The 57,671-nt window shown below is 42.8% G+C and carries 57 protein-coding genes (1 of these 57 running past the window's edge); 2 read left to right on the forward strand and 55 right to left on the reverse strand.

Annotated features, from left to right (window positions below; translation table 11 throughout):
• Positions 1-294: 294 nt before the first annotated feature.
• Both AC1DIV_RS15705 and AC1DIV_RS15710 read right to left on the reverse strand, forming a co-directional pair.
• A complete protein-coding gene (locus AC1DIV_RS15705; protein WP_048684654.1) occupies positions 295-1,965 on the reverse strand; it encodes a DAK2 domain-containing protein in 1,671 nt (556 codons plus the stop codon).
• A gap of 18 nt (positions 1,966-1,983) precedes the next feature.
• Positions 1,984-2,346 carry an Asp23/Gls24 family envelope stress response protein gene (locus tag AC1DIV_RS15710; RefSeq protein ID WP_048684651.1) on the reverse strand — a complete coding sequence of 121 codons (363 nt, stop codon included), beginning with the start codon at positions 2,344-2,346 and terminating at the stop codon, positions 1,984-1,986.
• A gap of 253 nt (positions 2,347-2,599) precedes the next feature.
• Here AC1DIV_RS15710 and rpmB point away from each other — a divergent pair, with 253 nt between their 5' ends.
• Complete coding sequence (gene rpmB, locus AC1DIV_RS15715) at positions 2,600-2,788, forward strand: 50S ribosomal protein L28 (RefSeq protein ID WP_034313767.1); 189 nt, start codon at positions 2,600-2,602, stop codon at positions 2,786-2,788.
• A gap of 2 nt (positions 2,789-2,790) precedes the next feature.
• Here the strand turns inward: rpmB and AC1DIV_RS15720 are convergent, their stop codons facing one another.
• The 19 genes from AC1DIV_RS15720 to AC1DIV_RS15810 form a co-directional block, all read right to left on the reverse strand.
• A complete protein-coding gene (locus AC1DIV_RS15720) occupies positions 2,791-2,928 on the reverse strand; it encodes a hypothetical protein (protein ID WP_477576847.1) in 138 nt (45 codons plus the stop codon).
• A gap of 45 nt (positions 2,929-2,973) precedes the next feature.
• On the reverse strand, positions 2,974-3,054 hold the full coding sequence (gene spoVM / locus AC1DIV_RS15725) for a stage V sporulation protein SpoVM (RefSeq protein ID WP_034313769.1): 81 nt from the start codon (positions 3,052-3,054) through the stop codon (positions 2,974-2,976).
• A 122-nt stretch (positions 3,055-3,176) separates the two neighbouring features.
• A complete protein-coding gene (locus AC1DIV_RS15730; RefSeq protein WP_048684650.1) occupies positions 3,177-3,830 on the reverse strand; it encodes a thiamine diphosphokinase in 654 nt (217 codons plus the stop codon).
• A gap of 102 nt (positions 3,831-3,932) precedes the next feature.
• Positions 3,933-4,580 carry a ribulose-phosphate 3-epimerase gene (rpe, locus tag AC1DIV_RS15735; protein ID WP_340875699.1) on the reverse strand — a complete coding sequence of 216 codons (648 nt, stop codon included), beginning with the start codon at positions 4,578-4,580 and terminating at the stop codon, positions 3,933-3,935.
• 1 nt (position 4,581) lies between these two features.
• Positions 4,582-5,463, reverse strand: a complete 882-nt coding sequence (gene rsgA, locus AC1DIV_RS15740) for a ribosome small subunit-dependent GTPase A (protein WP_340875697.1) — start codon at positions 5,461-5,463, stop codon at positions 4,582-4,584.
• A gap of 23 nt (positions 5,464-5,486) precedes the next feature.
• Positions 5,487-7,520 carry a Stk1 family PASTA domain-containing Ser/Thr kinase gene (pknB, locus tag AC1DIV_RS15745; RefSeq protein WP_340875694.1) on the reverse strand — a complete coding sequence of 678 codons (2,034 nt, stop codon included), beginning with the start codon at positions 7,518-7,520 and terminating at the stop codon, positions 5,487-5,489.
• A 5-nt stretch (positions 7,521-7,525) separates the two neighbouring features.
• A complete protein-coding gene (locus AC1DIV_RS15750) occupies positions 7,526-8,275 on the reverse strand; it encodes a Stp1/IreP family PP2C-type Ser/Thr phosphatase (RefSeq protein ID WP_034313784.1) in 750 nt (249 codons plus the stop codon).
• Between the two features lie 4 nt (positions 8,276-8,279).
• Positions 8,280-9,374 (reverse strand): dual-specificity RNA methyltransferase RlmN, encoded by a 1,095-nt coding sequence (gene rlmN, locus AC1DIV_RS15755; RefSeq protein WP_340875691.1) that lies wholly within the window; start codon positions 9,372-9,374, stop codon positions 8,280-8,282.
• Positions 9,374-10,726 (reverse strand): 16S rRNA (cytosine(967)-C(5))-methyltransferase RsmB, encoded by a 1,353-nt coding sequence (rsmB, locus tag AC1DIV_RS15760; RefSeq protein WP_289349434.1) that lies wholly within the window; start codon positions 10,724-10,726, stop codon positions 9,374-9,376. The genes rlmN and rsmB overlap by 1 nt, the downstream gene beginning before the upstream one ends.
• Positions 10,713-11,672 (reverse strand): methionyl-tRNA formyltransferase, encoded by a 960-nt coding sequence (gene fmt / locus AC1DIV_RS15765; protein WP_340875689.1) that lies wholly within the window; start codon positions 11,670-11,672, stop codon positions 10,713-10,715. The genes rsmB and fmt overlap by 14 nt, the downstream gene beginning before the upstream one ends.
• On the reverse strand, positions 11,669-12,154 hold the full coding sequence (gene def, locus AC1DIV_RS15770) for a peptide deformylase (protein WP_034313798.1): 486 nt from the start codon (positions 12,152-12,154) through the stop codon (positions 11,669-11,671). The genes fmt and def overlap by 4 nt, the downstream gene beginning before the upstream one ends.
• A gap of 95 nt (positions 12,155-12,249) precedes the next feature.
• Positions 12,250-14,661, reverse strand: coding sequence for a primosomal protein N' (priA, locus tag AC1DIV_RS15775; protein ID WP_340875687.1), 2,412 nt, complete (start codon positions 14,659-14,661; stop codon positions 12,250-12,252).
• A gap of 6 nt (positions 14,662-14,667) precedes the next feature.
• Positions 14,668-15,876 carry a bifunctional phosphopantothenoylcysteine decarboxylase/phosphopantothenate--cysteine ligase CoaBC gene (coaBC, locus tag AC1DIV_RS15780; protein WP_249594990.1) on the reverse strand — a complete coding sequence of 403 codons (1,209 nt, stop codon included), beginning with the start codon at positions 15,874-15,876 and terminating at the stop codon, positions 14,668-14,670.
• A gap of 225 nt (positions 15,877-16,101) precedes the next feature.
• Positions 16,102-16,305, reverse strand: a complete 204-nt coding sequence (gene rpoZ, locus AC1DIV_RS15785; RefSeq protein ID WP_034313807.1) for a DNA-directed RNA polymerase subunit omega — start codon at positions 16,303-16,305, stop codon at positions 16,102-16,104.
• A gap of 3 nt (positions 16,306-16,308) precedes the next feature.
• Positions 16,309-16,923, reverse strand: a complete 615-nt coding sequence (gmk, locus tag AC1DIV_RS15790) for a guanylate kinase (protein ID WP_076366617.1) — start codon at positions 16,921-16,923, stop codon at positions 16,309-16,311.
• Between the two features lie 10 nt (positions 16,924-16,933).
• Positions 16,934-17,197, reverse strand: a complete 264-nt coding sequence (gene remA / locus AC1DIV_RS15795) for an extracellular matrix/biofilm regulator RemA (protein WP_034313813.1) — start codon at positions 17,195-17,197, stop codon at positions 16,934-16,936.
• A 53-nt stretch (positions 17,198-17,250) separates the two neighbouring features.
• Positions 17,251-18,126 carry a YicC/YloC family endoribonuclease gene (locus tag AC1DIV_RS15800; protein ID WP_323599233.1) on the reverse strand — a complete coding sequence of 292 codons (876 nt, stop codon included), beginning with the start codon at positions 18,124-18,126 and terminating at the stop codon, positions 17,251-17,253.
• Between the two features lie 157 nt (positions 18,127-18,283).
• Positions 18,284-20,962, reverse strand: a complete 2,679-nt coding sequence (locus AC1DIV_RS15805; protein ID WP_063596539.1) for a calcium-translocating P-type ATPase, SERCA-type — start codon at positions 20,960-20,962, stop codon at positions 18,284-18,286.
• On the reverse strand, positions 20,962-21,090 hold the full coding sequence (locus tag AC1DIV_RS15810; protein WP_340875683.1) for a hypothetical protein: 129 nt from the start codon (positions 21,088-21,090) through the stop codon (positions 20,962-20,964). Before AC1DIV_RS15810 ends, AC1DIV_RS15805 begins: the two co-directional genes overlap by 1 nt.
• Before the next feature lie 284 nt (positions 21,091-21,374).
• Here AC1DIV_RS15810 and AC1DIV_RS15815 point away from each other — a divergent pair, with 284 nt between their 5' ends.
• Positions 21,375-23,096, forward strand: coding sequence for an Rqc2 family fibronectin-binding protein (locus AC1DIV_RS15815; protein ID WP_340875680.1), 1,722 nt, complete (start codon positions 21,375-21,377; stop codon positions 23,094-23,096).
• 46 nt (positions 23,097-23,142) lie between these two features.
• Here the strand turns inward: AC1DIV_RS15815 and pyrE are convergent, their stop codons facing one another.
• From pyrE to AC1DIV_RS15985, 34 genes are all read right to left on the reverse strand, one after another.
• Entirely contained in the window at positions 23,143-23,778 is a 636-nt protein-coding gene (gene pyrE / locus AC1DIV_RS15820) for an orotate phosphoribosyltransferase (protein WP_034313822.1), read from the reverse strand.
• Positions 23,772-24,488 (reverse strand): orotidine-5'-phosphate decarboxylase, encoded by a 717-nt coding sequence (pyrF, locus tag AC1DIV_RS15825; protein ID WP_048684626.1) that lies wholly within the window; start codon positions 24,486-24,488, stop codon positions 23,772-23,774. The genes pyrE and pyrF overlap by 7 nt, the downstream gene beginning before the upstream one ends.
• On the reverse strand, positions 24,460-25,401 hold the full coding sequence (locus AC1DIV_RS15830; RefSeq protein WP_063591681.1) for a dihydroorotate dehydrogenase: 942 nt from the start codon (positions 25,399-25,401) through the stop codon (positions 24,460-24,462). The genes pyrF and AC1DIV_RS15830 overlap by 29 nt, the downstream gene beginning before the upstream one ends.
• Positions 25,398-26,177 (reverse strand): dihydroorotate dehydrogenase electron transfer subunit, encoded by a 780-nt coding sequence (locus AC1DIV_RS15835; protein WP_054396938.1) that lies wholly within the window; start codon positions 26,175-26,177, stop codon positions 25,398-25,400. Before AC1DIV_RS15835 ends, AC1DIV_RS15830 begins: the two co-directional genes overlap by 4 nt.
• Positions 26,174-29,380, reverse strand: a complete 3,207-nt coding sequence (gene carB / locus AC1DIV_RS15840; RefSeq protein WP_053534349.1) for a carbamoyl-phosphate synthase large subunit — start codon at positions 29,378-29,380, stop codon at positions 26,174-26,176. Before carB ends, AC1DIV_RS15835 begins: the two co-directional genes overlap by 4 nt.
• Entirely contained in the window at positions 29,359-30,465 is a 1,107-nt protein-coding gene (locus AC1DIV_RS15845) for a carbamoyl phosphate synthase small subunit (RefSeq protein ID WP_048684617.1), read from the reverse strand. Before AC1DIV_RS15845 ends, carB begins: the two co-directional genes overlap by 22 nt.
• A complete protein-coding gene (locus tag AC1DIV_RS15850; protein WP_340875675.1) occupies positions 30,462-31,748 on the reverse strand; it encodes a dihydroorotase in 1,287 nt (428 codons plus the stop codon). The genes AC1DIV_RS15845 and AC1DIV_RS15850 overlap by 4 nt, the downstream gene beginning before the upstream one ends.
• A complete protein-coding gene (locus AC1DIV_RS15855; protein ID WP_323599229.1) occupies positions 31,711-32,646 on the reverse strand; it encodes an aspartate carbamoyltransferase catalytic subunit in 936 nt (311 codons plus the stop codon). The genes AC1DIV_RS15850 and AC1DIV_RS15855 overlap by 38 nt, the downstream gene beginning before the upstream one ends.
• A 197-nt stretch (positions 32,647-32,843) precedes the next feature.
• Positions 32,844-34,133, reverse strand: a complete 1,290-nt coding sequence (locus tag AC1DIV_RS15860) for a solute carrier family 23 protein (protein ID WP_081088559.1) — start codon at positions 34,131-34,133, stop codon at positions 32,844-32,846.
• Positions 34,134-34,309: 176 nt separating this feature from the next.
• Positions 34,310-34,852, reverse strand: coding sequence for a bifunctional pyr operon transcriptional regulator/uracil phosphoribosyltransferase PyrR (gene pyrR / locus AC1DIV_RS15865; protein ID WP_048684666.1), 543 nt, complete (start codon positions 34,850-34,852; stop codon positions 34,310-34,312).
• Between the two features lie 196 nt (positions 34,853-35,048).
• Positions 35,049-35,966 (reverse strand): RluA family pseudouridine synthase, encoded by a 918-nt coding sequence (locus AC1DIV_RS15870; RefSeq protein WP_034313849.1) that lies wholly within the window; start codon positions 35,964-35,966, stop codon positions 35,049-35,051.
• Positions 35,959-36,429, reverse strand: coding sequence for a signal peptidase II (lspA, locus tag AC1DIV_RS15875; protein WP_034313851.1), 471 nt, complete (start codon positions 36,427-36,429; stop codon positions 35,959-35,961). The genes AC1DIV_RS15870 and lspA overlap by 8 nt, the downstream gene beginning before the upstream one ends.
• Before the next feature lie 206 nt (positions 36,430-36,635).
• Complete coding sequence (gene ileS / locus AC1DIV_RS15880; protein ID WP_340878484.1) at positions 36,636-39,404, reverse strand: isoleucine--tRNA ligase; 2,769 nt, start codon at positions 39,402-39,404, stop codon at positions 36,636-36,638.
• 394 nt (positions 39,405-39,798) lie between these two features.
• Positions 39,799-40,314 carry a DivIVA domain-containing protein gene (locus AC1DIV_RS15885; protein WP_034313857.1) on the reverse strand — a complete coding sequence of 172 codons (516 nt, stop codon included), beginning with the start codon at positions 40,312-40,314 and terminating at the stop codon, positions 39,799-39,801.
• A gap of 85 nt (positions 40,315-40,399) precedes the next feature.
• Positions 40,400-41,173 (reverse strand): YlmH family RNA-binding protein, encoded by a 774-nt coding sequence (locus tag AC1DIV_RS15890; protein ID WP_048684605.1) that lies wholly within the window; start codon positions 41,171-41,173, stop codon positions 40,400-40,402.
• Between the two features lie 134 nt (positions 41,174-41,307).
• Positions 41,308-41,574: a YggT family protein gene (locus tag AC1DIV_RS15895; protein ID WP_034313862.1), complete on the reverse strand. Its 267-nt coding sequence runs from the start codon at positions 41,572-41,574 to the stop codon at positions 41,308-41,310.
• A gap of 6 nt (positions 41,575-41,580) precedes the next feature.
• Positions 41,581-42,045, reverse strand: a complete 465-nt coding sequence (locus AC1DIV_RS15900; RefSeq protein WP_034313864.1) for a cell division protein SepF — start codon at positions 42,043-42,045, stop codon at positions 41,581-41,583.
• 21 nt (positions 42,046-42,066) lie between these two features.
• Positions 42,067-42,738: a YggS family pyridoxal phosphate-dependent enzyme gene (locus AC1DIV_RS15905; protein WP_340875668.1), complete on the reverse strand. Its 672-nt coding sequence runs from the start codon at positions 42,736-42,738 to the stop codon at positions 42,067-42,069.
• Between the two features lie 2 nt (positions 42,739-42,740).
• Positions 42,741-43,568: a peptidoglycan editing factor PgeF gene (pgeF, locus tag AC1DIV_RS15910; RefSeq protein WP_477576849.1), complete on the reverse strand. Its 828-nt coding sequence runs from the start codon at positions 43,566-43,568 to the stop codon at positions 42,741-42,743.
• Positions 43,569-43,623: 55 nt separating this feature from the next.
• Positions 43,624-43,893, reverse strand: a complete 270-nt coding sequence (locus AC1DIV_RS15915; protein WP_034313870.1) for a YlmC/YmxH family sporulation protein — start codon at positions 43,891-43,893, stop codon at positions 43,624-43,626.
• A 228-nt stretch (positions 43,894-44,121) separates the two neighbouring features.
• Entirely contained in the window at positions 44,122-44,901 is a 780-nt protein-coding gene (sigG, locus tag AC1DIV_RS15920; protein WP_034313871.1) for an RNA polymerase sporulation sigma factor SigG, read from the reverse strand.
• Positions 44,902-45,051: 150 nt separating this feature from the next.
• Positions 45,052-45,771 (reverse strand): RNA polymerase sporulation sigma factor SigE, encoded by a 720-nt coding sequence (sigE, locus tag AC1DIV_RS15925; protein ID WP_034313874.1) that lies wholly within the window; start codon positions 45,769-45,771, stop codon positions 45,052-45,054.
• 58 nt (positions 45,772-45,829) lie between these two features.
• On the reverse strand, positions 45,830-46,756 hold the full coding sequence (gene spoIIGA / locus AC1DIV_RS15930; RefSeq protein WP_034313877.1) for a sigma-E processing peptidase SpoIIGA: 927 nt from the start codon (positions 46,754-46,756) through the stop codon (positions 45,830-45,832).
• A gap of 370 nt (positions 46,757-47,126) precedes the next feature.
• Entirely contained in the window at positions 47,127-48,284 is a 1,158-nt protein-coding gene (gene ftsZ, locus AC1DIV_RS15935) for a cell division protein FtsZ (RefSeq protein ID WP_034313879.1), read from the reverse strand.
• A 44-nt stretch (positions 48,285-48,328) separates the two neighbouring features.
• A complete protein-coding gene (ftsA, locus tag AC1DIV_RS15940) occupies positions 48,329-49,627 on the reverse strand; it encodes a cell division protein FtsA (RefSeq protein ID WP_034313882.1) in 1,299 nt (432 codons plus the stop codon).
• Between the two features lie 255 nt (positions 49,628-49,882).
• Positions 49,883-50,248 carry a small basic family protein gene (locus tag AC1DIV_RS15945; protein WP_034313884.1) on the reverse strand — a complete coding sequence of 122 codons (366 nt, stop codon included), beginning with the start codon at positions 50,246-50,248 and terminating at the stop codon, positions 49,883-49,885.
• A complete protein-coding gene (locus AC1DIV_RS15950; protein WP_251538907.1) occupies positions 50,248-50,958 on the reverse strand; it encodes a DUF881 domain-containing protein in 711 nt (236 codons plus the stop codon). Before AC1DIV_RS15950 ends, AC1DIV_RS15945 begins: the two co-directional genes overlap by 1 nt.
• A gap of 43 nt (positions 50,959-51,001) precedes the next feature.
• Positions 51,002-51,694 carry a DUF881 domain-containing protein gene (locus AC1DIV_RS15955; protein WP_323599225.1) on the reverse strand — a complete coding sequence of 231 codons (693 nt, stop codon included), beginning with the start codon at positions 51,692-51,694 and terminating at the stop codon, positions 51,002-51,004.
• Positions 51,681-52,463 carry a cell division protein FtsQ/DivIB gene (locus AC1DIV_RS15960; RefSeq protein ID WP_063596313.1) on the reverse strand — a complete coding sequence of 261 codons (783 nt, stop codon included), beginning with the start codon at positions 52,461-52,463 and terminating at the stop codon, positions 51,681-51,683. Before AC1DIV_RS15960 ends, AC1DIV_RS15955 begins: the two co-directional genes overlap by 14 nt.
• Positions 52,464-52,592: 129 nt before the next feature.
• Positions 52,593-53,501, reverse strand: coding sequence for a UDP-N-acetylmuramate dehydrogenase (gene murB / locus AC1DIV_RS15965; RefSeq protein ID WP_340875661.1), 909 nt, complete (start codon positions 53,499-53,501; stop codon positions 52,593-52,595).
• Between the two features lie 354 nt (positions 53,502-53,855).
• Complete coding sequence (gene spoVE, locus AC1DIV_RS15970; RefSeq protein WP_095389937.1) at positions 53,856-54,956, reverse strand: stage V sporulation protein E; 1,101 nt, start codon at positions 54,954-54,956, stop codon at positions 53,856-53,858.
• Positions 54,957-55,113: 157 nt separating this feature from the next.
• Positions 55,114-56,466 (reverse strand): UDP-N-acetylmuramoyl-L-alanine--D-glutamate ligase, encoded by a 1,353-nt coding sequence (gene murD, locus AC1DIV_RS15975; RefSeq protein ID WP_048684588.1) that lies wholly within the window; start codon positions 56,464-56,466, stop codon positions 55,114-55,116.
• Positions 56,467-57,444, reverse strand: a complete 978-nt coding sequence (gene mraY / locus AC1DIV_RS15980) for a phospho-N-acetylmuramoyl-pentapeptide-transferase (RefSeq protein ID WP_034313901.1) — start codon at positions 57,442-57,444, stop codon at positions 56,467-56,469.
• 89 nt (positions 57,445-57,533) lie between these two features.
• A protein-coding gene (locus AC1DIV_RS15985) for a UDP-N-acetylmuramoyl-L-alanyl-D-glutamate--2,6-diaminopimelate ligase (protein ID WP_340875658.1) crosses the window boundary here: on the reverse strand, positions 57,534-57,671 show its end. It continues 1,335 nt past the right edge of the window; only the last 138 of its 1,473 coding nucleotides appear in the window; the start codon falls outside the window, past its right edge; it ends in the stop codon at positions 57,534-57,536.

Consider the following 57,671-nt stretch of genomic DNA (forward strand, 5'->3'; position numbering starts at 1 on the left):
AACTATTTAAGGTTGATTGGAGCGGAAGTGCGAGACTCCTGCGGGAGCAGCGGGACAGGTGAGACCCCACAGGCGTTTACGCCGAGGAGGCTCACCGCCCGCCCCGCGGAAAGCGAGCATCTGGAGGGGAAATCAACCACAACTCACTAYCTGGTAAATAGCAACAAAGTATGTGAAAACAGCCAAAATAAAACTGCATAGCCTAATGACATATGCAGTTTATTGCCTTTTATTTTTTTCGGGATCCTCCAAACATTATGACGGATAGGTTTCCCTTATTTTCATGTTCTCTACTTATTCAATTGAAAAAATGAAAGAATATAAAGGTTGTTTCCCATTATGGACTTCAACTTCAACGTCTTCGAAATTCTCATTACAAAACGCAACAAGACTTTCGACATCTTCAGCAGTGGCATCTTCACCATATAAAATGGTAAGGATTTCTGAATCTTCGTCTATCATATCGGAGAGAAGATCTTTTGCCGCTTTAGTCATGTCTTTATCCTTAACCTTGATGGTGCCTTCAGCAATTCCCATGAAGTCCCCGGTCTCGATTGCAAGACCGTCAATGTTGGTATCCCGGACAGCATAAGTAATCTGGCCCGTTTTCACATGCGAAAGGGCTTCGATCATCGCTTTTTTATTCTCTTCGGCATCAAGTGAAGGGTTGAAAGCCAACAATGCAGCCATTCCCTGTGGTACTGTTTTCGTTGGAATGACAGTCACATGATCCCCAAGTACATCAGCAGCCTGATTGGCGGCCATGATGATATTTTTATTATTAGGCAAGATGATCACATGATCTGCATATGCCCCTTCGACAGCTTTAACGATATCTTCCGTGCTAGGATTCATCGTTTGCCCGCCTTCGATGACGGACTTAGCGCCGATGCTTTTGAATAATTCGCTGATGCCAGCGCCCATCGCCACTGACACTACAGCGTATTTCTCTTTGGTGGGCGGTTTAGTTTGAAGCGGTGTATTCGTCTCACCTACAATCGCAGTATGCTGTTCACGCATATTATCGATTTTCATTTTTATTAAACTACCATATTGCTGCCCATAATTCAGGCACGTGCCAGGCTGTTCAGAGTGAATATGTACTTTGACGACTTCATCATCTGAGATGACTAGTAAAGAATCTCCGTATTCACTTAAATCATTTCTGAATTTTTCTTCATCAAATGATTGATTGGCAAGTTTTTCACTTTCCAATCGGACCATGAATTCCGTACAGTAGCCAAACACGATATCTTCCGTGTTCATATGTCCTTGTACATTCATGTGATGTTCGGCACTGATCATGTCATCCATGCTTGGACCATTAGCGGATCGGACTGGAAGGGCTTCACCTTTCAGCTCAGCAAGGAAACCTTCATATACGAATACCAACCCTTGCCCGCCGCTATCAACGACACCCACTTCTTTTAAGACTGGAAGAAGATCAGGTGTACGTTTTAATGAAGCATTTGCCTCCGTAACGATTTCTTCCATTACCTGAATAAGGTCTATATGCTTTGCTGCTGATGAAACCGCTTGCTTGGCTGCATCTTTTGCAACCGTTAAAATGGTTCCTTCAACAGGTTTCATAACGGCTTTATAAGCTGTTTGAACCCCTGCTTCAAAAGCTTGGGCAAATTCTTCACTATTGATTTCCGATTTATGTTCAATCGCTTTAGCAAAACCGCGGAACAGTTGCGAAAGGATAACTCCCGAATTGCCGCGTGCGCCCATAAGCAATCCTCTTGAAAGGGACGCACCCACTTTTCCGATGTGTTCCTGGACGTTATTTTGCACTTCCTTCGCTCCCGAAGTCATCGATAAATTCATATTCGTTCCTGTATCTCCATCCGGAACAGGGAAAACATTCAATGCATCAACCATTTGGGCATTAGCCGCTAAATGGTTGGCACCTTGAATGATCATTTCTGCAAAGCGCTTTCCGTTCAAACTTGTAATTGACACAAAACTTTCCTCCTATACTTAAGGGTTCGTCACACGAACTCCCTGTACAAAAATGTTAACGGAATCAACAGCTAATCCTACAGTTTTGTCCAGAGTGTACTTTACCTTTGATTGCACATTATGTGCAACTTCCGAGATTTTCGTTCCATAACTTACGATAATATACATATCGATATGAACTTCTTCCTCTTCTTGACGGACAATTACACCCTTAGTAAAGTTTTCTTTTCTTAGAATTTCGGCAATGCCGTCTTTAAATTGTTTTTTGGAAGCCATTCCTATAATTCCATAGCAATCCACGGCTGCGCCGCCTGCTACAGTTGCGATAACATCATTAGAGATATCAATTTGTCCATACTTCGTTTGTAATTCGATAGACATTTTCTTTTCCCTCCCAAAAAATCAAATCAACTAAAGACATTTTACTATAATGTCTCTGGTTTTAAAAGTAAATGTCTTACGGCACTCTATATAATTCAATTTCGAAGTATGTATGTCAAGGTTTTTTTCTTGAAAGTAATTAACTGAAGTATTGCATTCTAGCGGTAGGTATGATAAATTATTAAAGTATTTTACAAAGACTTAAGACGACTGCGAAAAACTTAAGCTTGTTGTAGTTAGGAGGGAATTTGACATGGCACGTAAATGTGTAATCACTGGAAGAAGAACTCGTTCTGGTAACAGCCGCTCTCACGCAATGAACGCTAGCAAGCGTACATGGGGCGCTAACCTTCAAAAAGTACGTATTTTAGTTGACGGTAAACCTAAACGTGTATACGTTTCTGCAAGAGCTCTTAAATCGGGCAAAGTAGAACGCGTATAATGTTACGGCATCCTCTTAGGATGCCTTTTTACTTGTAATGGCCGGTATTTAATGGGGATGGTTTCAAATCTTTGACCAGGTCCAGTCTGCATCAAGAGGATGCCTTCACCCATTAATGGATGGCCGCTCTTTTTTACCAAAAAATAACACCTCCCTTATTTTGAGAGGTGTCATGGAGATAAGTATCAGCCTTTTTTAAACGCTCCGAGCATAGCCCTTACCAAACTGCCCAGAACTTTTGGCAATTTAATCGTATAAAATTTCATCATGCCCCTCCTCTTTGCATCCCACAATTAAAGATGAAGTGGAATTTTTCTATTACAACATAAGCTTTTAAGCGGATATAGGATGATCGTAATTATATCCGAATCTGCTCTAAGCATGAATTTTAATCACTGCTTCTTATCACCATTAATATGCCTTTCTCAAATGAAACATTCCCAGATTCGGAAATTAGTTCATTGCTGATGCAAAGTGTCGAACCCATTTCCAAGCTTGCATCGTCCAGCGGATATTTGAAACCCGAAAGAGTAATGCCGGTGACTTCAGCGTTTACTGGGAGCAAGGACAAGTATTTCTTATCTTTCAAAGCAGTGACCTCATAAGAACCTGCTGTCTTTACTGTGATTATATTTTGCCGATCGACTATGTATATATCCATATCGCCATGATGAGGGAGGACACTTTCTTTTTGGAGCAGCTGGATATTCCCGAGAAAATGGTCCATTCTTCCCCCTGTTGCGCCCAGAATGTGAATTTCTCTTGGCTTTTGCCCCATTGCCCATTTAAATGCGATTTCTAAATCCGTTTCATCCTTTTCCGAGGAATATAGATTGATTTCTTGCAGCATTTGCTCAATCTTTTCGTATTCACCTTCCGAAACCGAATCAAAATCCCCAAAACCGTACTTAGGTTCGATACCTTTTTCAAGCAGAGACCATACTCCCCTGTCAACCCCGACCCAAAGATCTGTCTTCTCCTTATACCATGTCAAATCCGGCCAAAAACATTCCGGACCTCCAGCCATTATACTGATAATCATCGAAATCATCCTTTTCCATATATAATCATATCCAAGGTGCCTTAGTTTATTTGATAAAAAAAGCCGATCACCATCATATGAATATGATAGTGTCGGCTTATATCACTTTCCCCGAATCTTTTGAATCGCTGCGTGTCGATCTTCCTGATCATATATTGCCGAACCGGCCACCAGGATTGTCGCCCCTTGTTCAATACATTGTTTAGCCGTTTCTTCATTTACTCCACCATCAATCTCTATCTCGAGATTTTGATTATACTTTCCTGCCATCGCCTTCACTTCGGCAATTTTCGGAAGAACGGATTTAATGAACTTTTGCCCGCCAAAACCCGGATTAACCGTCATCAACAATACCATGTCAATATCTTCGATTATAGGTTGTATCAAGGAAGCCGGAGTGGCTGGATTAAGCACCACGCCTGCCTTTACACCAAAAGATTTAATCAATTGAACCGTTCGATGCAAATGTGTGCAGGCCTCTACATGTACAGTTATATAATCGGCTCCCGCTTTCGCAAAGGACTCGATATAACGATCAGGTTGTTCAATCATTAAATGAACATCAAGCGGAAGCTTCGTTACTGGGCGGATAGCATCAACAATTAGTGAGCCTATCGTTATATTCGGCACGAAATGCCCATCCATGACATCCACATGGATCAAATCCGCTCCGCCCCTTTCCACATCAAGAATTTCTTCTCCCAATTTTGCAAAGTCAGCTGATAAAATGGATGGTGCGATTTTAACCATTTTAATACCTCGGCTTTCTATCTCTTATTTCTTCTAAGAATTGCATATAATGCTCGTATCGATAACGGGGAATTTCCCCGGAATCCACCGATTCCTTCACTGCACATTTCGGTTCTTTATCGTGCAGACAGGCCCTGAATTTACAGTCTTCCCCATGCTTATGCATTTCCGGGAAGCAATAGGAAAGCCGTTCAGCTTCCATTTCCATGAATTCAAGTGAACTGAACCCTGGAGTATCCGCGACAAGTCCAGAGCCAATATGGATCAATTCAACGTGCCGGGTCGTATGCTTCCCGCGTCCCAGATGTGAAGAAATATCATCCGTCTTTAAAGCCAATTCCGGATTGATCGCATTCAGCAAAGACGATTTCCCAACACCGGACTGCCCCGCAAATACACTGGTCTTTCCTTCTAAATACGGCACTAGTTCTTCAATCCCTCCAGCGGTGACGGAAGATGTCTCCAGTACAGTATAGCCAAGTTTCTGATAGTCCTTGATATACTGAGACAATTTCTTTTGGTTTTCAGCTGTAACCAAGTCCAGTTTCGTCACGACGATAATCGGTTCGATTTCGTTATCTTCGATCAATACGAGAAATCGATCAAGCAAGGGTGGACTGAAATCAGGTTCCACTGCCGAAAAGACAAGGATTGCCTGGTCTACATTCGAGATTTGCGGACGTATCAATTCATTCTTTCGCGGTTTTATTTCGGTCACGGTCCCGTCCGTTTTATTTTCCGCTTCAAAAACAACATAATCACCAACGAGCGGGGTTACCTTATTCTTCCTGAACAGGCCCCTTCCACGGCATTGATAGACCTCTTCACCATCAAGGACATAATAAAATCCACTTAATGCTTTGATTATTTTTCCTTCTGGCATAACCACACTCCTAATTCTTAAATTTATTCTGGATATGAGACGGATTCGTCAATGATGACCTGATTGTCCCGCATGACTTTATATCCTGCTTTCTTATCCGGGGATACCATTAATTCGATCGTTCTCTTCGCATCTTCCAATATATAGAATGTTTCTTGAGGCTCCGTCATGCTATTGTCGATATCCTCGATGAAGATTTGTATTTTTTGTGTTTTGCCTGGCTCAACCGGATCATACTCGATGTTGACTTCTTCCGTTACACTCTTGGGCGGAATCTCTTCTTTCCCTTTTGAAATGACCACTTTCACAGTACTGCCCTTTTCCACCTTCGTAGCAGGTTCCGGTGACTGGGAAATGACAAGCCCTTCCGCAACGGAATCATCATAGATTTCTTCTTCGATCTCTACCTTTATTCCACTCTCGCTTGAATAATCATTAAGGCCAGCCTCATTGAACCCCGTTAAGTTCTTCAAGCTCAGGAGATCTGCCCCTTTACTGACCGTCAGCTCAAGCTCCGTTTCGGATGGTACGACCTCAGTCGCACCAGAAGGCGATTGTTCTATGATCGTGCCGGGAGCACTGTCATCATACTTTTCAGTAACGCTGATGTTTTTGAATCCCATTTTTTCAAGCAGGGATTTAACATCAGAGTAATCTCGACCTTCATAGCTGGACAATGAAATCGTCTCTTTACCAACGCTTTGGTAAATATCGATCACTGCACCTTCCTTGACCGTCTTACCTTCCTTAGGGTTGGTTTTGATCACAAGACCAGCTTCAACCTCTTCATCTTCAATCTCGATCGTATCTCCAATTTCCAAATCCATTTCAAGCAATTCAGTAATGGCGTCATCCAATTCTTCCCCTTTAAGGTCAGGGATCGTCACTTCCTTCGAGACAAGGAGGGGAGGTAAAACTGTGACAGATAAAACAGCAAGCAGTGCGAGAACTAAAAAGGTGGTCACCAAGATCGCAGGCATGTTCTTTCGTTTTTTACCTTTGTGTTCCGACTTGTTTTTTTGTTTTTTCTGTTTCTTTTGTTTCTTCTGTTTCTTTTTTGAATTACTCTCTGCTTCTGATTCACTTTCCTCATCGTCCGCATAAACTAACGTATTTTTTTCAGGACCCCTTATGATTGTCTCATCGATGCTTGAAAGCTGATCATCCGTTATGACGGGGATGGCTTTTGTTGCATCATGATCTTCGGGAATCGCAAAAGGAAGCTCATTTGAACGCTCCGGATTAAGCGACGTCCGTATATCATCTTCCATCGAGTCCACGCTCTCATAGCGGTAATATGAATCTTTGGCTGTCGCTTTCAAGATAATATTTTCCACACTCTGGGGTATTTCAGAGTTCCAGCGTTTTGGTGAAGGAGTTTCCGATTGTAAATGTTTAAGAGCTATCGACACGGCTGATTCACCCGAAAAAGGCAATCTCCCCGTCAACAATTCAAACATGACGATGCCAAGTGAATAAATGTCCGATTTCTTATTGGCCATACCGCCTCTGGCCTGTTCCGGAGATAAATAATGAACCGAACCCAAGACTGCGTTGGTCTGCGTTATGTTTGTTGCACTTAGGGCCAATGCAATGCCAAAGTCCGTAATCTTGACGGTTCCTTCCTTATCAATCAAAATGTTCTGTGGCTTGATGTCACGATGGATGATCCCATTATGATGGGCATGGGAAATCGCTGCCGTGATTTGCCTCATGATATCCAAGGCTTCATCAACTGGAATTGGATAATATTTTTGTATGTATTGCTTAAGTGTAAAACCGTCAACGTATTCCATTACAATATAATAGATGGAATCTTCTTCACCAACATCATAAATACTTACGATATTGGGATGGGCCAAACTGGTTGCCGATTGGGCTTCCCGATTGAAGCGCTTGATGAACTCTTCGTCATTATTAAAATCCATGCGAAGGATTTTCAAAGCAACATCCCTATCTAAGATCATATCCCTTGCAAGGTAAACATTAGCCATACCTCCGCCGCCGACCATCTGGATCAGTTTATAACGGCCGTTGATCCTTCTGCCAATCAACATTCAATTCACCTGCTTTCACTTTCTTCAGTAAATTGAACAAGCACAAGGGTGATATTATCTTCCCCACCGTAGTGATTGGCCTTATCTATTAATGAATTCGCCTTTTCTTCAAGTGACTGTGCATTGGTTACCGTTTCTTCCAGTTCCAGTTCACTCACTTTATTCGTCAATCCGTCCGAACAAAGCAATAGTAAATCATTTTCTTCGAAGATGACCGTCATAATGTCCATTTCCACTTGCATTTCTGTCCCCAAGGCTCGTAATAAAACATTTTTCCGTGGATGGTTTTCGGCATCTTCTTTCGAAATCTGACCGGAACGGACCAATTCGTTAACGAGTGAATGATCTTCCGTGACCTGCTTAAAACCACTCTCATTATACAAATAACACCGGCTGTCCCCGATGTTGGCAATGGTAGCAAACTTGTCGGTGCAAATGGCTGCAACAATGGTGGTACCCATGCCCTTACATTCCGTATTCGCTTCTGCATGTTCAAAAAGCAACTGATTGACCGTGAAGATTTGCTGCTTAAGCCAATCTTCGGCATCATTTGCCGTTTCGATTCCGGTGGATACTTCCCAGCCCTTTTTCAGAAGGTCTATCGTCATTGCACTGGCTACATCCCCGGCACGGTGGCCGCCCATGCCATCTGCAACGATGGCAAGGCGAACGCCTTCCGAGTTCTTAAAGATTCCGCCATTATCTTCATTATGCTGGCGGACTTTTCCACGGTCTGTCTTAAATATTGCCCTCATAGGGTCACCTCGTCTCTTCTTTGCGCTCCTTGGCCCGAAGCTGGCCGCAGGCTGCGTCAATATCACTGCCTTGTTCCCTTCGGATCGTTACATTAATGCCGCGCTTCTTTAATGTTTTTTCAAACTCAAAAATCTGGTCCCGAGGTGTTCGTACATAGTTGCGTTCCGGTACATAGTTAACCGGTATTAAGTTCACATGGCATTTTATCCCTTTTATTAAAGCTGCTAATTCTTCAGCGTGCTCCACTGAATCATTTTCGCCACCGAATAGACCATATTCAAAACTTACACGGCGGCCTGTTTTTTCTGTATAGTATTTGATGGCCTCAATCAGGTCTGGAAGTTTGTAGGCCTTATTGATCGGCATCAATTTACTTCTCAATTCCGTATTCGGTGCATGAAGGGAAACAGCAAAGTTTATTTGCATGCTTTCTTCGGCAAACTTATAGATTTTAGGAATGATTCCACTTGTAGAAACGGTAATATGACGCGCCCCGATGTTCAAGCCCTTTTCATGGTTTATATTCTTCAAGAATGACATCATATTATCGTAGTTATCAAACGGTTCACCGATTCCCATGATAACGACGGAACTAACACGCTCTTCCGACTCGTCAAGTGCTTGCTGAACTTTAACGACCTGGGCAACAATTTCCCCTGATTCAAGATTCCGCTTTAAACCGCCTAGTGTCGAAGCACAGAATGTACAGCCAATTCTGCATCCTACCTGCGTTGTCACACAAATGGAGTTTCCGTATTCATGACGCATCAGCACCGTTTCAATCGAATATCCATCTTGGAGTTCAAATAAAAACTTCATCGTTCCGTCATTGGACGTTTGCTGAATCAAAGTCTTCAATGTTGTGAAGGTGAATTGCGACTCCAACTTATCCCGTAATGATTTCGAAAGGTTGGACATATCTTCAAAACTGGAGACACGCTTTTTATAAAGCCAGTCATATACTTGCTCGGCCCGGAATGGCTTCTCACCATTTTGTAGAAGCCATTCTTTAATTTGGTGAAGCTCCAATGAGTAGATCGATGGTTTTTCTGGTGTCGTGTCTTTTCTTACTCTAGATGATTTAGTGATTTCTGCCATTACAGCACCTTCTTTCTAAAACTCGCAATAAAGAATCCGTCACTGCTAAAATATTGCGGAAAAACTTGCAGCGTATGACCCTCGATATATGGCTGAACGCTTTCAGGCATTCTTGTGGACAAGGTTGCATCGCTTTCAAAATCCGGATGGCTTTCCAAAAATGCTGCAGCGACTTTGTCATTTTCTTCTTTATCCACCGTACAGGTACTATATACTAACCGTCCGCCTTGCTTAACAAGCGGGGCAGCCGATTCCAATAATTGTTGTTGTATACTTGAGAGTTTCATTATATCATCTTTTGTTTTAGTATACTTTACATCAGGCTTCCGGCGCATGACTCCCAACCCGGAACATGGTGCATCGATCAGGACCCTGTCAAACCCTTCCTTATTAAAGTGCTCTTGCACTTTTCTGCTATCAAGGGCCATTGTCTTAATATTGTTTCTGAGTTTTAGGCGCTCCGCCTGCTCTTTAATGAGCTTGACCTTATGCTCATGAAGGTCTAGCGCATATACTTGTCCTGTGGTCAAGCCTTCTGCGATATGGGTCGTTTTCCCTCCAGGTGCAGCACAGCAATCGAGCACAGCATCATTTTCATTCGCACCCAATGCATGGGCAACTAGCATTGAACTCTCGTCCTGAATCGATAAATACCCCATTTTATAGCTTTCTGAATGAGCAAGATTCCCTTTATAGCTGACGATTGCTTCGGGAACGACTTCACTCGCTTCAACATCATATCCTTCTTCCGTTAATATGCTGATCAGTTCACGGCGTGAAATCTTCTTTAAATTAACACGTCCTGTCTGTAATGGCGCAGTTAAGTTGATTTCACACATTTCCTTGGTTTTTTCATAACCAAATTGCTCTACCCAACGCTGGACCAGCCAAATAGGATGACTCACCTCTATGGAAAGCCGTTCCAGATCATCTTTTATTTCCTCTAAAGAAGGAACACCATTTCTTTGAATATTACGAAGCACACCATTGACCATCGAAGAGGTGCCCTTGTGTCCGCGCTTTTTGGAAATTTCTACAGCCTCGAAAATGATTGCATGATCAGGCACTTTATCTAAATAGACCATTTGGTAAACGGAAAGTCTAAGTAAATTGATGACCCAGCTTTGCGTTTTTTTAGGTTGTTTAATAAACGGGTTCAAAAAATAATCCAAAGTCATTTTCCGCTGGATGGTACCGTAGCTTATCTCTGTAAGCAAACCGCTATCCACGACGGATAACTGGTGCTTTTTAATCAAGTTGTTCAATAATAGGTTACTGTAGGATTGGTTTTTCTCTACAGATTCCAAAATATCGAGAGCGATTTCACGTACTCCCTTTTTAGTTTGCTTCATTCTGTTCTCCTAACTTCATGCCTGCTTTAATGAACGATCCGGCTCCGCGCAAGTAATCTTTCGCCGGCATTTTTTTCTTTCCTGAAGGCTGCAGTTCAGTTACTAGTATTGCCGTCTCATTGCCTGTCGAAACGATGAAACCATCATTTTGTACATCAATGACCGTGCCCGGCAAGGCCTGCTTGCCAGCTTCAAGTTTCTTTACTTGCCATATTTTCATAATGGAACCGTCTAAGGTTGTATAAGCAACAGGCCAAGGATTCAGGCCGCGTACATGGTTATAGATGTCTTCCCCTGATTTCGACCAGTCGATTTTTTCCTCCGACCGTTTGATGTTGGGCGCAAAAGATGCTTTAGCATCATCTTGCTTGATTGCCTGTAACTCTTCATTTATAAGTTTTGGAAGTGTCTCCGCAAGTAAATCCGACCCTATCTTGCTTAATTTATCATGCAGTGTACCAACATTGTCTTCTTCCTCTATAGTAACTTCCGCCTGAGTCAATATATCACCGGCATCCAATTTTTCTGCCATATACATGATGGTTATCCCAGTCTTTTCTTTCCCCTGTAAAATGGAATAATGAATTGGCGCCCCTCCACGCAGTTCGGGAAGCAGGGAGGCATGTACATTAATACAACCGTACTTAGGGGCATCCAACAATTCATTCGGAAGAATTTGTCCGAATGCCGCCGTCACCACTAAATCAGCATTCAATGCAATGATTTTTTCAAGTTCTTCTTTTTCCCGGATTTTTTCAGGCTGATAAACGGGTATCCCATGCTTTTCGGCTTCAACTTTAACTGGCGGCGGCGTTAGCACCTTTTTGCGGCCCACTGGACGATCGGGCTGTGTGACAACAGCGATCACATCATACCCTTCATCAATGATTCTTTTCAATACCGGCACCGAAAAGTCCGGTGTACCCATAAAAATTATTTTTGTCATTCTTCTCCATACCTTTCTAACTCTTCTTCCGAAATATACCGGGAAACCTTACTTGTAAATAAGACTCCTTGCAGATGATCGATTTCGTGTAGAAGGGCCCTTGCAAGGAAATCCTCCGCTTCTATCTCGAAATAAGATCCTTTTCGGTCTTGTGCCCGGACTTTGACACGGTAAGGACGCACTACTTCACCATATAAACTCGGGAAGCTCAAGCATCCTTCAACACCTGTCTGTTCTCCTTCCAATTCCAGCACTTCCGGATTAATCAGTTCGATTGCACCTGATCCTTCCTCTATTTCAACGACGGCCACTTGCTTTTTCACGCCAACTTGAGGTGCTGCAAGTCCAACGCCATCCGCCTCCACCATCGTTTCATACATGTTATTTAACAGCTTTGCCAACTTTTTATCAAAACTTGTTACTTTATCGCATTTTTGTTGTAAAATTTTTTCAGGAAACAAAACAATCGGTAAAATAGCCAAAATTAAAGGTACCCTCCTAGATATGAAAAACAACACTTCATTATATAAAAACGCAAGCTGTAACAGCTCGCGGTAATCATCCATCTCTTAAATAATTACATCATGATTTGTGGATTTAAATCTATTGAAATCTGCAAATGATTCTGAGCGGTTTCTTTTTGGTAATGCTCTAAAAGTGTGCGTAAATGCTGATTCAGGTCAGGCTCTCGTTTGTATTTTATCAGACATTGATAGCGATATCTATTGTTGATTCGACTAATGGGCGAAGCAACCGGACCTAGTACGACAGAATCCCGATTCAATCGCGAGCCTAAATAATTGGTGATTTTCTCAGTAACACTCACCGTCTTCATTAAATCTTCATGTGAAACGGTTATCAGGACAACATAATAATATGGAGGGTAATGACTTTGCCTCCTTAGATACATCTCCCGTTCATAAAAAGCATCATAATCCTGCAGGGCAGAAAGCTCGATGCTGTAATGCTCAGGCGTATAGGTTTGGATGACCACTTCTCCCGGAAGCTGATGACGTCCCGCCCTTCCACTGACCTGCGTCAGCAGCTGAAATGTCTTTTCCGAAGAACGGAAATCAGGTAGATGCAGCATCGTATCAGCTGAAAGGACTCCAACAAGAGTGATATTAGGAAAATCAAGGCCCTTGGCTATCATTTGGGTGCCTAGCAATATATCCGCCTTTCCTTCACCAAAGGCATTCAGCAATCGCTCATGTGAACCCTTCTTACTCGTCGTGTCAACATCCATTCGTATGACCCTTGCTTCAGGGAGGATTTTTGCAAGCTCTTCTTCAACCTTTTGAGTGCCTGTTCCAAAGAACCTTATATGATCACTTTCACATTCAGGGCAAACGGAAGGCATTCCCTCTTCAAACCCACAATAATGGCATTTCATTATATCATTAAAGCGATGATATGTAAGTGAAATGTCACAATTAGGGCAGTTGATGACCAATCCGCAGCTTCGACACATCACAAAGGAAGAATGTCCCCTTTTATTTAGCATCAGGACAGTTTGCTCCCCCTTATCAAGCCGGTCTTTCAGCTTGGTAAAGAGCAGCTCCGAAAACATGGAACGATTTCCCGTTCTTAGTTCTTCCCTCATATCTACAATATCAACTGCTGGCAAAGCATTTTTATTCATCCTCTGGCTAAGGGTCAATAATTTATAGACATTTTTCTTGGCTCGCGCAAAAGATTCAAGTGTAGGTGTGGCACTGCCAAGAATAACCGGACAACCATATGATTTTGCTCTTTCAATGGCAACATCCCTAGCATGGTACCTTGGCGTTTCTTCTTGCTTATAACTGGATTCATGCTCTTCGTCAATGATGACCAGCCCCAGGTTTTCAAAAGGAGCAAACACGGCAGAACGAGCCCCGACCACCACTTTTACTTCTTTGCGGTGAATTTTCCGCCATTCATCATATTTTTCACCTACGGATAAACCGCTATGCATGACAGCTACCTGCTCCCCAAATCGTTCCTTAAACCTCTTCACCGTCTGTGGCGTCAAGGAGATTTCAGGTACAAGCATGATGGCTTCCTTCCCTTTTTCAATGACAGAGGCAATTGCCTGCAGGTACACTTCCGTCTTCCCGCTGCCGGTTACACCATATAAAAGGAAGACATCATGTTCATCATGATGTATTTTCTCTTGAATAGGCTTCAATGCAGCGGTTTGTTCAGCTGTCAGTGTAAAGGGAATGGATTTTTCGAACACACGGTTTTCATAAGGATCACGGTATATTTCTTGATCCATTTCAGCCAAGGCCCCTTTTGACACTAGGGATTTGACGGTACCGCTTGATGTGTTCATCAATTCAAGCAAATCCTTTAACGGGATGGGTTCTTGATGTTCAATAAAGTATTGAAGGAGTTCCTGTTGTTTTTTTGCATGGCTGGATATGGTTGATGCCATTTCTTTCAATTCCATAGGGGAAAGCAAAGATTTAATGACTCGGACCGTCTTCTTGTTAAGTCGGTTTTTCACATTATATTCGAGCTCAAGATTGCCATTTTGCATTTCCTTTTGGACCAGGGAGGCATTCTCCCCTTCAATCACATCTTTCCAAGATAGTGAATCATTTTTTCCGAAAAGGTTTTGAATGGAGGGAGGGAGCTGATCCTTTTTATCTTCAACGACTTTAATAACTTTTTCATACTTTGCTTTCATTGCTGCCGGAAGCATGGCCTGTAGCGCTGAAATTTTAAAACACATCGCCTCCTTCGTCAACCAGTCACCGAGCTGAAGCAATTCCTCATTAAGGATGGGCTCCAAATCCATTGGTTCCTTTATAAAGCGTAATTTCGCAAAGTCGCTTTTAGCTTTTAAGCCTGTGACGAACCCCTGCACCATTCTTGGACCGAATGGGACGATAACTCTCATTCCGGGCTTGATGACTTGGTTCCACTTTTCAGGGATGCGATAGTCGAATTCTCGATCCGTTTGTTTAGCAGGTACATCCACGATGACGGATGCTATATCCATAAGACATCATTCCTTTTGCTTGCGAGATACTTCTGCCAGGATGCTTTTAGCTATATCCGCTTTACTCATTTTTGGAAGTTCGGTAGCACTTCCATCTTTATCGTAAATGGTCACGATGTTCGTATCCGTTCCAAATCCTGCCCCTGCGACGGTAACATTATTGGCAACGATCATATCTGCATTCTTTTTGACTAATTTTCCTCTTGCGTATTCTTCAACATTGTTCGTTTCAGCTGCAAAGCCCACCAAAATCTGATGAGTTTTATTTTCACCGAGTTCCTTTAGGATATCCTTTGTCCGTTCAAATTCAATCACATTTTCCCCTGGCTGCTTTTTCATCTTTCGAGTATGATAGACCTTCGGTTTATAATCCGCCACTGCAGCCGTCATGATTACGACATCACTGGTAGCGAACTGATCGAATACCGCATCATACATATCTGCAGCTGATTCCACTGGTATTACACTAGCCTTGGGAGGTGGCGTCAAGTTCACTGGGCCGGTAATCAATGTCACCTCAGCGCCCATTTCAATTGCCGCTTCGGCTAGGGCATAGCCCATTTTGCCGCTGGAATGATTCGTCACAAAACGCACCGGATCAATCGCTTCACGTGTCGGTCCTGCCGTTATTAAATATTTCTTTCCTTTAAGAGGCTGTTGCTGTAATTTGCGTTCATTGAAATATCGATTAAGATGTTCTACGATTGTTTCAGGTTCCTCCAATCGTCCTTTCCCTACATATCCGCAGGCCAAATACCCTTCGCCCGGTTCAATGAATTGATATCCAAACGACCGAAGTGTCTCCATATTTTTCTGAACCGCTGGATGTGCGTACATGTGCACGTTCATTGCAGGCGCAACCCAAACAGGTGCTTCCGTTGCCAATAGGGTGGTCGTGATCATATCATCCGCGATTCCATTGGCTACTTTGCCAATGACATTGGCTGTAGCTGGAGCCAACAGGATGATATCAGCCCAATCAGCCAAGTCGATGTGGGCAATGACTGAAGAATCCTTCTCATCAAAAGTATCTGTGTACACATCATTTCTCGAAAGTGCTTGAAAGGTGAGCGGCGTCACGAACTTACGTGCCGATTCACTCATGATCACTTTAACATGCGCACCTTCCTGAGTTAATTTACTTGTCAGGGCAGCAGCCTTATATACAGCAATCCCGCCGGTGACACAAAGAAGTACTTTTTTATCGATAAGCATGCAAATTTCCCCTAACTATACATTCTATTCTTTCTAATTATGACGGAAAACCGAAGAAATTTCATTTGAAATGCGCAATAACCTATGGATTCCCCCAAACATTACTTTAAAAAAATCAATACAAACAGGCCTGACACCTTGGCCGCAGGAAGGAAGCACTTTCCAAATGTAACGCTCCTGTTTGCTTTAGGGTGTCAGGCCCGATAGGTCAAGCTCTGTGTTCTCTTAGTTTTCCTCGTAAGAATTATCGTAAGTCAATTTACCGGAATGAATTTCTTCAAGGGCACGACCTACCGATTTATGGGAAACCGGTTTTATAAGGCAATTATCTTTAATTTGCATTTCCCTGGCGCGTTTAGCTGCCACCGATACAAGTGAGTATTTAGAATCGATTTTAAGTAATAGAGAATCAATTGATGGATATAACATGATTTATTCCGCCTCCAACATTTTTTTATATAAAACTGCAACTCTTTCCCGACGGCAATGCTCGGCAATTACAATTGCATTAATTCTAGCACATGCTGCATCCACATGATCATTTTCAACAACATAATCGTACAGATCCATAAGTTCTATTTCTTCCTTGGCCACTTTCATCCGGCCTTTTATCGCTTCCTCCGTCTCGGTTCCGCGAGTAACGATGCGGCTTTCGAGTTCAGTCAAACTCGGAGGAGCAAGGAAAATGAAAAGTCCTTCAGGGAACTTCTCCCGGACCTGTTTAGCTCCTTGAACTTCTATTTCCAGAAATACATCTTTTCCGGAATCGATTGTTTCACGGACATAATCCACGGGTGTTCCATAATAATTACCGACGAACTCAGCATATTCCAGCAATTTGCCTTCTTTGATCAGTGCTTCGAATTCCTCGCGTTTTTTGAAGAAATAGTCCACTCCGTCCACTTCACCATGGCGAGGCAGCCTTGTTGTCATCGAAATTGAATATTCGAATGCCGTTCCTGGCTGAGAAAAAATCGCCTTCCTAACAGTTCCTTTACCAACACCGGATGGTCCGGACAAAACGATTAATAAACCTTTTTCTCTCATATTGTTTCAGTTACCCCTCTTCTACGCTGTCATCTCTATCTTGTAGCCGTGCAGCAACCGTTTCCGGTTGAACGGCAGATAAGATAACATGGTCGCTGTCTGTAATTATAACGGCCCTGGTTCTTCTACCATATGTAGCATCTATTAAGGATCCGCGATCTCGGGCGTCTTGGATGATCCTTTTTATCGGAGCCGATTCAGGGCTCACGATGGATACGATCCGGTTCGCGGAAACGATATTCCCAAAACCAATATTAATGAGCTTAATTGACATTTTTGTCCCCCATTCATATCTATTGTCACCTTGTTAGGTTCATCATAAACCGACTACTCGATATTTTGAACCTGTTCCTTTAATTTTTCAAGCAAACTTTTCATTTCCACCACTTCTTTCGTAATGGCCGAATCATTTGCCTTTGATCCAATCGTATTGACTTCCCTATTCATTTCCTGGACAAGGAAGTCAAGTTTCCTTCCAATTGGTTCACTGAGGGTAAGGGTCCTTGAAAATTGCTGTACATGGCTATCGAGTCTGGTCAGTTCTTCATTTATATCACATTTATCAGCAAAAATGGCCGCTTCTGTCACAATACGGCTATCTTCAATCAATCCATCAGTCAACTCGGCCAGTTTGATTTCCAATCGGGCTTTATATTTTTCGACGACTGAAGGTGCATGCATTTTGACCCCTGCTACTATCTCACCAAACTTTTCAAGCTGGCGTTTCATGTCCGAGGCAAGCTCCTGACCTTCCAGATCGCGCATTTTTTTCAGATTTTCCAATGCCCCCGTGACAGCCTTCATTAACAGGGATTCCAAATCGGCAGGAACGGCAGGTACTTCTTCCGTCACGAAAATCGATTCAAGTTGCAGCATATCCTGTAATGTAATTGAACTTTCCAGATTGTATTTTCCCTTAACTTCATCCATCAATCCCACATATTGATCAGCAAGATCCCAATCGATCTTCACCTTTTTGGAAACCAGGCTCTCACCTTCCACTGTAATGAAGATTTCCACCCGTCCCCTTCTTATGTATTGATTCGCCTTCTTTTTTACCTTTTCTTCCAAAACCAAAAGCTGGCGCGGCATTCGAATCGTATATTCACAAAAACGATGGTTAACGGTCTTGATTTCAGCAAAAACCCTGACCTGTTCGTTTTCCGCTTCTTCTCTTCCATAGCCCGTCATACTGGTAACCATGGTTCCACATCCTATCAAAACATAATGTAGTAATTTGGCCTTTTAACATTCATTATATATTAGCTAAAGTACGGAAACATTAGCTTACAAATAAAATACTACAAAAATAAAAAGGCAATAGAGCAAGACTCTACCACCTTAAAGATTATACCATATATCATTGTGCTTTTCTTGCTAAAAAGGTTCCAGCCAGTAAAAAAGTTGGTATGGATGCCATTCCTATTACTAATAGCCAATCCCTTCCCGAAATCGGTACCGTATGAAAGATGGTTTGTAAAGGCTGCACATACATGACGGCTACCATCAATAATAGGGAGGATAGTACCGCCCCCACTAGATAAAGGTTACCGAATGGATTTCTCGAGAAGATCGAACGTTCACTTCGGCAATCGAATACATGTATAAGCTGAGCCAGGACCAAGGTAGCGAAAGCAATCGTTTGTGCATAAGCAAGGTTATCCGGATTTGCACGATATACAACATAAAATGCAATCAATGTGGAAACCCCTATCAGAAAACCGCGTGAGATGATCTTCCAGCCAAGCCCTCTTCCAAAAACACCTTCATTGGCATTTCTTGGATTCCTTTTCATTACATCTTCTTCTGCGGCATCCAGGCCCAATGCCATCGCAGGCAATCCGTCGGTTACAAGGTTCACGAATAAGATCTGGATTGGTATCAATGGTAATGGCAAGGCGCATAGCATCGCAAAAAACATGACCAAAATCTCTCCAACATTGGAAGCAAGCAGGTAACGGATGAACTTCCTGATGTTTTCGTAAATATTCCTGCCTTCTTTGATGGCCGATTTTATTGTGGCAAAATTATCGTCAACCAATATCAAGGAAGAAGCTTCTTTAGCAACATCAGTCCCCGTGATGCCCATGGATATACCAATATCCGCTGATTTTATCGCAGGGGCATCATTGACACCATCCCCTGTCATTGCAACGACATGTCCTTTATTTTGCAAGGCTTTTACGATTTTTAACTTATGTTCCGGGGAAACTCGGGCAAATACCGAAACACTTTCAACAACTTCCTCAAGTTCCCCGACTTCCATGTCCGCCAATTGCCGTCCTTCAAGTACACGATCTTTTCCTTTTAAAATTCCAAGCTCTTTAGCAATTGCCTTTGCGGTTATCACATGGTCGCCTGTAATCATGACAGTTTTGATCCCGGCGTCCCTGCATTCCTTAACTGCCTGTTTCACCTCCGGACGAGGGGGATCGATCATGCCCTGCAGTCCCATGAAGGTCAAATTACGCTCAGCTTCGGTTTCATGCAGCAAAATCGTTCCTTTTGAAAGAGGTTTATAACCTACAGCAATCATTCTAAGTGCCTGCGAAGCAAGCCCATTCATGTCCTGCTGCACCCTTTCCTTACTCTCCCGATTTAATATTTCCGACCTTCCTTCCCAAAGAATCGTGTCGGACTGGGCAATCAATACGTCCGGGGCACCTTTTACGATAACGAAATGATTATCTTTATCATCCTTCACTATGACACTCATCATTTTGCGGCTCGAGTCAAATGGAAACTCCTTTACTATCGTAAACCTCTTAGATAAGTGTTCCCTCGTCAATCCCGCTTTCATTGCCGCGACCAACATCGCCCCTTCTGTCGGATCACCGTCTAGAATATATTGTTTACCATTCTCCTTTAACTCAGCTTTATTACAGAGCATGCCGAATGTAATTATTTGAAGCAAGGCATTATGGTTTTTCGGGGCAACTGAAACTCCCTCTAAAGAAAATTCTCCGACCGGATTGTAACCAGTACCGCCCACATCCCAAGTTTTTCCTCCACTCCAAACCTTCGTCACCGTCATTTTGTTTTGTGTCAGTGTACCTGTTTTATCTGAGCAAATCACTGTTGCACAGCCAAGCGTTTCTACGGCAGGAAGCTTACGGACAATTGCTTTTTGTTTGATCATACGCTGAACACCTAAAGACAAGGCTACGGTCACAATGGCTGGCAAGCCTTCGGGAATCGCCGCAACAGCCAAAGATACCCCGGCCAAAAACATCGTATAAAGATCATGTCCTTGAATGACACCAGTCAGGACCACGATTACAGTTAATATTAAAGCCGTGACGATCAAGATTTTGCCTAGCTGCTCCAACCTCCGTTGAAGCGGTGTTTCTTTTGTTTCTGCAGTCTGCAGGAGATCCGCAATCTTTCCCATCGCCGTATTCATTCCTGTAGCGATTACGATTCCGACTCCATTCCCTCTTGTCACCATCGTTCCCATAAACGCCATATTTTCCTGATCACCGATACCTTCAACCTCATTCATCAATGGATCAGAACATTTTACGGCCGGGAGTGACTCGCCGGTAAGTGCCGACTCTTCTATTTCAAGGCTTGAATGGTCGATGATCCGTAAATCGGCACCAATACGGTCACCGCTCGAAAACTTCAGGATATCCCCTACAACCACTTCTCTCGATGGGATTTTCATCCACTGGCCATCTCGAAGCACGTTAACTTGCGGTGCAGCCATTTCCTTTAAGGCATCCAATGATTTTTCTGCCTTCCGTTCTTGAAAAAAACCAAGTAATCCATTCAAAAAAACAATCGCCATGATGGCAATCGCATCGATATATTCACCCAATATCCCGGAAACCAATGTCGCGGCAAGTAAAACTATGACCATGAAATCTTTGAATTGGGCGAAAAATAAAAGAATGGCTGACTGTTTTTCTCCTTCCTTCAATTCGTTAAAACCATTCTTTCGCAGCCTGTCCTTTACTACATCATCGTCCAAACCGTGTGTAACGTTTGTTTGAAGCGCTTTCTCCATTTCTTGATTATTCATTTCCCTGAACTCCATCAAGTTTCACACATCCCTTTGAATAGAATGAAATAGGCTCCTGTATACATCTCAACAGGCGCTTTTTGCTTTACTCTTCCAACACCTGCCTGCTTACCGATACATAAAACAACCTGCTCTTCTTCCATGATTATTCAGACTCGTCCAAAATAATGCTATAATTAAACAGAATTGCGGAAAGAAGAACGATCCGGATAATTTTTTGTATGAACGAACTGTAATCATGATGAATGGACCAATTTTGTATTCAATATCAGGAAATTAAAAAAAGCATCCATTCACTGTACCTGAACTGCTGCTTTCACCCAGTTCGCTAAAAAATTGTAGTTAACTAAAATGGGCAGCGATGCATTTATAACGCCCGGCAAAAATGAGTTCTTAGAAAATCTTATGTAAAGGAAGTAAAAATAGAATGTCATTTGATGGATTATTTACGAAAGCGATGACGGAAGAAATCGCTTCTTTATTAGAAGGTGGACGAATCAATAAGGTACATCAGCCTTATAAAAATGAAGTAATACTGGTTGTTCGTGCTGGAGGTAAGAACCATAAGCTCTTATTATCAGCCCATCCAAGTTATTCGAGGGTGCAAATGACCGAAGAAAGTTATGAAAATCCCAAAGAGGCACCCATGTTCTGCATGCTTCTTAGGAAGCACCTCGAAGGCTATACGATAGAAAACATTTATCAATATGAACTTGATAGGATGATCATTTTTGAAGTGAAGGGCCGTAATGAGCTTGGCGATGTCTCTCAAAAGCAGTTAATCATCGAAATCATGGGGCGACACAGCAACATTGTTTTAGTAGATAAAGAACGAAATATGATTTTGGACAGCATTAAGCATGTTTCACATGCCGTCAACAGTTATCGGGCGATATTGCCCGGCCAGGAATATAAAGCTCCACCCGCACAGGAAAAAAATGATCCCTTCAAGGCTACCGAGGACGATATCAGGAAGAATATTGACTTCAATGCAGGAAAGCTGGATCGACAGCTTGTTGCCCATTTTTCAGGAGTTTCACCATTAGTTGCAAAGGAAGCCGTCTACCGGGCCGGACTTGCCAACAGTACGACCCTTCCAACAGCCTTTTTAAAGATTATCCAGGAAATCTCGGAACAGAAATATGCTGCCACGATCAAACAAGATGGAAATAAAGAAGTTTTTTATATGCTTTCACTAGAGCATCTGTCTGGGAATCAACGTACGTTTTCTTCATTGAGCGAGATGCTGGACCGCTACTACTTCGGAAAGGCAGAAAGAGATCGGGTTAAGCAAAAGAGTCAGGATGTAGAACGTTTCATTACTAATGAAATCGAAAAGAACTCAAAAAAAATCGGCAAGCTCGAACGTACATTGAAAGATACGGAACGCGGGGAACAGTATCAGTTGTTCGGTGAGCTGCTTACAGCTAATCTATATCAAATGAAAAAAGGCATGAAGGAAATAGAAGTCGTCAATTATTATGATGAAGAACAAAGTATGGTCACCATCCCGCTTGACCCATTAAAAAATCCGTCAGATAATGCACAAAAGTACTTCTCCAGATACCAAAAGTCCAAAAATGCAGTCGGAGTGGTCCAAGAACAAATCGAAAAAACTAAATTGGAATTGGCCTACTTCGAAGCCTTGCATCAGCAGCTCCAATCAGCGTCACCCAGGGATATAGAGGAGATTCGGGAAGAACTTCAGGAAGAAGGATACATTAGGCAAAAAAAGAAAAAAGGCATGAAAAAGCCTGCAAATGCAAAACCGCAGCTTGAAACATATTATGCTACGGATGGAGATCTCATTTTTGTCGGGAAGAATAATAAACAAAATGATTATTTAACGAATAAGTTTGCACGCCGTGATGAAATATGGCTTCATACCAAAGATATACCCGGCTCACATGTTGTGATTCGAAATGAATCGCCAAGTGAACAAACGATAAAAGAGGCAGCCGTATTAGCAGCTTTCTTCAGTAAAGCAAAGCAATCGAGTTCAGTGCCCGTTGATTTCACACAGGTTCGCCATGTTAAGAAACCGAATGGTTCCAAGCCCGGGTTCGTAATCTATGACCAGCAGCAGACCGTTTATATTACACCGGATGCCGATACTGTCATACGCTTAAAGGAAGCGGTAAAGGAGTAAAAAAATAGAGGGGGCCCAGTCCTAAGTGATTGGGCCTCCTCTATTTTCATGCCGAAATCCAAGCTGTATCAGCCGGATTCTCCCGCCATTTTTTTAGCTTTTCCAATTCTTCTGCCGTGATGTACCCTTTATCATTAGCGACTTTTATCAAAGTAGAGTAGTCACTCAACGAATGGTTAATAATGCCCTCAGCTTCGAATTTTTCTTTTCCCTTTTCCAATTCGTAAGTAAAGATCGAAACGACTCCTAGAACATCACATCCAGCCTCTTTCAGCGCATTAACAGCAGTAATCACACTTCCGCCGGTTGAAATCAAGTCTTCTACAACCACCACTTTTTGTCCTGGAACTGCGCGGCCTTCGATTTGATTGCCCTTTCCGTGCTCCTTGGCTTTGGATCGAACATAGCACATCGGTGCATTTAATTTTTCACTCACCCAAGCTGCATGCGGAATGCCGGCAGTTGCTGTGCCTGCAATCAGTTCAGCCTCAGGGAAATGCTGTTCAATCAAACCTTTCAATCCTTCCGCTATTTCATTGCGAACCTCTGGGTATGAAAGGGTTAAGCGATTGTCACAATAAATGGGTGATTTAATTCCAGATGCCCAAGTAAAGGGGTCATTCGGCTGTAGGTACACTGCTTTTATTTCCAATAGATGTTCAGCTATCTTATTATTTAACATGATATTCCCTCCCAAGCTGCTTTCATATCCAAATACGCCCTTAATGGATCTGCCGCCCCCGTTATGGCTCTCCCTACAACGATGGCATCCGCTCCAAAATCCCTAGCTTGTTCAGGCGTGGCAATTCTCTTTTGATCATGCGTCTGTCCACCTGCACTTCGGATTCCTGGTGTGACGGTCAAGAATTCATGACCGATGCGTTCATGTATGTTCTTTACTTCATGGGTAGAACAGACGACGCCATCCAATCCTGCCTGTCTAGTAAGGTTTGCATAATGGAGGACCGAATCTTCCAGAGATCCGGCAATGTTTTGCTCAGCATTCATTTGTTCTTGTGACGTGCTCGTCAGTTGGGTAACCCCAATGCATAATGGTCGTTTTTTACCAGCGGACGTACCCTTATCCAGGCCTTCCATGGCTGCTTCCATCATCTTTTGTCCACCTGCTGCATGTACATTGACCATGTCAGCGCCTAAAGCTGCCAATCCGGTCATGGCCATTTTAACGGTGTTTGGAATATCATGAAGCTTCAAGTCCAAAAACACATCGTGACCTTGCTCCTTTACGAAAGAAACGATTGATGGACCATTCTGATAAAATAATTCCATCCCCACTTTTACAGCCAGTTTTTCCGAATGGAACTGTTTTAGGAATGTCTCCGTTTGAAGGAGGTCAGGGAAATCAAGAGCGATTATTAGTGACTGTTTCATTTTGCTTCCAGCTCCTTCCGGTACATTCTGAAATATGGTCAAATCCCAGCTCATCCAACAATTTCGGTAATTCTTCGATGATGGTCGGGCATACAAAGGGATCCACGAAGTTCGCGGTTCCCACCGCAACAGCACTGGCACCCGCATAGAAAAATTCAATGACGTCTTCCGCCGTAGCGATGCCGCCCATTCCGATTATTGGAATAGAAACTTGCTGGCTAACCTCATAAATCATCCGGAGCGCTACAGGTTTTATTGCAGGACCAGATAATCCACCCGTTCTGTTAGAAAGGATCGGTTTGCCCGTTTTTAAATCCAATCGCATGCCGACTAATGTATTTATCATTGTCAACCCGTCGGCCCCGCCATCTTCAACTGCTTTGGCCATATCCACAATATTACTGACATTCGGTGAAAGCTTCACATAGACTGGGACGGAAGATACTTCCTTTACCGCCTTGGTTACCTCTTTGGCAACTTCCGGTACCGTACCGAAAGCTATGCCTCCTTCTTTTACGTTCGGACAAGAGATATTCAATTCAAGTGCTTTCACATTCCCCGCCTTGCTTATTTCACTGGCAACTTTTACATAGTCATCTATTTGCGAACCTGCAACGTTGGCAATGATGGGAACATCATACCTACTTAGCCAGGCCAGTTCTTCACTGATGACCTTTTCCAAGCCTGGATTCTGCAGACCGATGGCGTTCAGCATTCCCGAAGAGGTTTCCGCAACACGCGGAGTTGGGTTGCCGAACCTCGGCTCAGGAGTGGTCGCTTTGATCATGATCGCCCCAAGAATATCCAAGTCGAAAAATTGACTGTATTCACGGCCAAATCCAAAGCACCCAGATGCTGGCATGACCGGGTTTTTCAAGTGTAATCCTGGTAATTCAACTGAAAGCCTGCTCATAATACCACCTCTCCTGCCCGGAATACGGGTCCATCGCTGCAAACCTTTTTATAACTGAAACCAGTTGGGTCATCCCCTGTATGACACACGCAAGCAAAGCATGCACCGATGCCGCATCCCATCCTTTCCTCAAGGGACAGGAAAAGCTTTTTCTCACGATAGCCCGATTCCAAGGCTCTTAACATTGGTGTAGGCCCGCATGAAAAGATCGTTGCAAACTCTTGCTCCAGATTGTCTATTACAGTTGTAACAAATCCTTTTGTCCCGTATGAACCATCCACCGTGGCAATATAGGTATCACCTAATTCACTGAATTCTTTTTCGTAAAAGATGGCTGACTTGGTTTGGAAGCCCAATACATGGATTACCGTAACACCTTTCGCAACCAACATTTGTGATAATTGATACAGGGGCGGGACACCAATCCCGCCGCCAACCAATAATGCCGTTTCACCCTGTTTAGCCTCATGAACGGGAAATCCGTTGCCAAGGGGTCCAAGGATATCGACCGCTTCCGCCTCTTTACGCTGCGATAACAGTGTCGTTCCTTTACCTTCAGCCCGGTATATCATCGTGAACTGTTTTTCACTGCTGTTGTAAGAAGAAATCGAAATCGGGCGTCTTAACAATGGCTCAGTGCCTTCTGTTGTCTTGACTTGGACAAACTGGCCTGGTTGATTCATCTCTGAAACCAATTCACCTTGCAGGGTAAGTTCAAAGATGGATGGGGCCAGTTCCTTATGATTTAACACCTTCATTCTTTCCTTCTTGATCATATATAGCTCACCTCACGACTTTTTTCCGTTTTTCCCATTGCTTCTGCCGAGAAGGTCATGGATTCTATCACTCTTAAAATGGCTTCTGCCGTATCAAGTGATGTTAGGCATGTCACTCCATTTTCAACCGATTCACGTCGGATTCTGAAACCATCCCGTGCCGGCTGCTTACCTTTTGTCAAAGTATTTATGACAAATTGCGCTTCCCCGTTCCGGATGACATCCAGCAGGTTTGTACCTTCTTCGCCAATTTTCCCGACAATTGCAGTCGGGATTCCTGATTGCTCCAATAGGGCAGCAGTTCCGCTGGTGGCTATCAGCTTGAAGCCGATATTATGGAAACGCCTTGCTAAAAGCAGCGCTTCTTGCTTATCTTTATCCGATATCGTCAATAACACCGAACCATGCCCCTTGATCTTGAAACCGGAAGCGACCAGCCCTTTATATAAAGCTTTTTCAAGGGTGCTATCTTTCCCCATTACTTCACCGGTCGATTTCATTTCAGGTCCGAGTGAGATGTCCACACCTCTTAATTTCGCAAATGAGAAGACCGGCACTTTCACATAGACCCCAGTTTGTTCTGGCACTAACCCCGATTTGTAACCTTGGCTTTCAAGCGTGTGGCCCAAGATGACCTTCGTGGCTAAGTTAGCCATCGGCACATTCGTAATTTTACTTAAGAATGGAACGGTTCGGCTGGAACGTGGATTTACTTCAATCACATACACTTCTTCATTGCTGATGACATATTGAATGTTCAAGAGACCAATTATATTCAAGCCTTTTGCCAATCGGGTCGTATAATCAATGATTACTTCTTTTTGTTTTTCGGTTAAGTTTTGTGGCGGATAGACTGCAATCGAGTCACCTGAATGGACGCCGGCGCGCTCAATATGCTCCATGATCCCAGGGATAACGACCGTTTCTCCATCGGAAATACCATCCACTTCGATTTCCTTACCCGTTAAGTAGCGGTCTATCAGGACAGGATGATCCGGATTTATTTTCACGGCATTTTTCATGTAATGCAGCAATTCTTCTTGTTTATAGACGATTTCCATCGCTCTTCCTCCGAGGACATACGATGGCCTTACTAAAACCGGGTACCCGATATCTTCAGCGATGATGATCGCTTCATCAACCGATGTTGCAGTTTTGCCCTTTGGCTGAGGGATGCCTAAATCCTTAAGTGCTTTTTCAAATTTATTTCGATTTTCCGCCCTATCCAGGTCTTCAAGTGAAGTACCAAGGATTTTCACTCCTCTTTCAACAAGACCATCTGCAAGGTTGATTGCTGTCTGTCCGCCAAACTGTACGATGACCCCTTCCGGTTTTTCCAAATCGATGACATGCATGACATCTTCAATAGTCAATGGTTCGAAATAAAGTTTGTCGGAGATACTGAAATCCGTCGAAACTGTTTCGGGATTGTTGTTGATGATGATCGCTTCATATCCCGCTTCCTTAATGGCCCATACCGAGTGTACGGTCGCATAATCAAACTCTACTCCTTGCCCGATCCGAATTGGGCCTGATCCCAGAACAATGACACTTTTCTTGTCAGTGACGATGGATTCATTCTCATCTTCGTATGTCCCATAAAAATACGGAGTTTCCGATTCGAATTCGGCAGCACATGTATCAACCATTTTGTAAACAGGGATGATTCCTTGCTGTTTCCGGTATTCATAGACATCAATTTCGGGAACTCCCCATATTTCTGCGATCGTTTTGTCAGAAAACCCTAGTTCTTTAGCCTTTTGCAATACTTCACAATCAAAAGAATGTTCTTTAAGCTGCTTTTCAAAGTCGATTATCTTTTTCAACTTATGCAAGAAGAATAAATCGATCTGGCTCCATTCGTGGATGGTTTCGATCGTTTTTCCCCTTCTTAACGCTTCACCGATATAGAATAACCGTTCATCTCCGGCTTTTCTGATCCGTTTCTCTATCTTTCCATCCTCAAACTCGTCATTCAAATTAAGATGGAATATACCCGCTTCAAGGGAACGCACAGCTTTTAAGATTGATTCCTCGAATGTACGGCCGATTGCCATGACTTCTCCGGTCGCTTTCATTTGGGTACCGAGCCTACGGTTGGCGCTTTCGAACTTATCGAAAGGCCAGCGCGGAATTTTCGTAACGACATAGTCCAGTGCCGGTTCAAAGCTGGCATAGGTTTTGCCAGTGACAGGGTTCATCATTTCATCGAGCGTCAAACCAACGGCTATCTTTGCTGCTAGCTTTGCAATTGGATACCCAGTCGCTTTTGAAGCAAGTGCCGAAGAACGGCTGACCCTTGGGTTCACTTCAATGACATAATATTGATAGCTGTTTGGATCTAGCGCAAGCTGAACATTACATCCACCTTCAATTTTCAAGGCGCGGATAATCTTCAAAGACGTATTTCGAAGCATTTGATACTCTCTGTCACTTAATGTTTGGCTTGGTGCCGCAACGATTGAATCGCCTGTATGGACACCGACAGGATCGAAGTTTTCCATATTACAAACAACTATTGCATTATCATTGGAATCACGCATCACTTCATATTCCACTTCTTTGAAACCGGCAATGCTCTTCTCAAGCAGACATTGGTGAACCGGGCTGCTTTTCAGGCCACCCTCAACGATCTCGATAAGCTGCTCTTCGTTATCACAAATCCCACCGCCTGTTCCGCCAAGCGTGAAGGCTGGACGAACAATGACCGGATAGCCGACTCGTTCAACGAATGTATAAGCTTCTTCCAGGTTATGAATAATGTCGCTGTCAGGCACTGGTTCCCCCAGATCGTTCATTAGCGTACGGAAAAGGTCACGGTCTTCCGCTTGTTGGATAGCCGAAAGTTTGGTCCCAAGAATTTGGACATTGCATTCTTCCAGGATTCCTGATTCGGCAAGCTCAACTGCCATGTTCAAGCCAGTCTGTCCGCCCAAGGTAGGTAACAGTGCATCCGGGCGCTCTTTACGAATGATTTTGCTGACAAATTCCAATGTGATCGGTTCGATATAAACCGCGTCAGCCATTTCAGTGTCTGTCATGATTGTCGCAGGGTTAGAGTTAATCAGGATCACTCGATAGCCTTCTTCTTTTAAGGCTATACACGCTTGGGTTCCTGCATAATCGAACTCGGCGGCCTGTCCGATGACGATCGGACCGGAACCAATTACTAGGATGCTTTTTATATCATTGCGTTTTGGCATGTTTTTTCCCCCTTGTTGGTTGCAGCTTCAATCATTTGTAAGAATTCATTGAATAAGTAGTTGGCATCTTCCGGACCTGGTGATGCTTCCGGGTGATATTGTACGGTGAAAGCTGGATACTTTTTATGGCGCAGACCTTCAATCGTATCGTCATTCAATGCTGTATGTGTCACAATAAGATCTGTACTTTCAATGGAAAGTTCTTCAACTGTATATCCATGATTTTGAGATGTGATGGATACCTTTCCGGTACGAAGGTCCCTAACTGGATGATTCGAACCTCGATGGCCGAATTTTAATTTTGCCGTATCCGCCCCGTTTGCAAGTGCGAATAATTGATGTCCTAAACAGATTCCGAATAACGGTACTTGCGTTTGGATTGTACGGATCATTTCGAGCGTCTCATGAACACTTTTCGGATCTCCAGGGCCGTTTGAAAGCATCACGCCATCCGGATGGTATTGCATCACTTCTTCGGCCGTGACGTTATAAGGTACAACCACGACATCACAGCCGCGCTTCGTCAACTCACGTAAAATCCCATGCTTCATGCCGTAGTCTACAAGAACAACCCGCGGGCCTCTGCCCGGGCTGGAATAAGGTGCTTTTGTTGAAACCTGTTTTACCTGATTAGAAGGAATCACTGTTGCCTTCAATTGGGAAACCACTTCACTTGCATCTTTATTGATATTGCAAAGCGCCCCTTTTAGTGCACCTGATTTCCTGATGATTCTTGTCAGCTTTCTCGTATCGATTCCGCTTATTCCAGGTATGTTCTTCATTTTCAGATATTCATCTAGTGATAATTGGTTTCGCCAGTTGGAAGGAAGTTCTGCTGTTTCCTTAACGACGAATCCTGCTATGGCTGGGTTGATGGATTCAAAGTCATCGCGGTTTATCCCGTAGTTCCCGATTAATGGATACGTAAGTGTAACGATTTGACCGCAATACGATGGATCGGATAGAATCTCTTGGTAACCGGTCATTCCTGTGTTAAAAACGACTTCACCTATTTTTTCTACGTCCCCGCCGAATGCTTCCCCAAGGAATACTGTCCCATCTTCTAAAATTAGCTGTCTTTTCATCCTTGAACACGTCCTTTTTCCCAAGCTATTTTTCCTTCTGCAATCGTCATGACTGGCCAGCCATAACATTTCTTTTCATTAAAAGGTGTATTTTTCCCTTTTGAAGCAAACTCTTCAGCATTGATTTCTTTTTCCGTTTCCAAATCGATGAGTACGATATCCGCAGTAGCACCTTCTTTTAGCTCTCCATAAGGAAGGGAGAAGCTTTCGGATGGTTTGATTGTCATGAAATCGATCAATTGCTTTAATGTTATGACGCCCTTTTTAACCAATTCGGTGTAAAGCAGCGGGAAGGCCGTTTCCAATCCTACGATTCCGAAAGGAGCCAGCTGCATTCCCTGCGCCTTTTCCTCTGCCGCATGCGGGGCATGGTCTGTTGCTATAAAATCGATGGTTCCATCAAGCAGCCCTTCAATCAACGCGTCCCGATCTTCACGGCCCCTTAATGGCGGGTTCATTTTATAATTCGTATCAAGTCCCGGTATATCATCTTCACACAATAATAAGTGATGCGGTGTTACTTCGGCGGTGACGCGGATACCTGCACGCTTTGCATCCCTTACCGTCCTTACCGATTCCTTAGTGGATATATGGCACACGTGATAATGGCAGTCTGCCGCTTCGGCAAGAAGGATATCCCGGGCGATATGTACAGCTTCACATACCGACGGAATTCCATTGATCCCCTGTTCTTTTGAGAATCTTCCTTCATGGACGGAGCCTTTATTGATTAAGCTATTGTCTTCACAATGAGCAACAATGGCCATATCTTGAGCTGCTGCCCGTTTCATCGCTTCCAGCATCATCCCGGCTTCTTGAATTCCTACGCCATCGTCTGTAAAGGCGAAAGCACCCGTTTGTTTTAGTGAAGCAAAGTCGGTCAGCTCCTTGCCAGCTTCCCTAATCGTAATGGATGCATATGGGAGTACCCTGACATGAGCCGTTTCTTCAATTTTCCTGTTAAGCGCTTCTAGGTTCTCCACTGTATCAGGAACTGGCCTAGTATTAGGCATCGCCGCTACCGTAGTGAAACCGCCTCTTGCCGCTGCAAGCGTTCCGCTTGCGATTGTTTCCTTATGTTCACCGCCCGGTTCGCGTAAATGGACATGCAGGTCAACAAGCCCAGGTGTAATCAGTAATCCTCCAGCGTCAACTACGTTACAATTTTCCGTCGCCAAGTCCTCGCCGATCTTTGTGATGACCTTGCCTTCTATCTCAATGTCCGCTTTTTTGAATGAGTTTTGATTATCTAGCAATACTCCATTTTTGATTACTGTTTTCATGGATGTTTCCCCCTTCGGTTTGTTCAAGCACATTTTTTAATACGGCCATTCTAATGAACACGCCATTTTCCATTTGTTTAAAAATTCTCGAGCGGCTGCATTCGACTAAATCACTGTCTATTTCAACACCGCGGTTTATTGGTGCAGGATGCATGATGATCGCATCCGGTTTCATATTTTTTTCACGTTGTTTGGTCAGGCCGAATTTTTCCAGGTAATCTCCATTTGCCTGATCGTATTTATCAATATGCCTTTCATGCTGTATTCTGAGCAGCATGACCACATCCGATGTAGCTACCGCATGATCGATGTCTTCATACCTTCCTAAACTGTTTGTTCTGTCAAACCATTCAGGCGGACCCGAAAATACGACATTCGCTCCTAAACGAGTCAGTGCTTCTGCATTCGATTTCGCAACCCGACTATGCCTTACATCACCGATTATCGCAATCTTCAGACCTTTGAAACTTTTAAACTCTTGTTTAATCGTCAATAAGTCCAGTAATGATTGGGTTGGGTGATTTCCGCAGCCATCCCCTGCATTGATTATTGGAATCCCGATCTTCTCATTCAATTCGTCAAAATAATTATCCTGTTCATGACGGATGATCAAGGCATTTACACCTATCGCTTCTAACGTTTTAACTGTGTCATATAAGGTTTCGCCTTTTAACACGGATGATGTACCCGCATCAAAAGGAATGACCTCAAGTCCCAATTTTCTTTCAGCCATTTCAAAGCTTGATTTTGTACGGGTACTTGGTTCAAAGAAGAGATTGGCAACTGTGGTCAGTTGCTTTGGAATCCAGTTGGTTCCGTTGGCAAAACACTCTGCCTCATGTAAAATCCCTTCAATCTCACTTATTGTCAATTCATTCATGGTCAATAATTTTTTCATCGATCCTGCTCCTCTCACATTTGTGATGCGGGGCATAAAAAACACCCCGCCATTAAGGACAGGGTGTAGGTCATAAAGATTGTGAGGACACGGAATGGTTTACACTTTTCTCCGTTCTCATTCATCTTTACAGCAACACCCTTTTAAGCCTCTCTGGACTTCTTTTAAAAGGTGATCTATTGTTTTGATGCAATATCTTATTTTCCAAATATATCTCCGGATATTTTTTCCCGGTCAGGAAGAATCAAGTTAAGAAGGATTCCTACGATGGCTGAAAGTGCCATTCCGGAAAGCGATACCGTTTCCGATAGTTGTACGAACGCTCCTCCGATTCCTAACACCAGGATGACTGAAGCTATCATCAGGTTTCTTTTCTTGTCAAAGTCGACCTTATTATCAATTAGCATCCTCAATCCACTTGAGGCGATGATACCGAAGAGCAAGATGGAAATGCCGCCCATCACAGCTGTAGGTATCGAGCTGATGACTGCTGAAATCTTACCGTTAAAGCCAAAGATGATTGCAGTCAATGCTGCCCCTCCGATGATATAGACACTGTACGCCTTCGTCATGGTCAGGACCCCAATATTTTCACCATACGAAGTCAGCGGCGGCCCACCGATGAAGGACCCAATCATGATTCCTGCGCCATCTCCTAAAATCGAGCGATGCAAACCTGGCTTTTCCAAAAAGTTTCTGCCGACTACTTTGCTCAGTACCATCTGGTGACCGATATGTTCTGATAAAGTTACGATGGCAACCGGTACCATGATGGCAATGACTTCCCATGAGAAGGTCGGTGTATAGGTTACATACGGAAACATGAATTCAGGCATTTCCCACCATTTTGCTGCCTTGATTGGTTCATAATCTATTATACCTGCTACAGCCGAACAGCCGTAGCCCACTAGGATTCCCATTAAAATGGGGATCAAGTTAATGAATCCCTTAAAGAATACGTTGCAGATGATTGTTACCGCTAAAGTGATCAGCGCTATAATTATATAAGTGACGCTGTATTTATCTTGCGGATCATACATTGCCATGTCCACTGCCGTTCCGGCAAGGCTTAATCCGATTACGATAATCACCGGACCAACCACAACCGGAGGAAGTATATTCATTAACCAGCTTAAACCGACTTTTTGGATGATCAAAGCTACAATCCCATATATGAACCCTGCCGCAAAACAGCCGATCATGGCCGCTTCCGGACCTCCCAAAGCCTTAGCCGCGATGATTGGCGTAATGAAAGCGAAAGATGAACCGAGATAAGCTGGTATCTGACCTTTCGTTATCAATAAGTACGAAAGTGTTCCCAACCCGCTTGAAACCAGTGCTACCGCCGGGCTTAAACCTACCAGGAATGGCACCAGCACCGTTGCGCCGAACATGGCGAACAAATGCTGGATGCTTAACGTAATCCACTGTCCAGCCTTTGGCACGTCCTCGACATCCAGTACGATGTCCCTTTTCATTTCTTCCATTTCCGTATCCCCCTCATGAAAATTCCATCAAAACTGTAAAAACCCTCTTTGCAGTATACAAAGAGGGTTTCTCAGAAGGTAAATGCCTATACATGGGCATAGCTCTTCTGATTGACTCCCCTTTGCCAGCCTCTCTGGACTGTCTTTAAAAGGGTAATATGAAATTTTCATGGTGTTTAGTTTTCTAATATAGTAACTTGATCTACTTGATCTACTTCTGTTAAAGTAACTGTAATTTTTTCAGATTGGGAAGTCGGAACGTTTTTACCGACGAAATCCGCGCGAATCGGCAGTTCCCTATGTCCCCTATCCACTAATACGGCAAGCTGGATCTGCGAAGGTCTTCCCAAATCCACCAGAGCATCCATTGCCGCTCTAACGGTTCTGCCTGTGAAAAGAACATCATCCACTAAAATCACTTTCTTGTCAGTGATATTGACCGGAATGTCCGAACCTTTTACGATGGGTTCCCCATCATTGGTCTTTTTCGAAAGGTCGTCGCGATAAAGTGTAATATCCAGTTCACCCAGCTCTATTTCCTTGCCTTCTATTTGATTGATGCGCTTTGCAAGTCGGTCAGCGAGGAAAATCCCGCGTGTACGTATCCCGATTAAGACGCAATCCTCAATCCCCTTATTTTTCTCAATGATTTCATGGGCAATCCTCGTCAAGGCTCTGCTAATGGCCTGCTCATCAAGTACTATGGCTTTCTCATTCAACACGTCGGCCACCCCGATTCTTTTTTCTGATAAGTCAATTTCAACAAAAAAATCCTCATGCCAAGAAGGCATGAGGATTTTATCGCCATGGGCATAATTATCCCACTTTGCGTATCCGTTTCCTTCTCAGTCTCTCTGAACTGTGTTAAAGGTTCTTATTAAGTTGTTATTATAATATATCAAAAAAATGAATTTGTCAATCCTTACTTCTACGTAATTGATTAATTAGATTTTCAAACTCCTCCGGAATCGGCGCTTCGAATTCCATATACTCATTTGTTCGTGGATGAATGAAACCTAGAAGACCGGCGTGTAACGCTTGTCCATCCAATTTCAGGGTCTTTTTCGGACCATATTTCGGATCTCCCGCCAGTGGGAAGCCAATGTATTTCATATGAACACGGATTTGATGTGTCCTTCCTGTTTCAAGCTGGCATTCCACCAAAGTGAAATCTTTGAAGCGTTCGATGACACGGAAATGCGTGACGGCATTTTTGGCATTCGAATCTGTGACAGTCATGCTTTGGCGATCTTTTTTATCGCGGCCGATCGGTGCATCGATCGTTCCAAAATCATGAGGGATCACACCATGAACTACAGCTTGATACTTACGGGTAACCGTTTTGTCAACGAGCTGCTGTACCAGTTTCTCATGTGCCATATCATTTTTGGCAACCATCAATAGCCCTGATGTATCTTTGTCGATCCGATGGACGATTCCAGGACGCATGACACCGTTGATTCCAGAAAGATCCTTGCAGTGAGCCATCAATCCATTTACAAGCGTGCCAGATACATGTCCCGGTGCCGGATGGACGACCATACCGCTCGGTTTATTAACCACGAGTACATCTGCATCTTCATAATAGATATCCAAATCCATTTCCTCTGCTACCGCATCCAATTCCTCAAGTTCTGGAATCGTCACTTCGATTGTATCGCCAGGAACGGCTTTGTAATTCGTCTTAATAACCGCGCCATTTACCAAAACGTGATCTTCCTTGATCCATTGCTGGACTTGCGTGCGAGACCATTCCTCATTTAAAGTGGAAAGGGCCTTATCAATCCTAACTCCTTTTAGTGTTTCATCGATGCTGTATAACCTTTTATCCATTATCTTTCTCCTTAGCGTTTTTTTCTTCTAAAAACATATGAATCACGAGCAGTCCGACACCAATTGAAAGCGCAGCATCAGCAACATTAAATACCGGGAAACTATAGCTGAAAATATAGGTATGAACGAAATCCACTACTTCCTGACGAGCAACACGATCGATGAAATTACCAATCGCACCGCCTAGCATGAGACCAAGTGCAACTCCGAGTAAAATGCTTTCCTTCGCCATTTTCTGAATATAATAGACAAGTCCAATAATGACAGCGATGGTGATGATGTAGAAAAACCACATTTGACCTTGTAGAATTCCCCATGCTGCCCCACGATTACGATGCGAGGTGATATATAGAAGGTTTTCAATAATTTCAATGCTTTCTCCGTACTCCATTTTTTTCACAATCATCCATTTTGTCAGCTGATCGAGAGCTATGACCAAAAGGGCAATCAAATAATAAAACACATTTTTTCCCCCAAACTAATCAAATCTTCACTTTTGAATTGTAGCATAAACTAGAAATAATGACTAATCCGAAAAACAGAAGTCCGCTAACTGTTCCTTAAGAATATCGGAAGATTGGACAAAGGCAAAATTCCCGATTGGGGTTTTAGCTTTCATTCACACAAAAAAGCCGGCCCTTCATATAGGGACCGGCTTTTTTGCAGGAATTATTGATTCACGTAATGTTCTTTCACGACTGTAGCACAACGCGGGCAAAGTGTTGGATGATCCTCCACTTGACCTACTTCCTTCGAAACATTCCAGCAACGTTCACACGTTTCACCTTCTGCTTTTGTAACAAGGATTGCTATATCCTCAAGTTTAACCGCTTCGGCTGGGGCACTTGCCACATCTCCAGCGATTTCAAATTCAGATACGATGAATAGCTGTTCAAAGCTTTCCTTGATGCCATCAAGCAGGTTTTTCGTTTCTTCATTAACATATACCGTCACTTTAGCATTCAGTGATTTTCCGATGACCTTCTGGTTACGGGCTTCTTCCAATGCTTTCAGAACATTATCACGGACATCCATGAACGCCGTCCATTTTGCTTCAATGACTTCAGCATCATCAATGGAAATTTCTTCAGGCATCAATGTCAACTGTACACTTTCTTCCGTTACACCCGGAATGAACGCCCATACTTCATCAGCTGTATGAGAGAGGATCGGTGATACCAATTTAGTCAAGCTGACCAATGATTCGTAAAGGACCGTTTGAATGGCCATACGCTCTTTCCCATTTGGTGCTTCACAATAAAGAATGTCTTTTGCATAATCAAGGTAGAACGAACTTAAATCCTGTGTACAGAAATTATTGACCATATTATAAATGGTAGCAAACTCATAATTTTCATAACTTAGCTTCGACTGTTTGATCAGTTTATTTAATTTAACCAGCATGTATCGATCGACTTCAGGCAATTCTTGAACAGCCACTTTATCGGTCTTAGGATTGAATCCATCCAAGTTCCCCAACAGGAAGCGGAAAGTATTACGAATCTTACGGTAAACTTCCGAAACTTGTTTTAAAATAGGATCGGAAACCCTGACATCCGATTGGTAATCCACCGAAGCTACCCAAAGGCGTAAGATATCTGCACCCAGTTGGTTCATGACCTTGGATGGCAGTACAACATTCCCAATCGACTTACTCATTTTACGGCCTTCGCCATCCAATGCGAACCCGTGGCTAAGTACACCTTTATATGGTGCTTTGCCTGTAACGGCAACGCTCGTTGAAAGTGATGAGTTAAACCAGCCGCGATATTGATCGGACCCTTCTAAATAAAGGTCAGCAGGGCGTTGCAAGTCGTCTCTTTCTTCAAGTACCGCTTGATGAGAAGAACCGGAATCGAACCATACGTCCATGATATCCGTTTCTTTCGTGAAGATACCATTCGGGCTGCCTTCATGTGTATAGCCCTCAGGCAGAAGATCTTTCGCTTCACGCTCAAACCAGATGTTTGAACCGTGTTCGCGGAATAGGTTTGAAATATGGTCGATGGTTTCATCCGTAATGATCGGCTCGCCATTTTCTCCATAAAACACTGGAATTGGCACGCCCCAAGCGCGTTGGCGGGAAATACACCAATCCCCACGGTCACGGACCATATTGAATAGGCGCGTTTCGCCCCAAGCCGGTACCCATTTCGTTTCTTCAATCGCTTCCAGAAGTTCATTGCGGAAGTCCTTGATTGACGCGAACCATTGTGCTGTTGCACGGAAGATCGTTGGCTTCTTCGTCCGCCAGTCATGTGGATAAGAGTGCGTGATGAACGTCAAGTTCAATAACGCGCCTGCTTCAGTTAATTTTTCGGTAATCGGTTTATTCGCTTGATCATAAAATAATCCGGCAAATTCCCCTGCTTCTTCCGTCATGACCCCTTTTTCATCTACAGGACAAAGTACGTCCAAGCCATATTTTTGCCCAATGATAAAGTCATCTTCACCATGACCTGGCGCAGTATGAACACAGCCCGTTCCAGCTTCAGTCGTTACGTGCTCACCTAACATCACTAAAGATTCACGGTCATAAAGAGGATGTTTGGCAACAGCACGGTCCAACTCGCTCCCTTTTACTGTTTTATGGATGGACGGGTTTTCCCAGCCTAATGTTTCCGTAACCGATTCAAGCAGTGCCTCAGCAATTAAGAATTTTTCATTTTCGACAGCCACTACTACATAATTTAATTGCGGATGCAATGAGATACCAAGATTAGCCGGAATCGTCCATGGAGTTGTCGTCCAGATGATGATCTTGACGCCTTCATCAATTACACCTTTGCCATCTGTGACTTCAAAAGCAACATAGATCGAAGCAGAGCGTTTGTCTTGATATTCGATTTCAGCTTCGGCTAGCGCTGATTCACTTGAAGGGGACCAGTAAACAGGTTTTTTCCCTTTATAAATGTAGCCTTTTTTCGCCATTTCACCGAATACCTTGATTTGCTGTGCTTCATATTCAGGCTTCAATGTGATATAAGGATTTTCCCAATCACCACGGACCCCTATTCTCTTAAACTGCTCACGTTGATTGTCAATCTGGCCATAAGCATACTCTTCACAAAGCTTTCTGAATTCGGCAACGCTCATTTCTTTCCGTTTCACGCCTTTTTTCGTCAATGCCGTTTCGATTGGAAGCCCATGTGTATCCCAGCCAGGTACATACGGTGCTTGAAAACCGCTCATCGATTTAAATCGGACAATAAAATCCTTTAAAACCTTATTCATTGCATGGCCCATGTGGATATCGCCGTTGGCATATGGAGGTCCATCATGCAAAATGAATAAAGGACGTCCTTCCGTTTGTTCTTGCACTTTTTTATAGATGTTCATTTCTTTCCATTTTTCTTGGATTTCCGGTTCACGCTTCGGCAAATTCCCCCGCATTGGAAATTCAGTTTTAGGCATCAATAAGGTATCTTTGTATTCCATCATAAAATCCTCCATCCGTCTTTTAAAAAAATTCATTCGAACCGATGACTTGATATCCGGCCAAAATAAAAAGCCCTCTCATCCCTAAAAAAGGGACGAGAAAGCTTTGCTTCCCGCGGTACCACCCTGGCTAGAAAGATTCACGAAGTGAATCCAACCTCTCGAGCATTCGTAACGTGAATGAAACGCTTCATTTACTTACTGCAAAAGCAGGTTCAACTCAGAACTCAAGGGTGATCTTCAATATCTTCGCTTATTCCGGGCTTTCACCATCCCCGGTTCGCTAAAAATAAGTGTGTGAAGAATTTACTTTCCCTGTCATCGTCTAATTTCATAATGAATTGTATTGTTAAAAAATTATATGCGAAAAAAGTGTTCAAAGTCAAGGAATCGTTTAAATTTCCTCTTCCACTCTCTCATTTAATTCTATTTCAGTCGCATCCACTTCATAATCCAGAAGATGGTCCCAATCGTCATTGTCCAGCAAATCCAGCTGTGCACCGACAAGCATTTTGAAACGTGTCCGGAATACTTTGGATTGTTTTTTCAAATCTTCAATATCCATCGCTATTTTCCTTGCTTTCACAAGTGACTCATTTACGATCCTGTCAGCATTTTTCTCTGCTTCCTTTATGATCAGTTTCGCTTCTTTTTGGGCATTGCGCCTTAATTCTTCGGCTGCTTCCTGAGCGACAATAATCGACTTGTTAAGTGTACCCTCAATTGTCGTAAAATGTCCCAAACGATCGAAAGTCTCGTTCAGTTTATCTTCAAGTTCCTTCTTCTCCCTCAAAATCAGTTCATAATCTTTAATGACCTGGTCGAGAAATTCATTTACTTCATCTTCATCATACCCTCGAAATACTTTGTTAAATTCCTTGTTATGTATATCTATCGGGGTTAAGGGCATTACGGCACCTCCAGAACGGTTTCTACTCTAGTATGTTAAAACTCTATATTCGACAATAAATTTATGATTCCTGCTTTTTCTTGAATTATTTTTGTCTGCCTAACGAGATTCTCCACTTATCCTTCTTGGTTTTCCCATCGATTGAAGTTATTTTACATCTTCCAAAACCTCTGATGGAAAGTGTGTCACCCTCACGGCATTCTTCCGAGACGTTTTCCGTTTGCTTGAAATTCACCTTTACTTTTCCTGACGTTATCAAGGACTGGGTTTTTTGACGGGACAAATTCAGGACGGCCGATAGCACACTGTCAAGCCTAAGAGAACTGACGGTGGTTACTTGCTCTTCCCATTTTTCCTTAACTTGGACGATATTCTCGATTGGAAGCCGTTTGATGGAAACGGAAGCATTCCCTATTTTCTCCAGATTCCCAGTGAGATATGAATCCATCTCTTCGGCAGCTATAAATTGAATATGCTCTTCCGTCACTATTATATCACCAAATTTTTCACGTTTTACCCCTAGTGACATCAAGGTTCCAAGTATTTGCCTATGTTCAAGCGTTACAAATTTTTTTGGATAGGAGATATCGTATAAGGAGATATTGAAATCAGATGGTTCAGGAGAGTAATAATCAGGGAAAATGAGCACACGTTTTCGCTCTACGAAATCGCTCCCGCCATTGAATTGCAGTTTCGCTTCCGGATCATTCCCTATTAAGGAAGTAAGGATTTCCTGCTGACGCGGATCAAGAAAATCAGATAGTTTCGGAGCGTAGGAATGTTTAACTTGATCAATCCAATTCATAGCCTGGTCGATAAAATCTTTTTCCTCCGGCCTGAAATGCTGATAAATACTCATGATTGAATAAATGCTCCTTAGTTATCAAATTAATGGTCGATCATAAGGAATTGATTGAACTCATTCTGGCGTTGCAACTACACAGCGGAAATGTTCCGACTGTGTAGTAATATGCATGTCAGGTTAATTGTTGATCATCCAATTAATGTCTGTAAGTAATAAATTCCATAACCGCTGGCAAAATTAAGAACCAGCAAGGCCACAAGAGGTGAAAGATCAATCATGCCAAGTGGCGGAATGAACTTTCTGAACGGTTCTAAATACGGTTCGCAAATTTTTTCCAAAAATTGACCGATTGATGTCTCCCTTGCATTGGGGAACCATGACATCAATATGTAAACGATTAATGCCATTGAATAAATTTCAATTAAATAATATAAACCCTGAAGCACTAGACCCATTAACCATTACCACCTCGCTTCTTCGTACTCCTCTTCGGCGGCGAAGCCGGTAATATTACCGGAAACATCGACGTTGTCCGGGGTACATAAGAATATATCTGTTCCGATTTTTTGGATATCCCCGCTGATTGCATAGACAGTCCCACTTAGAAAATCGATGATTCGCTTTCCTTGGTCATGCTGGATTCGTTGAAGGTTCACGACTACTGCGCGCCTGTTTTTCAAATGATCAGCTACCTCCTGGGCTTCTGCATAAGCACGCGGCTCCAATAATACTACTTTAGAAGATTTCTGTACGCTTTGCAAACTTACGATATTCTGATTGGTATTATTCCCTGCAGAAGCGGACTGCTGCTGTTTAGCTGACTTCACGACTTTTGGTTCAGCCTCCTCTTCTTCCACCACTTCATCCCTGTACTCATACTCATCATCCAGCGCGAAATAAGATTTAAATTTTGATACGAACGACATCTTTAGCGTACCTCCTTAAAATTATTCGCCTACAAGTGCTGTACCAATCCGGATCATTGTAGCGCCTTCCTCAATGGCAATCATGAAATCATTGGACATACCCATGGACAATTCAGTACAGGGGGCATGCTTCAACTCCAAAGCTTGTACTTCGACCTGGATGCCTTTCAGTTTCCTGAAACATTCCCGCAAAATCCGTTCATCATCAGTCAATGGAGCCATCGTCATCAATCCTGCAACATTCACCTTATCAAAAGCAGATAACCCTTTGATGAAATCAATAGTCGCATCCGGATTCAGACCATGTTTTGATTCCTCACCAGATACATTCACCTGCACTAAACAGTTTATCGGCTCATTTGCGCGTTTTTGAATTTCTTCTGCCAAAGAAATGCGATCCAATGAATGGATATATGAAATTTTATCGATGACATTCTTAACTTTGCGTGTTTGCATGGAACCAATATAATGCCAGTTTGGCTTGTCCTTCAGCACTTCATATTTAGCCAATAGACCTTCGTCACGGTTTTCGCCCAAATCAAGTATTCCCGCTTCCAATGCTTCATTCGCCCTCTCGACCGAAACATATTTCGTCACTGCGATCAACTTTATCGCTTCACGGTCCCTACCACTATTTTCACATGCTATATTTATTTTTTCTTCGATGTTTTTTAAATTGTCCACTACTTTCACTGTTACTCTAAATCCTCCTTCCAACCGATAAAACTCATCAATCTGCCTGTCTTCCCGTTATCACGGCGATGTGAAAAAAACAATTCATGATCACAGCTTGTACAGTATGATGTAACGTCGATCTGACTATTTGGAATTCCTGATTTTTGAAGAATCAATGCATTAAGTTGCTTAAGGTCTAACTGATATTGTCCTTCACTGATTAAATTATAGGGCTTTTCGTCAATATCTACCAGCAAATTCTGCACTAAATCCATGACATAATCATCAACTACATAGCATTTCGAACAAATCGAAGGTCCAATAACAGCAAATATCTCACTTGCTTTTATACCCTCATTCAGCAATGCCTCAACCATTTTTCGTGCAATCCCATTAACCGTGCCCTTCCAGCCAGCATGTGCCACCCCAATCATACCATGTGCCGGAGCAAGAAAGTATAAGGGCACGCAGTCTGCATAGCAAAGGGTCAATAGAACGTTTGGGTCCTTCGTATAGAATCCATCAGTCGCTTTAAAGGCTGAATCATAATCCGCAGCACCTCTCCCGCAATCGCGGCTGGTAACCTGATGGATATTCGTTTCATGTGTCTGCTCGGCCCCTATCCATTCATTAAGCGGATACATCAGCTTATCGGCTATAATCCTGCGATTTCCCTGGACATCACCAAGTTTATCCCCGACATGAAAACCGGTATTCAATGTTTGAAATTCACCTGTACTGACTCCCCCATTTTTTGTGGTGAAGCCCGCTACGAGCTGGAGATTTTTTTGTCTCCAGCTGTCAATGAGCATATATTGGTCTTTTATTAAAACAAATGGCTCTTTCATGCTAAAAACCTCTTTATTTTTAGTCTAGTGTATCATATATTTGCGCCATGCACCTTTAAAAACGTTCATCTTTCAGTTCTCCTTGAAATACCGTCTGATGTTCAACAAGTATGACATCCGCACCGATTTTTTTTATTTTGCGCCATGGAATCACAATGTCTTGTTCTCTTCCAAAAAAACCCATTAATCGGGTACCATTTGAAACGACGATGGCCTCTATTTTCCCCGTGGCCGTATTTATTTCAAGGTCTGACATATTACCCAACTTCTTCCCATCCGCTATATTGACGATATCCTTTATTTGAAATTCTGAAATCCTGGTCACATCACTCAGCTCCTCAAAAATTCATCATAGATGAAGGTCCTATTCCTATGTATATGACAAGATGCGCTCAAGGATGAAGATTACGATAAATAAACGTCCCCGATTCACGATCCCTTCCGGAAGGGATTTTCAACAAAATAAAAAAGCCGCAATGGATAAGTAGCTATGAAGCGGGTATCGACATTTTTGCCCTGCCCGCTTCAGCTAACTTTTTCTCATGCTCAGCTTCTACTGTTGGATATTTTTATTCATTTGCTTGATTGCCGCTTTTTCCAAGCGGGAGACCTGTGCTTGTGAAATGCCGATTTCCTCGGCTACCTCCATTTGCGTCTTCCCTTGGAAAAACCGTTTGCGAAGGATCATTTTTTCCCGGTCATTCAACCGTCTCATGCCTTCATTTATAGCTATTTCATCAATCCAGGTACTATCTTTATTTTTTTCATCACTCAGTTGGTCGAGTACATAAATCGGATCCCCGCCATCATTATAAATCGGTTCAAAAAGTGAAACTGGATCTTGTATAGCATCTAGTGCAAAAACAATTTCTTCATGAGGTACTTCCAACACCTTGGCGATTTCTTCAGCTGTCGGCTCACGAAGGGTCTGGCTTATGAGCTTTTCTTTTACCTGCAAAGCTTTGTAAGCGATGTCTCTTAAAGAACGGGATACCCGAATCGGATTATTATCACGAAGATATCTTCTGATTTCTCCAATAATCATCGGTACAGCATACGTTGAAAACTTAACATTTTGACCTAGGTCAAAGTTATCTATCGACTTCATCAACCCTATACAGCCTACCTGAAATAGATCATCTACATACTCTCCCCGATTGTTGAAGCGTTGAATGACGCTTAGAACGAGTCGAAGATTCCCGTTTACCAGTTTCTCTCTTGCTGAAATATCGCCATCTTGCAGTTCTTTAAAGAGTTTTCTCATTTCTTCATTCTTTAAAACCGGTAATTTTGATGTATCCACACCGCAGATTTCAACCTTATTACGAGACAAAATTATTCCCTCCTCACAGGAGCGCTGTACAAAAAACAGTATTTCCGCGGGAGGAAAAAATATGCACATGGCTAGAACAGAAAATCCCGATTATTTTTCAATATAGCTACCGAAGTATTGATTTGATTGACATTCAAGCACTTTATTTTTTTACACCATTTTATTAAATTCTTTACGAAGCCTCTTAATAATCCGTTTTTCCAAACGCGAAATGTAAGATTGGGAAATGCCCAGCATGTCGGCAACGTCCTTTTGGGTTTTTTCTTCTCCTCCTGCAAGCCCAAAACGGAGTTCCATTATCTGTTTTTCACGTTCCGATAACTGTGTAAGTGCTTTTGTCAGCAACTTACGGTCAACGTTTGCCTCAAGGTCTTTCGTGATAATGTCATCATCCGTTCCCAGTACATCGGATAACAGAAGTTCATTTCCATCCCAATCAATATTCAGAGGTTCATCAAAAGAAACTTCAGAGCGGATCTTGTTATTTCTGCGTAAATACATCAATATTTCATTCTCGATGCATCTCGATGCATATGTAGCCAGTTTTATTTTCTTCTCAGGATTGAATGTATTCACAGCTTTGATCAAACCTATGGTACCTATGCTGATTAAATCTTCAATGTTGATGCCTGTATTTTCGAATTTCCTGGCAATATAAACAACCAGCCTTAAATTACGTTCAATCAAGATCGAGCGTGCAGCTTCATCGCCATTTGGTAATTTATTGATCAGTATTGCCTCTTCTTCCTTTGAAAGGGGCGGCGGCAGTGCCTCACTCCCTCCTATATAAAATATTTCGTCCGTTTTCAATCCGAGCTTGAACAATAGTTTGTACCAAAAGTAAGTAAGCCGAAGAATGAATTTCTTCAAAATAATTCTCCCTTCTAATAAACGGATTATGGGTCAAATTTAAGAGTGAATCGATGGTTCAGGAGGCAGTTTGCACCGGTATGCCGGTTAACATCTTCGGGTGAACGATAGATTGATAGCTATTGTCGGGAGAGAGTTGTTGAAAGGTAAACGAAATGAGACCCTGCTTGACATGAAATTCTTTTTCTCCTTGAACGATTTTAATATAATCCGGTTTGATTGCGGTTAACAGCTGATGTTCATGACCTACGACTTTATAAGGGATGACACGCATTCTTCCTGTCCATGAATATTCGGGCTGCACTTCCTGACTAATCAGGGTATCGGGGTTTTTAAAGAGCTCTAGCATATCATTCGGAATTCCTGTTTCCGCGCCTGAAAGAGAAATGATCATTACTGGGGAACGTGTAATCGGGTCATATAGTTGATTGCCGCTATCCACCAATCCATGAAACGTTCCTTCAAAGTCAGAAATTTTAACCGAGACCGAAACCATTTGTTCATGTGTAAGCTTGGTCATTTCCATCCCTTCTAGTGTTCGCTTGGAAAATTGCCATGCGAGCGGGAACCCGATCATGACGAATATCCAGCTGACAGGGTCGCCAAAACGATTGATTCCGGCATATTGACCAGGGTCCTTGGACACGATTTGGAATTCAAATAGGTAGTGAAGTCCCAGAAGGATTCCTCCCGATAAAAATGTCACAAAATATAAAGTGGCCACCGATTTCACGAATAGTTTTAACCTATTAAACCCAAAGGTTGCCAGCACCATGACCATGGATACTAAAATCTTCATGTATACCCGGTCGGCAATTGCATAAAAAGGAGTGAATGCCAATACGATAATGAAGGAACCAATCAATCCGCCGATGCATACCCGCCAAAGAGCTACCCTTCGTTTGAGAATGATTGCGGTCCAATATAAAAGGAGGCAGTCAAATAACCAATTCAATAACCAGATCACATCTAAATATAAAGTCACACCCTCCCCTCCTTATATGAACTAACCTTCCACTAGCAAAAAGTATAGCGTACCTGCCCTAAGAAAGTGTGTCACTTTTTGTACTGAAAACTTAAGAGTTTTTCAGTCATTTTTACCCTTTTTGTAGAAAATCAGCTATTGATATTTTCAATACTGTCTTAGAGACTATCCTGCTCCCTTTTACTGCTGTCGATTTATGTTATAAAAGTTTAATAATTTCCCTCTCATCTTTTTACATTAATGAATGGAAGTGAACAAAAGACGGAAGCTCCCTTCTGCCCAGGCAACATCCAGCACAATTCCGTCTAGGAATGCATTTTATTAACGACAAAAAACCGTCCCCAAATGGGAACGGCATATAACGTCGGTATTAACGGCGTCTGTTACGGTTACGGAGGAATGTTGGAATATCCAAAGCCTCATCACCTTGATTGGCATTACGTGCAGGCTGTTCATTGACTTCTTCCCTCTTCACTTCACGCTTCACGTTAGACTGTGGCGTTTGTTGTGTCTGAGGTCTTGATTGCTGCTGCTGTCCGAGTGTTGGACGTCCAGTAGGCCGAATTGAAGCTTCAACCTCGTTAAATCCTGTAGCAATTACCGTAACGACGATTTCGTCTTTAAGGTTTTCATTGATAACAGAACCAAAAATCATGTTGACGTCTTGATCGGATGCTGTAGCCACGATATCTGCCGCTTCCTGGACTTCAAAAAGACTTAGGTTCGTACCACCGGTAATATTCATCAGTACGCCTTGGGCGCCATCAATCGATGTTTCAAGCAACGGACTGGAAATGGCTTTTTTCGCCGCTTCCGCCGCACGGTTTTCCCCGGAGGAAATCCCGATTCCCATAAGAGCTGAACCTTTGTTGGACATGATCGTCTTCACATCGGCAAAGTCCAAGTTAATAAGACCTGGAACAGCAATTAAATCTGAAATCCCTTGTACACCTTGGCGAAGTACATTATCCGCTTCACGGAATGCTTCAAGCATTGGCGTGCTTTTATCGACGATTTCAAGGAGGCGGTCGTTCGGAATGACGATCAGTGTGTCAACCGATTCCTTCATGGATGAAATGCCGCCTTGTGCCTGTGTTGCACGTTTTCGGCCTTCGAAAGTAAATGGACGTGTAACTACACCCACTGTAAGGGCTCCTAGATCTTTAGCAATGCCCGCTATGACAGGAGCTGCCCCCGTTCCCGTACCGCCGCCCATTCCAGCCGTTACGAATACCATATCGGCACCTTTAAGCGCTTCTTCAATCTGCTCTTTGCTTTCTTCAGCAGCTTTTTTTCCTACCTCTGGATTGGCACCTGCACCCAAACCACGTGTAAGCTTCCCACCGATTTGCATTTTGATTTCTGCTTTTGATAGATTAAGAGCCTGTGCGTCAGTATTGACAGAAATAAACTCAACACCCTGTACACCATGCTCGATCATTCTGTTTACCGCATTGTTTCCGCCGCCGCCAACACCTATTACTTTTATCGTTGCTAATTGTTCTAGATTAGAATCAAACTCCAACATGACAATCCTCCTATTTTGACGAAATTCCCGATTCTTAATGATTGTTATTCAAAAAAGTAACCCAGGATTTTTTTGAATTTAGATTCACCTTTTTCACCTTGTTTTTTAGCCGTGTTCTCTTTATTTTTCTGAGAAACCTTCTGGCTGCGCTGGTCGTTATCTTCTTGAGCTTGTCCAGCTGCTACAGGAGTTTTATTAGCGGTGTTTTTTTGCATTCTCTCTTTCTTGCATGCGTGTTTAATCAAACCAACAGCCGTGGTGTATTGGGGTTCCCTAACACCGATGTAATTGGGTTCAGCTGTCCTTACTCGGTTTTGGAACACATATTGAGCTAGCTCCAGGACACCCGGCATCTTGACGACGCCCCCGGTCAACACGAAACCACCCGGTATATCCTGGAAGCCAAGTCTCTTCAAATCATCTTGAATCAACTCGAATATTTCGGTCACCCGCGCTTCAATGATATCCGAAAGCATTAACTGGTTGCAGGTCTGTTGCTGATCGCTGCCGATGATCGGTATTTGGAATACTTCATCTTCAGACGCGTCATCATAAAAGGCATGTCCATGCTTCACTTTTATTTTCTCAGCTTCTTCCATAGTCGTCCTTAGAACGATGGAAAGGTCTTTCGTAAGTGTTTCCCCGCCTATAGGTATCACAGACGTATATTGTAAATAGCCTTGTTCGAAAATTGCCAGGGTCGTGGAACCCCCGCCAATATCGACAAGTGCCACACCAAGTTCTTTTTCATCCTTGGATAAAACAAGGGAACCTGCGGCTAAGGGCTGAAGGGCGATATCGGTTATTTCCAATCCTGCCCTTTCCACACAGCGCAGCGTATTATGTAAAATTGTCCGAAGACCTGTGATTAAAATCCCTCTCATTTCCAACCGGACACCTATCATGCCCCGTGGATCACTGATTTCATCAAGTTCATCAACTTTGTAGTGAATTGGCACCACGTCGATGATTTCCCTGTCGGATGGTATCGTTATTAACTCCGCTGCTTCCCTGACACGGAAAACGTCATGCTCGGTAATCTCTTTATTGTCACTGGATACCGCTACTACCCCATGACACGGCTGAAGCGTCACATGATTTCCACTTATGCCGACGATTACTTTTGTTATCTCCATCCCTATCATCCGTTCTGCTTGCTCTATAGCCTTTTGAATGGATTGGACGGTTTCATCTATACCGACGATCGAACCCTTTTTGAGCCCTTCTGATTTAACATTTCCTACACCGATTATATTTAATGTGTCATTGACCATTTCCCCAATGATAACTTTTACACTGGATGTACCGATGTCAAGACTTACGTATATTTCGTTGCTGTTCATTCCATGGCACCTCCTTCAGTTTTATACATGTATTAGTAGAATAACATCTTTATATCGAAGACTTATACATTATAGAATAACAGAACTGTTTACAACAACTGACGAATTACATAGATAAGCGTTTCATTTTGTATTTCCCGAACAAAACTCGTACTTTATGGTGTATATTGTTCGCTTCTCTACGAGACTGATTTACTAAAAAAACTAGATACTGCCATAAACTATTCGTCATTTATAACTTAATTCCCTTTAAAATTATAGATTTTTTTTCTGCTTTTTCCGGGAAATGGACCATTTTTCAATCAGGATCCTTCTAATCAGGGCAATATTTTGAAAGAGCCTGACACCGAATACAAAGATTGCGGCTAAATATAAGTCTACACCAAGATGTACACCTAGAAAAGCCAAACCTGCGGCTAAAATAATATTAAAGAAGAATCCTGTTACAAATACAACTTCATCATAAAGATTTTGCAAATGAGCCCGTATTCCCCCAAATAAGGTATCAAAAGCAGCAAGCACGGCAATGGAGAGATAATTTGAATATTCATGGGGAATATCAAAATCCACCAAAAAACCAAGGGTGATTCCAATCAACAGACCAAAAACTGAAAGCCACATTACGATTCCCCCCCATCCATAATGGGTTCCATATGTTCCACGTTAATAGCATTTTGATAAGCCGGCAATGTCAACTCGCCGGAAGGCACCTTAATCTGCACTTCAAAATTGTCTATAAAGAAATCATCCATAAGTTCGGAACCTTCAATGCGCTGCTTCAGTTTCTTTGGATTAACGGTTATTGCCTGCACTTCAACCGGGTAATGAACCAGAGGATATCCGTCCATTTTCGGCTGCCCATTAATATCACGAATAACCGATGTTGATATATACCTTTGTCCTGAAATGGAAATTTCGTCAGCGCCATACCTATACATTTCATTAATGAGCCGAATGATCAATACTGGTGAAATATACTTGACCTTCTCACCGAGAAGGATATCGGCCTTGATAGGCTGTATAGATACGACTACCCCATTACCTCTTATTTCGGTCAAACCTGCGTCAGTCTTCAATTCGATCAGGGTGTCACGCAAGACTTCTTCTTTACCCTCATTTTTCTTTGTTTCATAAGATGCTATTTTTCCCTCAAGCTTACTGATACCCTCTATTAATTCCGCCTGGGTCTGCTGTTCTTTCAATAAATCATTTTTCAGTTCCCACATATCCCTTGTATCGGATACAACAGGCTGATTCACCAAATTGAATTGAATAGCGAGCATGAAGCCAGCAATCAACGTAACCAAACTAAAAGAAAGCTTTTTTTTCATTTCCAGTTTCTCACCAATCTTTCATCGAATCCGGCGGTCACGATCACCCTCCAATAATTGGATCAAAAATGATATTCTTTTGTTTTTCCACTGTAAAGATAATATTCTCATTAACCAGCTGTTCCTTGATGCCACCCGGTAAATCCAGTGAAGCACCCAGGACTTCCGGGTCCCCTATCGCAGATATGATGAAGGGAGCAGGATGCTGATGGCCATCAATTGTAATCACAGGCCCATTACAGATTATGTATGAATCATGATTTAACCTTTGACCGTTAATCGCAACAGCTTCTGCACCTGATATGTATAGTTCATTGACGACCTTGAAGACATGCTGTTCATGGACGAGGTAATTATTAACATTGGCTTCTGATTCCATATCTGTACCATCTTCAAGCGTCACCTGAAGGCCTGAGCCTTTCACTTTCACTTTTCCGAGAAACATTCGGTATTTTTCCGTTTCCTTTGCCAAATTGAAAAAAAGGTGCTTTTCCTGCGCTAGGTCTTTTTCTATTTGGGATACATTTTCTTGCTTCTGGAGGAGTTCCTTTTGAAGTTCCCGGTTCTGCTTCTCTTGTTCGATCAGCTGCTGCCTGAGCTCATATTCCTGATCCCAGGCTTTGTCCTTCCCTGCACCTTCACCTTCTTTGGTCAGATTGTAAGAGAAGGCAATCATGAATCCGAGAACCACGCAAACCAGGGGTAAAACCACCCGTTTGCCATTAATTTTCCTCATTGGAGTCTTCCTTTTGTTCAGCGTCTTCATATGCTTTAAAATAAGAACCCACTTCCAGATCGATGACTCCCTTTACATTTGGATCCAGCTGGCTGACTATCGATGGATAGTGAATCATTTTCTCGTATAAAGTCCGGCTTGTCGCACTTACTTCAAACCCATCGTTCATGAACATGACGATATGGTATTCATCGGTTTTTGTAGGAGCGTAATGAATTTCCGAAATGGCATTCTGGATCTCGACAGGAAGCTTGTCCAGCTCTTCTAAAAGCAACTTTAATGCTTTACCCTCTTTGAAACCAATTAAAACAGGGGCAAATACTGGAATTTCTCCTGTTGCTAACTCCTCTAAAACGGACCCGTTTTCCAAAATGGGTGCAAACTTCCCATTATTGGACAAATATGCCATTCTGTTATGTTCCGAAACCGTAATTTTAATGGAATTAGGAAATACCGGTGTCACCTTAACGCTTTTTATTTCTTGATTTTTTTTGATATTGGCTTCGGCTGTCCCTGTATCAACCTTCCAGATGCTTCGATCCTTCTTCACCTTACTCAATTTAATGATCTGTTTGGAAGTAATATACCGATTCCCCTCTACCTGCACGGATTTCACATAGCTCAACGGGGATAAGAAATATAGCACACAAGCAACAAGAATGAAGAAAAGGGACAGCAAAAGAACAAGTCGCCTGTTTGCTTTGCTTTTTCTTAATTGTTTTAATTTCGGGATGCGGTCCTCAATGGAAACGATTTTTCCCTTTTCCATCCCCTTCACCTCTTCCTGAAAAAATGGATGGTTCTTGACAGTGCGAAATCAAGAAAACTCAATATTATGTTCTTAACAAACTTTAAAGGTAACACATTATATCACAATATTTGGATATAATGAATCTCATTATTTTCTTCCAATGATCTCCACTTCTGTTTCCATTTCAACTTCAAATTTATCATATACAGTATCCTTCACATGCTGTATCAAGGCTTGAACATCCGCTGCACTTCCATTACCTGTGTTAACGATGAAGTTCCCGTGCATCGGTGAAATCTGAGCTCCGCCAATAGAATGTCCCTTCAGGCCTGCATTCTCGACCAATTTACCAGCATGGTGTGGAAGTGGATTCCTAAATATGCTCCCGGCACATGGAAGATTATACGGCTGGGTATCTTTACGATAATTCTTGTTATTTTGCATTCTTTCAACGATTTCGGTTTTATCCCCCTCTTTCAATTGAAAAATTGCTTCCAGTACGATACCAGGTCTTTTCTTCTGAAGCAGAGAAGTTCGATAAGAAAACTCCATTTCCTCTTTCGAAAGCCAAGCTAGAGTTCCATCTTCAAAAAGAACATGTGCCTGCTTGAGGATTTCACTCATATCGGAACCATGTGCACCAGCGTTCATATAGACTGCTCCGCCGACGGAACCAGGAATCCCACTGGCAAATTCCAATCCTGCATATCCTTTTTTACTGATTTGTACGGAGAGGCTGACAAGTGATACCCCAGCTCCTGCTTTGATCTCCGTCCCATTTATCTCGAGATGATCAAGTCCTCTACCCAATTTAAGCACGGCACCTTCAATTCCGCCATCACTGACCAGCAGGTTCGAGCCCCTGCCAATCACCCTCCACGGCATCCCATTTTCTTTGATGACCTGCATCGTTTTTTCTATATTTTCAATGGATGACGGCATGATGAATAAATCAGCCGGCCCCCCAATTTTCATAGTTGTATGATTTGCAAGCGGTTCCTGTTCAAGAACTTTGCCGATTTTCATTTCAGTTAATTGCTTTATCACATTATCCATGATAAACCTCCTTGTTGTTCCAAAATTCCAAGTTATAATTTTCATTTCCTCTTCCATGAGGTCACTTATATTACAAGATTAATAACGCCTTTTTAGCAGAAAAATGAACAGAAGCAAGCCCCAGTACGGCCTAACCCTCTTATACTATAGTCTAAACAAAGACGTATTGCCAATATTTATTGTGGATTCCCCAACATTCATACATGGTAATATTTAAGCGGCATTTCATTTATTTCTAAATTTCGGCAAGCCCCACCAAAAAATTGTTTTTCCTGGAAGGGTTTTCAACGTAAAAAAGGGAAGCCCTGCGTTCAACAGGACTTCCCTTTTGCCAAACCACATTTTTTACTTATTTCAGAACCTCGAATATCGGCTAATATTCAGGAGCACCCCAATCGCCATCAACATGAGCGTCAGCGATGAACCGCCATAACTTAAGAGGGGCAAGGTGATGCCCGTAACCGGCATAAGCCCCGTTACCACCCCTATATTGATCATCACTTGAATGGCGACCATTGCAATGATTCCCACCGCTACAAGGCTCCCGTATAGATCAGGGGCACCAAGTGCGATCCGAATGCCCCGCCAAAGCATTAACGCAAATAATAAAATGACAAGAGAACCCCCGATGAAGCCAAGTTCCTCGGAAAGTATGGCAAAAATGAAATCAGTCTGCGGTTCGGGTAAATAGAAAAACTTTTGGCGGCTTTGCCCGAGTCCCAATCCGAACAATCCCCCTGGCCCGATTGCATAAAACGATTGAATCATTTGAAATCCACTGCCCAAAGGGTCTTCCCATGGATCCAGAAAAGACGTGATCCTTTTTATCCGGTAAGGTGCTGACAAAATCAGACCGATAAAACCTGCTACCCCAATTAGCCCCAAGCCGACAAAATGACTGATTCTTGCCCCGGAAATAAAAATCATGACAATGCACGTTCCAACCATTACCGTTCCCGTTCCAAGGTCCGGCTGTAACATGATCAAACCAAATGCCAAAAACACTAAACCCAAGGATGGAAGCATCCCTTTTTTAAAGGAGGTGATCAGCTTTTGCCGTTCCGATAAAAACTTAGCTAAAAAAGCGATCATCGCCAGCTTCATGAACTCAGAGGGTTGGACCGAAAAAGCACCCACACCAATCCAGCTCCTCGAACCATTTCTCGCCATCCCTATACCTGGTACAAGCACAGCCAGTAACATAATGAAACAAATGATGATAAGGATTTTGGCCCATGTCCGCCACGTCCAGTAATCCACATTCATGATGAAAAACATGGCTATGACACCGACGCAGGCAAAAAGCAATTGCCTTTTAGCAAAATAAAACGAATCATCAAATTTATATGTTGCCCAAATGGCACTCGCGCTGTAAACCATGATTAATCCAACAGTCAAAAGACTTAAGGTGACGATAATGAGAATGAGATCAGGATTCGATTTTTTTAATGGCACGGACATCCACCTCTAGGAAGTTTTTAGCCTACGAATATAAACATCAGTGCTGATTGCTTGTCAGCACTTTAGTCAAAAAAAAAGCGATAACGGCTCATTATCGCTTTTTTTCATGGTGTCAACGTAGAAGCAAGTTCACTTCTCTCTGCGAAAGCTCTTACTTAAGTTTATGCACGGCCTCCATAAACATGTCTCCTCTTTGCTCAAAAGTTTTATATTGATCCCAGCTTGCACAAGCCGGGGAGAGAAGAATACAGTCGCCTTCATTTGATAATTCAAATGCAGCCGGCACGGCCTTTTCTACATTATCGACACGTTTTATATTCGCTATTCCTATTTCTTTGGCTACCCGTTCAATTTTTTCCGCCGTTTCACCAAAAGTTATCACGGCTTTGACATTTTTCATCGCCGGTTTCAACTCATCAAATTCATTTCCGCGATCCAGACCGCCTGCCAATAAAATGACAGGTTCCGTAAAGGATGTTAACGCTTTGGATGCTGCAAGAATGTTCGTCGCTTTCGAATCATTATAAAATTTACGGTTATCGATCGTTGCCACGAACTGCAGACGGTGCTCCACACCATAAAATGTTTTCAGTACAGTCTGAATGGCTTCATTCGTTACACCCTTCAGCTTGGCCGCTGAGATGGCGGCGAGCACATTTTCCAAATTATGCTTCCCGGGAAGGGCTATCTCTGAAACTTCAATGATTTTTTCCCCTCGGAAACAGGCGGCACCATCTTCCACATAGGCTCCATTCTCATGTTTCACTTCAGCTGAAAAAGGAACAAGTTCAGCCTTGGTCTCTTTCGCCATGGATAAAACAAGATCTTGATCTGCATTATAAATCATGAAATCCGATGCTATTTGATTTTTCGTGATGGCAGCTTTTGCTTCGACATATTCCTGTTTGGAACTGTGATAATCCAAATGTGCATCATACAGATTTGTCACGATTGAGATTTCAGGACGAAATTCGTCTATTCCCATTAACTGAAACGATGATAATTCAATGACGATCGAGTCATCTGGTTTTGCATGTTCAGCAACACCAGATGCCACTGTCCCGATATTACCGGCAATCAGCGGGGATTTTTCACCGGACTTCAACATTTCGTATATCAATGTTGTCGTGGTCGTTTTCCCATTTGTACCAGTGATTCCTATGAAAGGTGCTTCACTTATCTGGTAGGCCAGTTCAACTTCCGTGATAACAGGAATCCCTTTTTCCAATGCCCCTTTTACTATAGGGTTCCGATAGGGAATTCCCGGATTTTTCACGATCAGCTCGAACCCCTCATCCAGAAGCTCGATTGGATGACTGCCGCAGATGACTTTGATTCCCTGTTCAAGAAGTCCTTGAGCCTCAGGATTTTCCGATAATGGCTTCATGTCATTAACCGTCACGAAAGCACCTAATTTATGTAGAAGCGAAGCTGCCATCACTCCGCTTTTTGCCAAACCCAATACTAATATCTTTTTCTCTGAATACTTTGCAGTCTCTTTCAATTATATCCACACCTCTAAATAGATTCCGAGTACCGCACACAGCAGCCCCACTGTCCAGAAAGTGACGACGACACGCCATTCCGACCAGCCGGAAAGCTCATAATGGTGGTGAAGCGGACTCATTTTAAAAATACGTTTACCAGTCGTTTTAAAAGATCCTACCTGAAGGATGACCGAGAGCGTTTCAATGACGAAGACTCCGCCAATGATTACCAGGAGGATTTCAAGCTTCGTTAACAAGGCGATGGTTGCGATCGCTCCCCCAAGGGCCAAGGAACCCGTATCCCCCATGAAAACCTTTGCCGGGTGTGCATTGAATACCAAAAATCCGAGTACTGCACCGACAACCGCAACCGAAAAAATGGCGACATCATATTGTGACTGACTCCAGGCCAAAATGGCAAAAGCACCAAAGGCAATGGCTGATGTCCCTGAGACAAGTCCATCAAGCCCATCCGTCAAATTGACGGCATTTGAAAAGCCTACCAGCCAGAATATAACGATGAACAGATAAAACCAGCCAAAATCAAAAGCAAAGTCAGTGCCTGGAATCGTTAATTCAGGATTAAAACGGTCTGTCTGCTTGAAGACGAAGTAAAAGATGACCGAAATCACAATTTGTCCAAGCAGTTTTTGCTTGGAAGTCAGTCCCAGGTTACGCTTCATGACCACTTTGATGAAGTCATCAAGGAAACCTAATAAACCAAAACCTAAAGTAACGAATAATAATAAATACGTTTCGGTTGAAGGTGCCGAAAATTTCAAAGTCATGACCAGTGTAGCGATGGTAACAGATAATAATATGACCAAACCGCCCATGGTGGGTGTTCCCGTTTTCTTCAAATGCGATTGCGGGCCTTCTTCCCTAATACTTTGCCCGAATTTCAATCTTCTTAAAAACGGGATGAAAATCGGCGAAAGAAGAACGGTTACTAAAAACGCCACCAAAATCGTATAAAAAATCACTTGTTCCAACATTCCTTATTCCCTCATTCCTAACACAATTCAAATATAAAATTCTGCTTGATGTCTTTTCCTATTTGTTGCAGGGCAATTTCAGCCTTGGTTCAAACTGAACCCAAACGACTTTGAATCGCCTTTTCCGCTTCCTCACGGTCATCGAAGTGAAGCACTTCGTCACCGACCAATTGATAGGTTTCATGGCCCTTTCCAGCAATTAATATAACGTCTCCCTCTTCCGCCTT

Source organism: Peribacillus sp. 05N428 (assembly GCF_056397085.1).

Coding starts and splice junctions, on each gene's coding strand:
- AC1DIV_RS15710 (WP_048684651.1), bottom strand. CDS start 2,346: ATGTCTATCGAATTACAAACGAAGTATGGACAAATTGATATCTCTAAT.
- rpmB (WP_034313767.1), top strand. CDS start 2,600: ATGGCACGTAAATGTGTAATCACTGGAAGAAGAACTCGTTCTGGTAAC.
- spoVM (WP_034313769.1), bottom strand. CDS start 3,054: ATGAAATTTTATACGATTAAATTGCCAAAAGTTCTGGGCAGTTTGGTA.
- AC1DIV_RS15730 (WP_048684650.1), bottom strand. CDS start 3,830: ATGATTATCAGTATAATGGCTGGAGGTCCGGAATGTTTTTGGCCGGAT.
- rpe (WP_340875699.1), bottom strand. CDS start 4,580: ATGGTTAAAATCGCACCATCCATTTTATCAGCTGACTTTGCAAAATTG.
- rsgA (WP_340875697.1), bottom strand. CDS start 5,463: ATGCCAGAAGGAAAAATAATCAAAGCATTAAGTGGATTTTATTATGTC.
- pknB (WP_340875694.1), bottom strand. CDS start 7,520: ATGTTGATTGGCAGAAGGATCAACGGCCGTTATAAACTGATCCAGATG.
- AC1DIV_RS15750 (WP_034313784.1), bottom strand. CDS start 8,275: ATGAGGGCAATATTTAAGACAGACCGTGGAAAAGTCCGCCAGCATAAT.
- rlmN (WP_340875691.1), bottom strand. CDS start 9,374: ATGGCAGAAATCACTAAATCATCTAGAGTAAGAAAAGACACGACACCA.
- rsmB (WP_289349434.1), bottom strand. CDS start 10,726: ATGAAGCAAACTAAAAAGGGAGTACGTGAAATCGCTCTCGATATTTTG.
- fmt (WP_340875689.1), bottom strand. CDS start 11,672: ATGACAAAAATAATTTTTATGGGTACACCGGACTTTTCGGTGCCGGTA.
- priA (WP_340875687.1), bottom strand. CDS start 14,661: ATGGATATAGCATCCGTCATCGTGGATGTACCTGCTAAACAAACGGAT.
- coaBC (WP_249594990.1), bottom strand. CDS start 15,876: ATGCTTATCGATAAAAAAGTACTTCTTTGTGTCACCGGCGGGATTGCT.
- rpoZ (WP_034313807.1), bottom strand. CDS start 16,305: ATGTTATATCCATCAATTGATTCTCTATTACTTAAAATCGATTCTAAA.
- gmk (WP_076366617.1), bottom strand. CDS start 16,923: ATGAGAGAAAAAGGTTTATTAATCGTTTTGTCCGGACCATCCGGTGTT.
- remA (WP_034313813.1), bottom strand. CDS start 17,197: ATGTCAATTAAGCTCATTAATATTGGTTTTGGGAATATCGTTTCCGCG.
- AC1DIV_RS15800 (WP_323599233.1), bottom strand. CDS start 18,126: ATGGTTACCAGTATGACGGGCTATGGAAGAGAAGAAGCGGAAAACGAA.
- AC1DIV_RS15805 (WP_063596539.1), bottom strand. CDS start 20,962: ATGGAGTTCAGGGAAATGAATAATCAAGAAATGGAGAAAGCGCTTCAA.
- AC1DIV_RS15810 (WP_340875683.1), bottom strand. CDS start 21,090: ATGGAAGAAGAGCAGGTTGTTTTATGTATCGGTAAGCAGGCAGGTGTT.
- AC1DIV_RS15815 (WP_340875680.1), top strand. CDS start 21,375: ATGTCATTTGATGGATTATTTACGAAAGCGATGACGGAAGAAATCGCT.
- pyrE (WP_034313822.1), bottom strand. CDS start 23,778: ATGTTAAATAATAAGATAGCTGAACATCTATTGGAAATAAAAGCAGTG.
- pyrF (WP_048684626.1), bottom strand. CDS start 24,488: ATGAAACAGTCACTAATAATCGCTCTTGATTTCCCTGACCTCCTTCAA.
- AC1DIV_RS15830 (WP_063591681.1), bottom strand. CDS start 25,401: ATGAGCAGGCTTTCAGTTGAATTACCAGGATTACACTTGAAAAACCCG.
- AC1DIV_RS15835 (WP_054396938.1), bottom strand. CDS start 26,177: ATGATCAAGAAGGAAAGAATGAAGGTGTTAAATCATAAGGAACTGGCC.
- carB (WP_053534349.1), bottom strand. CDS start 29,380: ATGCCAAAACGCAATGATATAAAAAGCATCCTAGTAATTGGTTCCGGT.
- AC1DIV_RS15845 (WP_048684617.1), bottom strand. CDS start 30,465: ATGAAAAGACAGCTAATTTTAGAAGATGGGACAGTATTCCTTGGGGAA.
- AC1DIV_RS15850 (WP_340875675.1), bottom strand. CDS start 31,748: ATGAAAACAGTAATCAAAAATGGAGTATTGCTAGATAATCAAAACTCA.
- AC1DIV_RS15855 (WP_323599229.1), bottom strand. CDS start 32,646: ATGAAAAAATTATTGACCATGAATGAATTGACAATAAGTGAGATTGAA.
- AC1DIV_RS15860 (WP_081088559.1), bottom strand. CDS start 34,133: ATGGAAGAAATGAAAAGGGACATCGTACTGGATGTCGAGGACGTGCCA.
- AC1DIV_RS15870 (WP_034313849.1), bottom strand. CDS start 35,966: ATGGATAAAAGGTTATACAGCATCGATGAAACACTAAAAGGAGTTAGG.
- ileS (WP_340878484.1), bottom strand. CDS start 39,404: ATGGAATACAAAGATACCTTATTGATGCCTAAAACTGAATTTCCAATG.
- AC1DIV_RS15885 (WP_034313857.1), bottom strand. CDS start 40,314: ATGCCCTTAACCCCGATAGATATACATAACAAGGAATTTAACAAAGTA.
- AC1DIV_RS15890 (WP_048684605.1), bottom strand. CDS start 41,173: ATGAGTATTTATCAGCATTTCAGGCCGGAGGAAAAAGATTTTATCGAC.
- AC1DIV_RS15895 (WP_034313862.1), bottom strand. CDS start 41,574: ATGGGTCTAGTGCTTCAGGGTTTATATTATTTAATTGAAATTTATTCA.
- AC1DIV_RS15900 (WP_034313864.1), bottom strand. CDS start 42,045: ATGTCGTTCGTATCAAAATTTAAATCTTATTTCGCGCTGGATGATGAG.
- pgeF (WP_477576849.1), bottom strand. CDS start 43,568: ATGAAAGAGCCATTTGTTTTAATAAAAGACCAATATATGCTCATTGAC.
- ftsZ (WP_034313879.1), bottom strand. CDS start 48,284: ATGTTGGAGTTTGATTCTAATCTAGAACAATTAGCAACGATAAAAGTA.
- ftsA (WP_034313882.1), bottom strand. CDS start 49,627: ATGAACAGCAACGAAATATACGTAAGTCTTGACATCGGTACATCCAGT.
- AC1DIV_RS15945 (WP_034313884.1), bottom strand. CDS start 50,248: ATGTGGCTTTCAGTTTTTGGTCTGTTGATTGGAATCACCCTTGGTTTT.
- AC1DIV_RS15950 (WP_251538907.1), bottom strand. CDS start 50,958: ATGAAAAAAAAGCTTTCTTTTAGTTTGGTTACGTTGATTGCTGGCTTC.
- AC1DIV_RS15955 (WP_323599225.1), bottom strand. CDS start 51,694: ATGAGGAAAATTAATGGCAAACGGGTGGTTTTACCCCTGGTTTGCGTG.
- AC1DIV_RS15960 (WP_063596313.1), bottom strand. CDS start 52,463: ATGGAAAAGGGAAAAATCGTTTCCATTGAGGACCGCATCCCGAAATTA.
- murB (WP_340875661.1), bottom strand. CDS start 53,501: ATGGATAATGTGATAAAGCAATTAACTGAAATGAAAATCGGCAAAGTT.
- mraY (WP_034313901.1), bottom strand. CDS start 57,444: ATGTTGGAACAAGTGATTTTTTATACGATTTTGGTGGCGTTTTTAGTA.